At 39.4% G+C, this 57,671-nt stretch carries 55 protein-coding genes and 2 tRNA genes (1 of these 57 running past the window's edge); 25 read left to right on the top strand and 32 right to left on the bottom strand.

The window, feature by feature from the left end; translation table 11 throughout:
- From CRJ00_RS04580 to CRJ00_RS04540, 9 genes are all read right to left on the bottom strand, one after another.
- Positions 1-230, bottom strand: partial view of a DUF1697 domain-containing protein gene (locus tag CRJ00_RS04580; protein WP_099365700.1) — the 5' portion only. Its footprint begins 304 nt before the window's first position; only the first 230 of its 534 coding nucleotides appear in the window; it begins with the start codon at positions 228-230; the stop codon falls past the left edge of the window.
- Between the two features lie 82 nt (positions 231-312).
- Positions 313-1,197 carry a VOC family protein gene (locus CRJ00_RS04575; protein ID WP_099365699.1) on the bottom strand — a complete coding sequence of 295 codons (885 nt, stop codon included), beginning with the start codon at positions 1,195-1,197 and terminating at the stop codon, positions 313-315.
- A gap of 3 nt (positions 1,198-1,200) precedes the next feature.
- Positions 1,201-1,563 (bottom strand): hypothetical protein, encoded by a 363-nt coding sequence (locus tag CRJ00_RS04570; RefSeq protein ID WP_099365698.1) that lies wholly within the window; start codon positions 1,561-1,563, stop codon positions 1,201-1,203.
- Between the two features lie 23 nt (positions 1,564-1,586).
- Entirely contained in the window at positions 1,587-2,033 is a 447-nt protein-coding gene (locus CRJ00_RS04565; protein ID WP_099365697.1) for a VOC family protein, read from the bottom strand.
- 76 nt (positions 2,034-2,109) lie between these two features.
- Entirely contained in the window at positions 2,110-2,604 is a 495-nt protein-coding gene (locus tag CRJ00_RS04560) for an SRPBCC family protein (RefSeq protein WP_099365696.1), read from the bottom strand.
- A gap of 75 nt (positions 2,605-2,679) precedes the next feature.
- Positions 2,680-3,093 (bottom strand): DUF6157 family protein, encoded by a 414-nt coding sequence (locus CRJ00_RS04555; protein WP_099365695.1) that lies wholly within the window; start codon positions 3,091-3,093, stop codon positions 2,680-2,682.
- Positions 3,094-3,103: 10 nt separating this feature from the next.
- Complete coding sequence (locus CRJ00_RS04550; RefSeq protein ID WP_099365694.1) at positions 3,104-3,526, bottom strand: DUF1801 domain-containing protein; 423 nt, start codon at positions 3,524-3,526, stop codon at positions 3,104-3,106.
- Positions 3,527-3,540: 14 nt separating this feature from the next.
- Entirely contained in the window at positions 3,541-3,936 is a 396-nt protein-coding gene (locus tag CRJ00_RS04545) for a VOC family protein (protein WP_099365693.1), read from the bottom strand.
- Between the two features lie 5 nt (positions 3,937-3,941).
- Positions 3,942-4,358: an SRPBCC family protein gene (locus tag CRJ00_RS04540; RefSeq protein WP_099365692.1), complete on the bottom strand. Its 417-nt coding sequence runs from the start codon at positions 4,356-4,358 to the stop codon at positions 3,942-3,944.
- A gap of 109 nt (positions 4,359-4,467) precedes the next feature.
- On the opposite strand from CRJ00_RS04540, the gene CRJ00_RS04535 reads away from it, so the two are divergent.
- The 5 genes from CRJ00_RS04535 to CRJ00_RS04510 all read left to right on the top strand — a co-directional run bounded on the left by CRJ00_RS04535 (position 4,468) and on the right by CRJ00_RS04510 (position 10,344).
- Positions 4,468-4,929, top strand: a complete 462-nt coding sequence (locus tag CRJ00_RS04535; RefSeq protein WP_099365691.1) for an SRPBCC domain-containing protein — start codon at positions 4,468-4,470, stop codon at positions 4,927-4,929.
- 1 nt (position 4,930) lies between these two features.
- Positions 4,931-5,872, top strand: coding sequence for a DUF1801 domain-containing protein (locus CRJ00_RS18955; RefSeq protein WP_218962181.1), 942 nt, complete (start codon positions 4,931-4,933; stop codon positions 5,870-5,872).
- Positions 5,872-6,735: an NAD(P)-dependent oxidoreductase gene (locus CRJ00_RS04520; protein WP_099365690.1), complete on the top strand. Its 864-nt coding sequence runs from the start codon at positions 5,872-5,874 to the stop codon at positions 6,733-6,735. The genes CRJ00_RS18955 and CRJ00_RS04520 overlap by 1 nt, the downstream gene beginning before the upstream one ends.
- Positions 6,736-6,747: 12 nt before the next feature.
- Complete coding sequence (locus CRJ00_RS04515) at positions 6,748-7,488, top strand: dienelactone hydrolase family protein (protein ID WP_099365689.1); 741 nt, start codon at positions 6,748-6,750, stop codon at positions 7,486-7,488.
- A 393-nt stretch (positions 7,489-7,881) separates the two neighbouring features.
- The gene (locus tag CRJ00_RS04510; RefSeq protein WP_099365709.1) at positions 7,882-10,344 is read left to right on the top strand and encodes a phosphocholine-specific phospholipase C; all 2,463 of its coding nucleotides are present in this window, start codon (positions 7,882-7,884) and stop codon (positions 10,342-10,344) included.
- Here CRJ00_RS04510 and CRJ00_RS04505 read toward each other — a convergent pair.
- Positions 10,341-10,880 carry an NADPH-dependent FMN reductase gene (locus CRJ00_RS04505; RefSeq protein ID WP_099365688.1) on the bottom strand — a complete coding sequence of 180 codons (540 nt, stop codon included), beginning with the start codon at positions 10,878-10,880 and terminating at the stop codon, positions 10,341-10,343. The two genes, CRJ00_RS04510 and CRJ00_RS04505, sit on opposite strands and share 4 nt — an antisense overlap.
- Before the next feature lie 35 nt (positions 10,881-10,915).
- Entirely contained in the window at positions 10,916-12,046 is a 1,131-nt protein-coding gene (locus CRJ00_RS04500) for a hypothetical protein (RefSeq protein ID WP_099365687.1), read from the bottom strand.
- 122 nt (positions 12,047-12,168) lie between these two features.
- On the opposite strand from CRJ00_RS04500, the gene CRJ00_RS04495 reads away from it, so the two are divergent.
- Both CRJ00_RS04495 and CRJ00_RS04490 read left to right on the top strand, forming a co-directional pair.
- The gene (locus CRJ00_RS04495; protein ID WP_099365686.1) at positions 12,169-14,844 is read left to right on the top strand and encodes a cation-translocating P-type ATPase; all 2,676 of its coding nucleotides are present in this window, start codon (positions 12,169-12,171) and stop codon (positions 14,842-14,844) included.
- A gap of 182 nt (positions 14,845-15,026) precedes the next feature.
- Positions 15,027-15,518 carry a GNAT family N-acetyltransferase gene (locus tag CRJ00_RS04490; protein WP_099365685.1) on the top strand — a complete coding sequence of 164 codons (492 nt, stop codon included), beginning with the start codon at positions 15,027-15,029 and terminating at the stop codon, positions 15,516-15,518.
- On the opposite strand, the gene CRJ00_RS04485 is transcribed toward CRJ00_RS04490, so the two are convergent.
- Positions 15,515-16,078 (bottom strand): thermonuclease family protein, encoded by a 564-nt coding sequence (locus CRJ00_RS04485; RefSeq protein WP_218962180.1) that lies wholly within the window; start codon positions 16,076-16,078, stop codon positions 15,515-15,517. The two genes, CRJ00_RS04490 and CRJ00_RS04485, sit on opposite strands and share 4 nt — an antisense overlap.
- A gap of 412 nt (positions 16,079-16,490) precedes the next feature.
- A tRNA-Ser gene (locus tag CRJ00_RS04480) sits at positions 16,491-16,575 on the bottom strand.
- A 307-nt stretch (positions 16,576-16,882) separates the two neighbouring features.
- Between CRJ00_RS04480 and CRJ00_RS04475 the strand changes: the two genes are divergently transcribed.
- Positions 16,883-16,956: transfer RNA gene (locus tag CRJ00_RS04475), tRNA-Arg, on the top strand.
- 253 nt (positions 16,957-17,209) lie between these two features.
- On the opposite strand, the gene CRJ00_RS04470 is transcribed toward CRJ00_RS04475, so the two are convergent.
- Positions 17,210-17,650, bottom strand: a complete 441-nt coding sequence (locus CRJ00_RS04470; RefSeq protein WP_099365684.1) for a hypothetical protein — start codon at positions 17,648-17,650, stop codon at positions 17,210-17,212.
- Positions 17,651-18,475: 825 nt separating this feature from the next.
- Between CRJ00_RS04470 and CRJ00_RS19330 the strand changes: the two genes are divergently transcribed.
- Positions 18,476-19,006: a DUF3995 domain-containing protein gene (locus CRJ00_RS19330; RefSeq protein WP_218962179.1), complete on the top strand. Its 531-nt coding sequence runs from the start codon at positions 18,476-18,478 to the stop codon at positions 19,004-19,006.
- Between the two features lie 36 nt (positions 19,007-19,042).
- Here CRJ00_RS19330 and CRJ00_RS04455 read toward each other — a convergent pair whose 3' ends face one another.
- Positions 19,043-19,846 (bottom strand): sulfite exporter TauE/SafE family protein, encoded by an 804-nt coding sequence (locus CRJ00_RS04455; RefSeq protein WP_099365682.1) that lies wholly within the window; start codon positions 19,844-19,846, stop codon positions 19,043-19,045.
- A gap of 94 nt (positions 19,847-19,940) precedes the next feature.
- On the opposite strand from CRJ00_RS04455, the gene CRJ00_RS04450 reads away from it, so the two are divergent.
- Complete coding sequence (locus tag CRJ00_RS04450; RefSeq protein WP_099365681.1) at positions 19,941-20,306, top strand: winged helix-turn-helix transcriptional regulator; 366 nt, start codon at positions 19,941-19,943, stop codon at positions 20,304-20,306.
- Between the two features lie 200 nt (positions 20,307-20,506).
- A complete protein-coding gene (locus CRJ00_RS04445; RefSeq protein ID WP_099365680.1) occupies positions 20,507-20,965 on the top strand; it encodes a nuclear transport factor 2 family protein in 459 nt (152 codons plus the stop codon).
- 87 nt (positions 20,966-21,052) lie between these two features.
- Here CRJ00_RS04445 and CRJ00_RS04440 read toward each other — a convergent pair whose 3' ends face one another.
- The 4 genes from CRJ00_RS04440 to CRJ00_RS04430 form a co-directional block, all read right to left on the bottom strand.
- A complete protein-coding gene (locus tag CRJ00_RS04440) occupies positions 21,053-21,523 on the bottom strand; it encodes a DinB family protein (RefSeq protein WP_099365679.1) in 471 nt (156 codons plus the stop codon).
- A 79-nt stretch (positions 21,524-21,602) separates the two neighbouring features.
- On the bottom strand, positions 21,603-23,342 hold the full coding sequence (locus CRJ00_RS04435) for a M14 family zinc carboxypeptidase (RefSeq protein WP_257213687.1): 1,740 nt from the start codon (positions 23,340-23,342) through the stop codon (positions 21,603-21,605).
- A 104-nt stretch (positions 23,343-23,446) separates the two neighbouring features.
- Complete coding sequence (locus CRJ00_RS18595) at positions 23,447-23,638, bottom strand: hypothetical protein (RefSeq protein ID WP_134777804.1); 192 nt, start codon at positions 23,636-23,638, stop codon at positions 23,447-23,449.
- Positions 23,639-23,669: 31 nt separating this feature from the next.
- Complete coding sequence (locus tag CRJ00_RS04430) at positions 23,670-24,317, bottom strand: DUF6266 family protein (RefSeq protein ID WP_099365677.1); 648 nt, start codon at positions 24,315-24,317, stop codon at positions 23,670-23,672.
- Positions 24,318-24,501: 184 nt separating this feature from the next.
- Between CRJ00_RS04430 and CRJ00_RS04425 the strand changes: the two genes are divergently transcribed.
- From CRJ00_RS04425 to CRJ00_RS04405, 5 genes are all read left to right on the top strand, one after another.
- On the top strand, positions 24,502-24,936 hold the full coding sequence (locus CRJ00_RS04425; RefSeq protein WP_099365676.1) for a hypothetical protein: 435 nt from the start codon (positions 24,502-24,504) through the stop codon (positions 24,934-24,936).
- A gap of 380 nt (positions 24,937-25,316) precedes the next feature.
- On the top strand, positions 25,317-26,315 hold the full coding sequence (locus CRJ00_RS04420; protein ID WP_099365675.1) for an NAD(P)H-dependent glycerol-3-phosphate dehydrogenase: 999 nt from the start codon (positions 25,317-25,319) through the stop codon (positions 26,313-26,315).
- Positions 26,315-27,214, top strand: a complete 900-nt coding sequence (gene hemF, locus CRJ00_RS04415) for an oxygen-dependent coproporphyrinogen oxidase (protein WP_099365674.1) — start codon at positions 26,315-26,317, stop codon at positions 27,212-27,214. The genes CRJ00_RS04420 and hemF overlap by 1 nt, the downstream gene beginning before the upstream one ends.
- 10 nt (positions 27,215-27,224) lie before the next feature.
- Entirely contained in the window at positions 27,225-28,481 is a 1,257-nt protein-coding gene (locus CRJ00_RS04410; protein WP_099365673.1) for a M16 family metallopeptidase, read from the top strand.
- Positions 28,471-29,751 (top strand): M16 family metallopeptidase, encoded by a 1,281-nt coding sequence (locus CRJ00_RS04405; protein ID WP_099365672.1) that lies wholly within the window; start codon positions 28,471-28,473, stop codon positions 29,749-29,751. The genes CRJ00_RS04410 and CRJ00_RS04405 overlap by 11 nt, the downstream gene beginning before the upstream one ends.
- Before the next feature lie 14 nt (positions 29,752-29,765).
- Here CRJ00_RS04405 and CRJ00_RS04400 read toward each other — a convergent pair whose 3' ends face one another.
- Genes CRJ00_RS04400 through CRJ00_RS04390 form a run of 3 tightly spaced genes read right to left on the bottom strand, consistent with a single transcriptional unit; the run spans position 29,766 to position 31,494 of the window.
- A complete protein-coding gene (locus CRJ00_RS04400; RefSeq protein WP_099365671.1) occupies positions 29,766-30,488 on the bottom strand; it encodes a tRNA threonylcarbamoyladenosine dehydratase in 723 nt (240 codons plus the stop codon).
- A 3-nt stretch (positions 30,489-30,491) separates the two neighbouring features.
- Entirely contained in the window at positions 30,492-31,136 is a 645-nt protein-coding gene (locus CRJ00_RS04395; RefSeq protein WP_167554309.1) for a TatD family hydrolase, read from the bottom strand.
- 28 nt (positions 31,137-31,164) lie between these two features.
- A complete protein-coding gene (locus CRJ00_RS04390; protein ID WP_099365669.1) occupies positions 31,165-31,494 on the bottom strand; it encodes a hypothetical protein in 330 nt (109 codons plus the stop codon).
- A 442-nt stretch (positions 31,495-31,936) separates the two neighbouring features.
- Here CRJ00_RS04390 and CRJ00_RS04385 point away from each other — a divergent pair, with 442 nt between their 5' ends.
- The 3 genes from CRJ00_RS04385 to CRJ00_RS04375 are packed head-to-tail and all read left to right on the top strand — an operon-like array spanning position 31,937 to position 34,918.
- The gene (locus CRJ00_RS04385; protein WP_099365668.1) at positions 31,937-32,779 is read left to right on the top strand and encodes a histone deacetylase family protein; all 843 of its coding nucleotides are present in this window, start codon (positions 31,937-31,939) and stop codon (positions 32,777-32,779) included.
- Positions 32,780-32,788: 9 nt separating this feature from the next.
- A complete protein-coding gene (locus CRJ00_RS04380; RefSeq protein ID WP_099365667.1) occupies positions 32,789-33,844 on the top strand; it encodes a nucleoid-associated protein in 1,056 nt (351 codons plus the stop codon).
- A 3-nt stretch (positions 33,845-33,847) separates the two neighbouring features.
- The gene (locus CRJ00_RS04375) at positions 33,848-34,918 is read left to right on the top strand and encodes a DUF3810 domain-containing protein (RefSeq protein ID WP_257213685.1); all 1,071 of its coding nucleotides are present in this window, start codon (positions 33,848-33,850) and stop codon (positions 34,916-34,918) included.
- Positions 34,919-35,139: 221 nt separating this feature from the next.
- Here CRJ00_RS04375 and CRJ00_RS04370 read toward each other — a convergent pair whose 3' ends face one another.
- Complete coding sequence (locus CRJ00_RS04370; RefSeq protein WP_099365666.1) at positions 35,140-35,466, bottom strand: HesB/IscA family protein; 327 nt, start codon at positions 35,464-35,466, stop codon at positions 35,140-35,142.
- Between the two features lie 136 nt (positions 35,467-35,602).
- On the bottom strand, positions 35,603-36,772 hold the full coding sequence (locus CRJ00_RS04365) for a cysteine desulfurase family protein (RefSeq protein ID WP_099365665.1): 1,170 nt from the start codon (positions 36,770-36,772) through the stop codon (positions 35,603-35,605).
- 84 nt (positions 36,773-36,856) lie between these two features.
- On the opposite strand from CRJ00_RS04365, the gene CRJ00_RS04360 reads away from it, so the two are divergent.
- Positions 36,857-37,705 (top strand): mechanosensitive ion channel family protein, encoded by an 849-nt coding sequence (locus CRJ00_RS04360; protein WP_099365664.1) that lies wholly within the window; start codon positions 36,857-36,859, stop codon positions 37,703-37,705.
- A 35-nt stretch (positions 37,706-37,740) separates the two neighbouring features.
- Here the strand turns inward: CRJ00_RS04360 and CRJ00_RS18770 are convergent, their stop codons facing one another.
- From CRJ00_RS18770 to CRJ00_RS04345, 4 genes are read right to left on the bottom strand one after another with little or no spacing between them, the layout of a single operon-like run.
- Positions 37,741-37,887: a hypothetical protein gene (locus CRJ00_RS18770; protein WP_180268419.1), complete on the bottom strand. Its 147-nt coding sequence runs from the start codon at positions 37,885-37,887 to the stop codon at positions 37,741-37,743.
- Between the two features lie 18 nt (positions 37,888-37,905).
- Positions 37,906-38,631: an MIP/aquaporin family protein gene (locus CRJ00_RS04355; protein ID WP_099365663.1), complete on the bottom strand. Its 726-nt coding sequence runs from the start codon at positions 38,629-38,631 to the stop codon at positions 37,906-37,908.
- Between the two features lie 22 nt (positions 38,632-38,653).
- Complete coding sequence (gene glpK, locus CRJ00_RS04350; protein WP_099365662.1) at positions 38,654-40,147, bottom strand: glycerol kinase GlpK; 1,494 nt, start codon at positions 40,145-40,147, stop codon at positions 38,654-38,656.
- A gap of 24 nt (positions 40,148-40,171) precedes the next feature.
- Positions 40,172-41,743, bottom strand: a complete 1,572-nt coding sequence (locus CRJ00_RS04345; protein WP_099365661.1) for a glycerol-3-phosphate dehydrogenase/oxidase — start codon at positions 41,741-41,743, stop codon at positions 40,172-40,174.
- 453 nt (positions 41,744-42,196) lie between these two features.
- On the opposite strand from CRJ00_RS04345, the gene CRJ00_RS04340 reads away from it, so the two are divergent.
- The 3 genes from CRJ00_RS04340 to CRJ00_RS04330 all read left to right on the top strand — a co-directional run bounded on the left by CRJ00_RS04340 (position 42,197) and on the right by CRJ00_RS04330 (position 49,319).
- The gene (locus tag CRJ00_RS04340; protein ID WP_099365705.1) at positions 42,197-43,465 is read left to right on the top strand and encodes a Gfo/Idh/MocA family oxidoreductase; all 1,269 of its coding nucleotides are present in this window, start codon (positions 42,197-42,199) and stop codon (positions 43,463-43,465) included.
- 15 nt (positions 43,466-43,480) lie between these two features.
- Positions 43,481-46,879, top strand: a complete 3,399-nt coding sequence (locus CRJ00_RS04335; RefSeq protein WP_099365660.1) for a DUF1080 domain-containing protein — start codon at positions 43,481-43,483, stop codon at positions 46,877-46,879.
- Between the two features lie 106 nt (positions 46,880-46,985).
- A complete protein-coding gene (locus CRJ00_RS04330; protein WP_099365659.1) occupies positions 46,986-49,319 on the top strand; it encodes a S9 family peptidase in 2,334 nt (777 codons plus the stop codon).
- A 220-nt stretch (positions 49,320-49,539) separates the two neighbouring features.
- On the opposite strand, the gene smc is transcribed toward CRJ00_RS04330, so the two are convergent.
- From smc to CRJ00_RS04310, 4 genes are all read right to left on the bottom strand, one after another.
- Positions 49,540-53,085 carry a chromosome segregation protein SMC gene (gene smc / locus CRJ00_RS04325; protein WP_099365658.1) on the bottom strand — a complete coding sequence of 1,182 codons (3,546 nt, stop codon included), beginning with the start codon at positions 53,083-53,085 and terminating at the stop codon, positions 49,540-49,542.
- 45 nt (positions 53,086-53,130) lie between these two features.
- Positions 53,131-53,619 (bottom strand): DUF6882 domain-containing protein, encoded by a 489-nt coding sequence (locus tag CRJ00_RS04320; protein WP_144038100.1) that lies wholly within the window; start codon positions 53,617-53,619, stop codon positions 53,131-53,133.
- Between the two features lie 66 nt (positions 53,620-53,685).
- On the bottom strand, positions 53,686-54,396 hold the full coding sequence (locus CRJ00_RS04315) for a DUF4397 domain-containing protein (protein WP_099365656.1): 711 nt from the start codon (positions 54,394-54,396) through the stop codon (positions 53,686-53,688).
- 88 nt (positions 54,397-54,484) lie between these two features.
- Positions 54,485-55,054: a suppressor of fused domain protein gene (locus CRJ00_RS04310; RefSeq protein WP_099365655.1), complete on the bottom strand. Its 570-nt coding sequence runs from the start codon at positions 55,052-55,054 to the stop codon at positions 54,485-54,487.
- A 148-nt stretch (positions 55,055-55,202) separates the two neighbouring features.
- Between CRJ00_RS04310 and htpG the strand changes: the two genes are divergently transcribed.
- Both htpG and CRJ00_RS04300 read left to right on the top strand, forming a co-directional pair.
- Positions 55,203-57,092, top strand: coding sequence for a molecular chaperone HtpG (gene htpG / locus CRJ00_RS04305; RefSeq protein ID WP_099365654.1), 1,890 nt, complete (start codon positions 55,203-55,205; stop codon positions 57,090-57,092).
- A gap of 351 nt (positions 57,093-57,443) precedes the next feature.
- Positions 57,444-57,671, top strand: a 228-nt coding sequence (locus tag CRJ00_RS04300; RefSeq protein WP_441347596.1) for an ISAon1 family transposase N-terminal region protein, incomplete at its 3' end; no start/stop codon positions are given.

Here is a 57,671-nt window from a genome sequence, read left to right as displayed (position 1 = left end):
AATACAAAACAAGATATTTCGAGTTGAAAATGCTTCTTTAAAAGTTGGTTGAAATTAGTTTTTAACTCTTTCGCCGAAAGATTACTCTTCAGAAAAACATTACCACTTTGGATATAGGTCTTTACATCCTGATATCCTTCCTTTACGAGCAAAGCCTTTAAATCTGCCATTTTGATCAGGTTTTTTCCGGAAACATTTACTGCTCTTAGAAATATGATAAATGAATTCATGGGCTAATAATAGGCAATTTTTAGGGACAGATTTATCAAACTTTAAATTAAAGATAAGAATTTATACCTAATGCCGTATATATTAAGCATTTATAAGCTTATCGATTTCAATTTTTTTCATACCCATCAATGCCCGATTAGCCTGCGGATAATTACTTAAGATCTCGGAAATCTGTTTTGGAACGACCTGCCAGCTCAACCCAAATTGGTCTTTACACCACCCACACTGACTTTCCTGTCCCTTTTCTGTGATCTTGTTCCAATAATAATCTATCTCTTCTTGGTCTTTGCAGGAGATGGTTAATGAAACCCCCTCGGTAAAACTAAAATCTTGAGGATATCCAGAGTCCATTGCAGCCAACGTATACCCATTTGCTTTAAACTGTGCGTGCATCACCTGACCTTTGAATTCACCTTCAGGATATTCCAAAACACCCTGCGATTCAAAATCAGGGAACAATTCTCCATAAAATGCCAATGCTTCCTTGCATCTTCCCTGTTGTTTTTCACAGAACATAAGGGTAGGTATGATTTTCTGTTGGTTTACATCGGCTAGTTTACCCAGATAAAGCTGCCAGCTTACGCCATATTGGTCTTCTACCCAGGCATATAGTTCGCTGAAGGGATAGCTGTCCAAAGGCATCATTATTTTTCCTTTTTGGCTCAGTTTTTCCCATACTGCTGTTAATTCCTCTTTAGTCTCAAAAACATGCATAAAGGAAATAGCGGAATTTGGTTTGAACAAAGGACCACCGTTAATTCCTATGAACTTTAATCCACGGATAGATCCTTCCACGACGATGTCATCCGCTTTCTCGATTTCCGTCTCTGGGAAAGTTTGGCTGTAAAATTCGAATGCCTCTTTGGCGTTATGATCAAACCAAATGGCAGGGATAATGTTGTTTTTCATGATGATTTCCTTTCTTTTTTGTTGGAGTTGGGCCAAGAGAATAATTTCGTAGAGCATCGCTTAGGGATTTTTGAGGTCATTTTCCATGACCATTAGTCGAAGGCCTCCATAATCTGTTACATGCAATATTTCAGATGCCGCAACATTTTTTTCCAGATGACTTTCGGTTTTATTGGCTTGGTTTAGGTCATTGGTTTCAAGCAATAATTTGATGGTTGATTCTTTTATATCAGGGGAGGCACATATTTCCAATTGAAGGTTGCCGTTCAGAAATATGGTCTTTTTACAATTAATGTCCGTGAAATCTCCATCAATTTCATCAAACAATAGGAGGTCCCTATAAAAATGCAATACATTTTCATATTGTTCCATAGGAACCTCCATTAAGATTTTACCAATAGTTTTAAATGTTAGATTCTTCATATAAGAAATGAAGGGGAAAAATCTTATCCCATTTTCTTGTTTCCTTCGAAATGAACCATCCAGGAGATGCCAAATTTATCTTGGAAAGAAGAATATAATTCCGCAAAAAATGTTTCCGCCAGATCCATTTCTATGTTTTGTGCATCTTTGGCTAATGCGGTATGTAGCGCTTTAGCCTCTTCAGCACTTTCAGCATCCAGCATAATGTAAGTGGAAGTACCCAAGGTTGCTTTTGGACCAAAAGCTTCATAGGTATCCGATCCCATGATCATGGTGCTATCATTGATCTTAATGGCAGTATGCATGATGAGATCCTTGGCATCATCTGGTAATGCGGGCATATTTGGGTCTGCAGGCATATCGCCATAACGGTAGGTTCCTACTGATTCTGTTATGAATACTTGCTGATAGAAATCGAAAGCCTCTTTACAATTTCCATTAAAATTTAAATAAGCATGAATCTTTGCCATAATGTTTTTTTTATGTGGTTTCTAAATGTTTAATCAAAGATAGGAGGGGTTTTGACAACCCATTGTCAACAGGATTTTAAAAGCCTTCTTTTAGTAAGGCATCGAGATTAGACTGCCCCATTTCATAGCCTTCTTTAAAACCCATTTCTAAAAGCTGATTCATTGCATCCTCATTTTCAAATGTGCATATATTGGTTACCAAAGTTCCATTATCTTTTTCTTCAAAAGAGGTATTCCAAGTCGATTGCGGAAAGGAGGTGTTGATATGTCCTTGGTCATCCGTAAAAGCATCCGTTCCGGAGAAGGATTCTTGGAAATTAATGGTATTGTATTTAAAAATAGACCAATGGGTTTCATTTTCTGGACCTTTCATGGCATATAGCCAGGTTCCTCCAGGAACAAAGTCCTGGTACTTTGTTTCGCATTTCCATGGTTTCGGCGCCCACCATAAATCTAGTATTTCAGCATCTGTATATGCTCGCCAGACTTGTGCTAAGCTTCCGTTGTAACTGCGCTTAATGGTCAATTGATTTCCTTGAATATCAAATTGATAGAAATGTTGATCTTCCATGGTATATGATTTTTTATTAGTACTAAGTTACGGGGCTTAAAACAAAAAGAACTTGCCATACGACAAGTTCTTTTTTTATTTGCTGGATTTCATTGCTGGTACTTTCTTGATGCCATCGTCCTCCATCAACCTTTTGTATTCATCCGTATTTGGATCTAATAATTTAATTTTTCCTTCAGCATCGTGAAATATGGCCCAACCATAGGTTTTTGCCAGTGGAGAGGTTCGAAGACAGGCTTGTCCTTTTGAATAAAAATTTGCTCTTTCGGTTTCCAATTCCTGCTCGATAAAATCTTTTCGGATGGCATGGACGTTAAATATAAGGTCATCGGAGGTCATATCCCCCGAGTTTTCCATCAGCATATCATATTGCAGATTGGCTACCGTTAATTTTCCTTCTTTTACCGGAGGAGCAATTGCTTCTTTTGCTTTGCAATCTTCCGCTACGGTGATCAGGGTATTGTAATAGTTCGTGCTGTGCTGTTTCATTTTTTTGAACTTAGGAATCTGGATATGTTTGTTTGGTAAATTTAACAGATTCCTCCATCAAATGTTTTAATGCATCTATATGTAGATCACTTAATTTTTTTACATAGATACAGGCTTTTCCCATTTTATATTTTCCCAATCCATCCAATAAATGCGCATGTTCCTCACTGCCCGAATAGACATAAAGGGAAATAGCCGCTTTTCGTGGAGAGAAGCCCAATAATGGGGCATCGCCTTCATGGCCTGATGCATATTTATAATGGTAATTTCCAAAACCAATGATGGATGGGCCGAACATTCTTGCTTTTTCTCCTGTGGTTTCTTCCATCAATCGAATCAGTTCATAGCTGTCTTCTCTTTTCTGTTGGTTATCGACCTGCTCAATGAAAGCGATGACATCCTCATCGGTATAATGCGTTTTTAGTTTTGCCATTTGACTTCGCCTAATTACTGCATATTACCAATTCCGAATACCGCGCCTGCCGGGTCTTCAATAATGACATAATTGTAGGTACCATCTGGTTTTTTGCTTTCATGGATCAATTTTGCACCCAAATCCAAAGCGGTTTTCAACCGTTCCTCCACATCCTCTGCATAGATGTACATGATCCATTGGGGAGGGAGGTTATTGTTTTTTCCGCGCTTATGACAGATGCCGCCGGCAGCATTTTCTGAATCAACCAGCATGGCATAGTCGTTATATTCGCCGTCATCATCACGCATGGCCACCGGAAATTCCTGCCATCCGGCTACCTCCTTATAAAATTCCTTTAAGGAATCTGCTTTGGTTGTTGTAAGGTCTGCCCATACAATCTGTCCTAATTTAAATTTGGGTGCTTCCATATTCTCTATTTATTTTCTACATAATCCTTGAAGCTGTTCAGAATAGCCTGCCAGCCTTCACGCTGCATGTCCACCGGATTAGTTCCCTCTGCATCGAATAAAACATCCACTAGGGTTTGGCCGTTTGATTCCGAAAACCTAACATCAGCCGTCCGCTCATCCCCCAAAACATAGGAAAGGTAATTATAAGGTGTTACCTCTGTATAGGTGCCTTCAAAATCAAATTCAAAACTTCCGTCTTTTGCGGCCATTTTGTTCTTGAACTTTCCGCCAACCCGTAGATCGTTTTCCGAAGAAGGACAATGCCAATCTGGAGATGCTTGATTCCAATTTACGATATCTTCAGGATTATTATACGCTTCCCAAACTTTTTTTAATGGTGCATTGATTGCGGATTGTACTTTTACTTTTTGAGTTTCCATGTTGTTTCTAAATTGATTAACCGAAATTATTCATTATTATTTCAAGTTCACTTGCCTTAAGGCAAGAATTTTTATTGGTATATTCGTTTTTAGAATCAACACAAAACTTATGAAAGACAAACTAACAGCCCGAGCAGCCTTGCAAATTCAAAGACCGGTAGAAGATGTTTTCGATGCCATCATCAAGGCCGATAAGATGAGCAAATATTTCATAAAGAGTTCTACTGGAAATCTGGATTCCGATGTGACGGTAGAATGGAAGTTCCCGGAGTTTGACGATGTTTTTCCAGTAACAGGGAAATTGATCAAATCCAATGAATACATTTCTTTCGATTGGAGCGGCGGAGCAGAAGGGATGCTTGTAGAAATATTTTTGGAAGAGCTGAGCGATGATTCCACTGTAGTCCGTGTAAAAGAAAGTTTTATGGAGAAGGATGATGATGGAATAAAACAGGCCATAGGACAAACAGAAGGTTGGGCAAATTTCTTAGCTTGCATGAAGGCAAGTTTAGAATATGGGATCAACCTACGCAATGGTGCCTTTGATTTTATGAAAACTAAAGAACAGTAGAATGGCAGGAGTAACCTTTTCTACCATTGACGAATACATCGCCAACTTTGCCGGTGAACAGCAATCCATCTTGGAACATGTTAGGCAGATTATTAAGAACGCCGCGCCAAAAGAAGCCAAGGAGACCATCAACTATGGCATGCCGACCTTCAGGTACAATGGAAATCTGATCCATTTTGCGATGTTCAAACAACACTTGGGATTATATCCAGGTACAGCTGCCATTTCCCATTTTGCGGATGATTTGAAAGGCTTAAAAACTTCAAAGGGAGCCATTCAGATTCCTTTGGGAAAAGAGCTACCAAAGTCGCTAATTGAAAAGATGGTACAATACAATGTAGACCAATTGAAAGATAAGGAAGGACCTAAATGGGATACCCATCGAACGCGCTGGACGGAATGTGAAGAATTAATGACGCGATTGATCGAACAAACTAAGACTCCATTGGTTAAAACATTTAAATGGGGAACGGATGTGTATACTTTTCAGGGGAAAAATGTAATTGCCTGGGGTGGCTTTAAAGATTTTTTCTCTTTATGGTTCTATAATGGTGTTTTCTTGACCGATAGGAAGAAGGTTTTGGTAACTGCCTCTGAAGGGAAGACCAAATCTTTGCGGCAATGGCGATTTACGGATGTCAAGGATATGGATGAAAAAATGATCCTGGATTATATCGAGGAATCTGTGCAGACCATTAGGGATGGTAAAGAGATTAAGCCAGAGAAAAGTCCTGTTCGGGAATTAACAGGTCTACTAAAAGAAGAAATGGAAAAAGATAGTGCATTTAAAGATGCCTTCGAAAAGTTAACGCCTGGGAAGAAGAAAGAATATATGGAACATATTGATGAGGCGAAGCAGGAGAAGACAAAAATAAGTCGACTAGAAAAAATCAAACCTTTGGTTCTCGCAGGCAAAGGTTTACATGATAAATACAAAAGCTAATGGATAATGCAGTTAAGGTTGGATTTATAGGTTTGGGCAATATGGGTCATCCTATGGCCAAAAACCTAGAGAAAGCAGGAGTGGACCTCTATGTTTACAACCGAACCTTAGAAAAGGCAAAAGATTTTGAGGAACATAGTACAGTTTGTGAAGATATTTCTGACCTGGTCAAACAAACTGATATCATCTTTACGATGTTAACGAATGATGATGCGGTACATGCTGTTTATGAAAATATATTACGTGGTACCGTAGAAGGAAAATTATTTGTAGACATGAGTACGATATCCGAAGAAGCTTCTACGGCTATTGCATCTACACTTTTGGCGAAAGGAGGATCTTTTATCGATGCTCCAGTAGCAGGAAGTACACTGCCCGCCAAGGAAGGAACGTTGATATTCATGATAGGTGGAACGCAAGAGGACAAAGAAAGGATTAATCCTTACCTGAGTCTTATGGGAAAGGAAGTTAAGGATTTGGGTTTTAATGGGGCAGGAATTGCGGCTAAGCTTTGTATCAACTATTACCTGTCTATTTTATACCAAGGCATGGCAGAGACCGTTCTATTGGCAGAGAAGTTGGGGATTTCCCGTACGGATATGATGGATATCATCAACCAGAGTGCTAGTGGGAGCGGGGCAACTAAAGTGAAGACAAAATCGATCATTGAAGATTCATTTCCAGCGGCATTTTCCCTGGATCTGATGTTAAAGGATGTCAAATTAGCCATAGCGGCAGGTGCTGATCTTCCATTTACAAAGGTTTTGAAAGATACCTATCAATCAGCACATGATGAGGGCTATGGGGAGCAGGATGTGATGTCTGTTTTAACTTATCTAAAAAAGAAAGTAAATGTTAATTAAAAAGATATACTTATGAAAGTTTTGGGTTCTATTATTCTATTCAGTTTGATCTTTGGATCGATGGCGAAAGGCCAAGGCCTTAAAGAGGTTATTTATCAGGAAAAAGATCAAAAATTATCGGGTCTGATTTCGAGCAATGCCGGAAAATCCTTACCTGCGGTCTTAATATTACCGGCGTGGAAAGGAATTGATCAGGAAGCGAAGGATGCAGCATTTGACCTGGAAAAGGAAGGCTACTTGGTATTGATCGCTGATATCTATGGGGTAGGCAATACGCCGAAGGACAATGCGGAGGCTGGTAAACAATCCACAATCTTTAAAAGGGATTTTGCGACCTATCAGAAGCGTATTCAGGCAGGCATGGATGAACTGAAAAAGCAAGGCGCGACTAAAATAGCGGTAATAGGCTATTGTTTTGGCGGTTCAGGTGCTCTGGAAGCTGCTCGAGGAGGATTGAACGTGGAAGGTGCGGTGAGTATTCATGGAGGGCTAGCAAAAGATCCAAGTCGGGTGATGCAGCCAGTGAAGACCAAGGTTTTGGTTTTGCATCCAGCGGATGATGCATCCGTTTCGAAAGCCGATTATGATGGTTTTGTGAAAGAAATGGATGATGCTAAGGCAGATTGGCAAATCATAACCTATGCGAATTCCAAACATACCTTTACTAATCCAGAATCGCCAGATTACAATGAGATCATGGCAAAAAGAGCCTGGAAACATACAAAGATGTTCTTGGAAGAAGTTTTAAAATAAAATTTTGACGTTAAAGATTTTCTCAAAGGCTATTTAATAATAGCCTTTTTTTCTTTTATTATTTTTTCCTGGGATTATACAGATATATAGAATAGCCATCTGTATAAAAATTAAGAATAGAATCCAATCGATGGTTAGTGGAAGGATATTCTTATGGATATAATTGGTGATTAAGCATGAGACTGGAAAAAAACAGCTCCAAATAAATAGTGCTCTCATGATGTTTTTGTTAATAATTTATAGTTTCTATTATATCATCTAATATAAATAAAAAATATTTCATATTACTATATTAAATAAATTTAATAAGTTATTTACTTCATATGAATACTTGTTTTCATGAAAAAAATATTACCCTCATTTTTTTTGGTAAAAAAGGACTATCTTTCTTTCATGAGTTCTAGAAGAGATTTTCTGAAAAAAGCATCCCTATTTGCGGGCGCTACAGCGTTAACCCATGTTATTCCTGAATCTATTCAAAAGGCATTGGCCATTGAGGCAGCACCAGGATCTACCTATCTTGATGCGGAGCACATCGTGTTTTTGATGCAGGAAAACCGATCGTTCGATCATTGTTTTGGTATGCTTAAAGGTGTTCGTGGATTCAATGACCCGAGGACTTATCGAGGGCCTGATCGTGTACCCGTATGGCATCAAACGATGGATGGCGAAAAAAGTTATGGTCCATTCCATCTGGATATTGAAAATACCCAAGTGACCTGGATGGGCGATCTTCCTCATGGTTGGCGGGATATGGTCATGGCTCGCAATAATGGTAAAATGGATAAATGGCTTCTCGCCAAAAGACCAGGAAATCAAAAATATAGGCATATCCCTTTAACCATGGGTTATTATGAGCGAAAGGATATTCCTTTTTATTATGCTTTTGCAGATGCCTTTACAGTATGCGACCAACATTTCTGTTCTTCATTGACAGGAACGAGTGCCAATAGATCTTATTTCTGGACTGGTACGGTGCGTGAAACCCCCCGGGATCCCAATTCGGTAGCTCATGTGGATAATGGACAGATCAATTACCGAGACCTTACTTGGAAAACCTATCCGGAACGACTTCAAGAAGCCGGTATTTCTTGGAAGGTCTATCAGAATGAACTCAGCCTTCCGGTGGGATTAACTGGGGAAGAAGAAGACTGGTTGGCTAATTTTACCGATAATAACCTCGAATTTCATAAACAGTACCAAGTAAAATTCCATCCCGCTTATCAAGCCTATGCCAAACGTCGGATCAGGGAGATCGAGCATGAACTGACCGTTGCGAGATATGCTTCCCAAGAAGCTTATCAGAAAGTTGTTGACCGCTTGAATAATTTTAAAAAGGATGTGGAACAGTTTTCCGCTTTGAATTTTGCAAAGCTTTCCAAGATCGAGCAGGAAATACATGAACGGGCATTTACGACGAACACGAATGATCCGGATTATCATAAATTAGAAAAAATAAGCTATACAGCCGATGGAAAGACCGTTGATGTTCAAGTGCCCAAAGGGGATATCTTCCATCAGTTCAGAAAAGATGTTCAAGAGAATAAATTGCCGGCTGTTTCCTGGCTAACGGCGCCATGCCGTTTCTCCGACCATCCGAGTTCGCCATGGTACGGAGCCTGGTATGTATCAGAAACCTTGGATATTCTGACCTCCAATCCGGAGGTATGGAAGAAAACCATTTTTGTATTGACCTACGATGAGAATGATGGGTATTTTGATCATGCCATGCCATTCGTTCCACCATTGAGTAATAAACCGGACACAGGAAGGGTGGCTAAGGGCGTGGATACGCAGGATGAGTATGTTACGGTGGAGCAGGAACGGATCCGGACAAACAATCCGGAGGCAAGTTTGGAAAGTCCGATCGGACTGGGCTATAGGGTACCTATGGTTATTGCATCGCCTTGGTCTAAAGGGGGATGGGTGAATTCGGAGGTTTTTGATCATAGTTCCAGCCTGCAGTTCATGGAACATTTCTTTGCCAAGAAAATAGGTAAAAAGGTATTGGAAACCAATATCAGTGCCTGGCGTAGGTTAGTATGTGGGGATCTGACCTCTGCATTCAGACCTATTCCGGAATTGAAAAAACCTGAAATAGACTTTGTGGATCGGAATGCCTACGTAGGGCGGATACATGCAGCCAAGGATAGGCAGTTGCCAGGGAATTTTGTAGCCCAAGATTACAAATCGATATTGGACGAATTTCAGCTTGATGGGGTTAAGCATTACGGGTTGGGCATACAGGAGAAAGGTACTAAATTGGCTAATGCCATTCCCTATGACCTGGATGTGAATCTCCAAGTAGACCTTAATAAGCAACGCTTAACGATGATTTTCGAACTTGCCGGGAAATTAAAGGCCAACAAAAAGATTGGTGCTCCATTGATTGTAACCAATCATACGGTATATAAGGAGCAGGGAAATTCTTTTCAAGCCTGGAATTTTGCGGTAAAAGCTGGAGAGCAGATGAGTTATAGCTGGGATATGCAGGATTTTCTGGATGGAAGGGTAAGTTTCACGCTGTATGGACCAAACGGATATTTCCGAGAGTTTAAATTGGAGTTGGATAAGCTTATACCTAGGATTATAGGTTATCAAGGAAAGGGACAAGTCTGGCATTTGAAGGTTGATGGTGTAAAAGAGGATTTCTTGATCAAGGACTTGGGTTATGGCTTGAAAGATACCTTGCATAAGGCAGGGAGAACTAAGGTTTTTTCCTTTGATCTGCAGGATAGCCATGGCTGGTATGATTTCTTAGTCCGCCCGGTTTCCAATGAACAAATTACTTATAGGTTTGCGGGGCATGTAGATCATGGAAAAAGCAGCCGTACCGATCCTTTAATGGGGGGTTAATCGGTTGAATTGTATTTTACTAGTTCGTTGAATGATTCAGAAAATTCTTTTAATTTAATTATAGTTTTCTCATCATTAATTTCCCCACTGGTATTTACTTTACCTTTTACGCCTGAAATTAGTAATGTAGTTTCCGGATTAAAATTTGTCATTAATGTTTTCATTATCAATTGCAATTCTTCGTGTCCTTTTTCTCCATTTGCTGAGGCCGTGATAATTCCAATTGGCTTGTCCGAAAATACGGTAGTGGAAACACACCACTCTAATACATTTTTTAATCCACTGGGAATGCTAAAAATATATTCGGGCGTACAAAATAAAATTCCATCCGCATTTTCAATACATTTTCTAAATTCTACAATTTCTTTTGGTGTATTTATAATTGACCGTTCAGGATCAAAATGAGGTAAATATTTTAGACCATTATAAATTATATATTTAAAGGATTCCTTATTTAATTGAATTATATTATTAATAATTTTTTGATTTGATGAGTTTTCACTTGCACTTCCATTTATAACAAAAATATTTCTCATTGTTTTCTTGTAAATAGGTTGATATTTGAATTCAATTAGACCTTATACAGACTAAAACATCCGTAATCAGTCCGAACACCTAGATATTCATTGACGAACTTTAACTGGCAGTTTTTGACAATATGGTCCAAGCGAAAGCTATGCAAAAATTTCTTGGCTTTAAAATCAAAAACATGCACATTACTTCGTTGTGATAATACCAATTTGGATTGATCAGGATTGAGACAGAACCTGCTCACTTCCTTGCTGTATTCAGGGATTTCTAGGCCAGGGATTGTAATTTGTTGATTATTTATTAGGTCGAAATAAAGCATTCCCCAACTACCATATTGTTCTTGAGCGAGAAGAAGGTCTCCGGATTCAGTAAATTCCATTTTTTCGATCATTTGAAAATCTCCTTTCAAGTGTGCTATTAAATCGCCGTTATCTGCATGAAGGATCGATATTTCTCCAGGTTTATTATGGAATGCAATCTTTTTTCCATCGGGAGATACTACACCAGCAAATGGTGTGTTGCCCTTAATGGTTACTGTCGAATAAGCTTGATCAAAAAATGGTTTATTATCATTGTCCAATGATTTCAATTGTCCGAAACTTGCGAATACTGTTCGATTTGTTCCAACAGAAATAAAGCTGCTTGGGTCTGATTTATTAGCTCCTAAATTCTCAAACTCCTGAGATTCGAGATCGTATGCATATATGAAATGATCGAGGTCGAGGTACAAGGTTTGGTTGCCCTCTTGATAGGCTATTTCCCAAGCTAATTGCTTCGGTAATGGAATGCTTTGAAGTAGGTTTCCTTGCCCATCAATCAATAATAACTGACCTTTCCATATATTCGCTTCCACGACATTCTGATACACAAATATCCCTTTATCTGTTCCCTGTAAGGATAAACTTCCCGTATACCCACCACCTACATAATAGTGTAAACGGGGTAAGCCAATGTTTGGGTTATCATTCCTTAATACATATCCCTTTTTCAAAGCCTCCCATTCTTTCTTTAGAAAGTTTTTCTGTACCTCCTGCTCGTTCGGGAATTCCTTCTCGGTTCGTTTTAATTTATCAGGTTTTCCGGATTCTGAAATCAAGGTGTTTCCGTTGATGGAAAGAAGGATTATCTTTCCATCTTCGTGGTTTATCAGCTCGTGTACTAGGTTCTCCATAGGTATCAGGTATTTGTGGTATAACGTAAATAAATTAAGAATAATTGTAATGATTTGATTATATCATCTTTTTTCTAACAAAAGCCGATTAAATTTGGTTATTACGTTATAAACGCGCATCTATGGCTGAACATAAAACAGAAATCAAGGACTATTTCACGCAACCCATTGATGATTTATTGAAAAAATTCAATGTTGATCAACAGGTTGGCTTAAAATCGGAACAGGTAGAACAGCTACGTTCAGAATATGGTTCAAATGCTTTAAAGGAAAAGGAGAGAAGATCCATATTCGCCATGTTCATTTCCCAATTGAATGATGCGTTGATCTATGTGTTGTTTGCTGCGGTTATCATCACCTTTGTGATGGGTGAATATACCGATGCGATCATTATCTTGATCGTCATCATCATTAATGCTTCCCTTGGTGTTTTTCAGGAATTAAAGGCGAATAATGCGATTGCGGCCTTGCAGAAATTGAGCAACCCAAAAGCCATTGTGAAAAGGAACGGGGAGCAATTGGAATTACCTGCGGATGAATTGGTTCCGGGTGATATTGTCATTTTAGAGGCTGGCCGCTATGTGCCGGCGGATCTCCGATTGTTGGAGAATGCGAATTTAAAAGTCGATGAATCATCCTTGACCGGAGAATCTGTTCCGGTGGAAAAGGATCTCGATGCCGAGATAAAGACGGATTATACCGCCATTGGGGATCGTTTGAACATGTCGTTTATGTCGAGCTTGGTTACTTTCGGGCGTGGGACAGGGATAGTTGTTGCAACTGGAAACCAAACCGAAGTTGGAAAGATAGCGAATTACCTAGCGGAGGAGAACAATAGCAAAACCCCATTGGAAATCCGTTTGAACCATCTTGGAAAGACATTGGGAAAATTGGCTGTTGGTATCTGTGTACTGATTTTTGTGATTTCCTATTTTCAAGGTCGAGATCTTACGGAAATGTTCCTGACGTCTGTTTCTTTAGCGGTTGCTTCCATTCCTGAAGGGCTGACGGCTATTGTGGCTATTGTTCTTTCGATCGGCGTCACTAAAATGGCGAAACAAAAGGCCATTATCAAAAAACTTCCTGCTGTTGAAACCCTAGGGTCAGTTAATATTGTCTGTTCAGATAAGACGGGGACCTTGACCCAGAATAAGATGACCGTAAAGGAGCTTTTTACCTTTGGGGATCAGTTGATTGATGTTGATAGCGAGGATCCGATACTTCCTGAGGAGCAATTGTTGGTAGAAGGGATGTTCTTGGCCTCCGATGCGACGTTGGATGGGGAGAAGAAAACAGGAGATCCAACAGAGGTGGCCTTATTGGCCTTGGCTGATTCCTGGTCGATCGATCGGAAAGAGATCCATAAGCAGCAAGAACGGGTGGATGAATTGGCTTTCGATTCGGATCGTAAAATGATGTCGACCTTGCATAAGAAAGAAGGTGAATGGGTGTTATATGCGAAAGGGGCGGTTGATAATTTGATCTTGAAATGTGATCGGGTGATGGAACATGGCGAGATCATCCCTTTTACCGATGCGCATAAGGAATTGGTCGATAAAGCGGTCGATGATATGTCGCATAAAGCATTACGGACCTTGGGTTTTGCTTTTAAACCTGTAAAATCTAAAATTTCTCCGGAAGAATTTGAGGAGGACCTGGTATTTGTTGGCGTGGTTGGAATGATCGATCCTCCACGGGAAGAGGTCAAGGATTCCATTCAATCGGCCAAAGAAGCAGGTATAGAAACGATCATGATCACTGGAGACCATAAGCAGACCGCATTTGCCATCGCAAAGGAACTGGGCATTGCGGAGGAGGAAAAACAGGTGGTTACAGGAAAGGAAATCAATTCGTTGTCGGTGGAGGACCTGTCCTCGAAGATATCCGATTATAAAGTCTTTGCAAGGGTATCGCCAGAGCATAAGGTCAATATTGTGAAAGCCTTTCAGGCGAATGGAAATATTGTTTCCATGACTGGGGATGGAGTAAATGATGCGCCATCTTTGAATATGGCGGATATAGGTGTGGCGATGGGGACCACGGGGACTGATGTGGCTAAGAATTCTGCGGATATGATATTGGCGGATGATAATTTTTCGACGATTATTTCGGCGATCGAGCAGGGGAGGAATATCTATAATAATATCAAGAAGTCGGTTATATTTTTATTGTCGAGCAATGTGGGAGAGGTTTTGGCGATGTTGGTGGCGATTATTTCCGGAATGCCGATTCCTTTGTTGGCCACGCAGTTATTGTGGATCAATTTGATTACAGATACGCTGCCGGCTGTTGCCTTGGGCATGGATCCTGGGGATAAATCAGTGATGGAGGAGAAACCGAGATCCATTAAAGAGAATTTTTTCTCGCATGGTGCAGGATGGCGGGTGATCTTGGGAGGTGTTCTGATTGGGATTTTAACGATTGTTGCTTTTGTGATCGGCTATTGGGAGCATGATTATTCGGTTTTTGATAAGCAGATTCCGGAGGATATCCATGATTATGCCCGAACCATGGCTTTCTTGACGATCATTGCGTGTCAGTTGTTCTATTCGTTGAGTTTTAGGCATGAGTATAAGTCTATTTTCCAAGTGGGCTTGTTCAGTAATAAATACTTGATCTTGGCGATCTTGATGGGCTTTGGCTTGCAATTGATTTTACTGTTTATTCCGGTGTTGCGGGATTCTTTTAGGTTGCAATTGGTTAGTCCACGGGATTGGGGAGTGGTTATTTTGCTGGGATTGGTTCCTTTGATTTTAAATGAGGGTATCAAGGTTTTTCAAAGGATGGGAAGGAAATAGAGGTTGATGAAGTTATGGCCTTTGTCATCCTGAGCATCGGCCTTTGTCATCCTGAGCTTCAACCTATGTCATCCTGAGCATCGTCGAAGGATCTCCAGAGCATCAGCCTTTGTCATCCTGAGCATTGTCGAAGGATCTATACATTATGAAAAAATCCATAAAGAATTCTATACCTTTACTTTATGGACATTAAACTTGAAAAGTTCAATCCTTTAGATTTTGATCTTTATTATTTGTTGGTCAGTGATATCCAGATCATGGCTATGGTTACAGAGCGCGGTTTAACGATCGAAGAAGCAAAATCTGATTTCGATGAAACCATAATCAATAATGAACTAAGAGAAGAATACGGAATGTTTAAAATTTTTGAGCAAGATTCTGGGACTTTCTTGGGTTTAGCCAAATTGGAAATAAAGAAATTGGATGATAAAGAAGCGGAATTAGGCTATTTGCTCTTGCCTGCGTATTGGGGTATGGGGATTGCTAGTAAGGTAAGTAAAATGTTGATTGAGAAAGCATTAAACGATCCTCAAATGGAAGTGTTAACAGCCATAATTGATCCGAAGAATCTTGCCTCCAGAAAGGTTTTGATCAAAAACCAGTTTGAATCCAGAGAGTTTAAGGATTTTGAAGGATTGCCTGGAGAAATATTGGAGCGCAAGTTGAGATATTAATTCTCTGCCCACAATCCCAGTTTATTTTCCCGCGCATATTTCTGTGCTTTCACAAAAAGCTCTTCATATTTTACGTTTGGAGCTACGGTCATTAGGATGCCCTTTCCTGACTTAACGATCAGTTCATTGACCATTTCTCCGTTTTCCAAATAAACGTAGGCTAAGGTTCTGTTAAATGGATCAAGTGAATCAACATCAAACTCCAATCTTACTTTTTGATCTTTCAATAAGGCTGTTAAGAATTCTTTGGATTCCTTGCCATAAAATTGCTTTTTCTTTTTGAAGGCATTACGGCTTTCAGGAGCATCGATTCCGATAAAGCGGATTTTCAATCCCCCAGGTTGTAAATTATCAATCCAGAAGGTATCTCCATCCACCACTTTTGTCACTTGATAATAAGTGTGTTTTTGACTTGCTTCTTGCTCATTTGATACAAATGCGAAGTTTTCAGATTGTACTTCTCGATGTTTAGAATACTCTGCACTCATCGAAGTACAGGAAATCATTATCTTTAATCCTAAACAGGCAATACAGGTGTGGGTAATAAGTCGTTTGATCATAGATAGTGCAAAATACAAAGATAAATCTTGGTATTAAGATTATAATATGGGAAACCTTAAAACCAGGGAATTAATAAATATTAATAATGGGAATTCTTTAGAAGTAAACATTGATTTAATACTTAAGATTAATCTTAACGTAAATTGTCTATTTTTTTGGGGTTGTTTCTATGCTAATACTTCAATATTTGTTTGAATTAGGGGTGTAATCGTGGTTTAAGTAGGCTTAAAGCAGGGTTAAAGTATGTAGGAAGTATATAAAACATACATTTTACATACTTTTAGTATACTTTCAGTATGCTTTTACATCGAAGTGAACTTTAAAGAAATAAGCCCTGTTGAAAGACTTTTCAATATTGGATTGAGATATTGATAAACGAAAAAGAGCAACTTTTTACGGTTGCTCTTTTTGCGGAGAGTGAGGGATTCGAACCCCCGAACCTGTGACAGTTAACGGTTTTCAAGACCGCCGCATTCGACCACTCTGCCAACTCTCCGCGACAAAAGTACAAATTCTGACTTATTCTCCAAACAAAAAATGAAATTATTAATCCTAAAATGTTCGATTTTAGCTTAATAGAGCTGATTTTTAGCTTATTAAAAAATGAAATATCTTTTTAATTTTTCCACAATTAAAGAAACCATAGCTAAAAATCCAACCAAGGCAACGCAATTATTGAAAATATGGTTATAAAACAAAAAAATATGTAATTGTGATGCAATCAGTTAAACATCTACTACCAAAAAAAAGACAATTTATTTTGCATTTAAACCGTAAAGAGCTACTTTTGCATTACAAAATAAGCGCCAATAGCTCAGCTGGATAGAGCAACGGTTTTCTAAACCGTAGGTCTTAGGTTCGAACCCTAATTGGCGTACAAAGTTAAAAAGGCTGTAAATCATTAATTTACGGCCTTTTTTGTTTTAAATCGAATTCTCTCCTGTAAATTTTAAACTCATAAATAAGTTTAAAATTCTCTATATTGTTTTATAAATGTTTTACAAGATATGGCTACATTAAACTTTATTATATGTCTTAGGTTTTAGAAGAGGTATATAATTTACGTTTGAAAATAGATCAAATCGGTGCTAATAATAGCTGATCCTTGGCTAATAGCTTATTCATTCTCTTTACTCAATAACAGGTTTATACCTAGCTAATAGAGTAAACCCAACAATAATAATTATCAGTATCAATGAAATAATATATATAAATTGATCAATCTTAGTTTTTTTAAATTTTCTTTCAGTTTTCCTTTCATGTATAATATCATTATACTTATGAATGATATAATTTAATATTTTGAAAATATAAAAGAATAAAATAATGAAAACAGAAATCACAACAATATAGGATAGCAAATAGTTTATTCCCATTGCAAATTCGTAAGGTATTCCAAGGATTTCAAATTGAGGGACCTCAATTTCTAAGGGGGTACCGATTCTATTAACACCTTTACCCCAAAACCCAAACCTTAAAATATTTCTAATTTGAAGGGTATATATAAACCAAGTTGGAACAACCATAAAAGATATATATCCTCCAATCATTGAAATTATTTTTTTAAACATAATTTAAAATTTTACCATGCCATCTGGATTAATCCTATAATAAAATACGGGAAAGATTTTAAGATTAGGAATCGTTTAACACATCTAATATTCTTTACAGTATTTTGTAGAAGTGGCTTTTTTCAACCTCCGCAACTCATTCCTATCATAAAGCTCCTTCCTTAAACGGTTGGGGCTTTTTATTTAAAAATTGGCTTATCACAAGGACAGGTAATTCTAAAAATATATATGACCTAGAATGAATAGAATTATTAGAATTAATGAAAGGATATATACTAATTGATCAAGTTTGGTTTTTTTAAATTTTCTTTCAGTTTTTGTTTCATTCAATAAGTTGTTATAAGTGTGAAATAAAAAGTAAAATATCTTAAAGATTGTATATAAAAAAATGATAATAATTGAAAATATAAAAGTATATGATATTACATAGTTAATTATTATTGAAAGTTCGTGGGAAAGCCCTTGACTTTCAAATTCTGGAACATAAATTTTTTCAGTATTGTTGATTCGCGGGTCAACTTCCCCCCATATACCGAATTTTAAAACTTTTATTATTGGTAAAGAATAATAAAAAAAAAGTGGAAAAAAAATACTAAGGAAATACAACTTCCTATAATAGAAATGATTTTCTTGAACATAGTTTAAAATTTCACCATTCAATCTGGATTAATTCTATAACAAAATACGATAAAGATTTTAAGATTAGTAACTGTTTAACACGTTAAATAATCTTTGCAGAATATGCAAAAGGATAGTTCATAATAATTAAAAACCCTAATTGGCGTACTGCTTTTAAAGCCGGCATCTTTGATCCCGGCTTTTTTTATGCCAAATTTTGGTATCTTTCTAAAAGATCTCACAAAACACATTAAACCTATGATGTATTTCCTGTTTAATTTTTCTTCCATTCTCCTGATCCTCATTTTTTTATTTATTTCAGGACTACATATTTATTGTGCATTTGGAGGGAGATGGGGGAGTTCAGCCGTATTCCCAACAAAGGACGATACCATAGAACCTAAAATGCCTGGCCCCGTACCAACCCTTATAGTTGCACTAGGTCTTTTTGGTTTTGCACTGATCATACTATTGAATATAATGGATCATAACCTTCCTATATGGGTTGATAATATTTGTAAATATGGTATTCTGGCAATCATCGGTATTTTCCTATTTCGGGCGATTGGGGATTTCCGATATGTAGGTCTATTTAAAAAATATAGAAATACAAAATTCGGAGTAAATGATAGCAAATATTACACCCCCCTTTGCTTGTTCATTGCGTTTTTGGGGATCATATTATTTTACTCGAGCACGGTCGTTAAACTATATGAATTTATTAAAGAAGCTTTTTAATAATAATCACTTAATCTCCTTATTTCAAAACACAATTTATAAAAACAATTCCTTAATAAGGATATAACATCCCATTGCCAACACAAACCATCCAAAAGCAGATTTAAGCTTATTTCCCTCAATTTTCTTAGATAGATAGATTCCAATAAAAATTCCAAGAATGGATAAACCGGAAAAAGTTAACAGCATCCACCAATCAATAACTTCATTTCCCTGCAAAACTCCGATAAATCCCAACAATGAATTTGCTGCTATGATAAACAAGGAAGTTCCTACAGCTGTTTTCATTGGCATTTTAGCAAATAATAGCAATGCCGGAATAATCAAAAATCCACCTCCAGCACCTACTAATCCGGTTAACATACCTACTAAAGTACCTTGCAATAAGATCATGGGATAATTATAAACTATTTTTTCAGCGTCCAAGTCTTTACAATGTGGGCAGGGACGAATCATCGATATGGAAGCAAATACCATTACGATCGCAAAGAGCACCATCAATGCAATGGGTTTGCTGAATTGAAAATTTCCAATGGTAAATAACACTTGTGGAATTAAAGGCAAAAGATAGGCCCGTGTCAAATAAACCACGGCAATGGATGGGATTCCAAAAACCAACACGGTTTTGAAGTCCACTTTTTTCTGAAGAGCTCGCTGTATCCCACCTACCAAGGAAGTGGATCCGACCACAAATAAGGAATAAGCAGTAGCCAAAACAGGATTGACACCCATAATATAAACCATAATTGGAACGGTCAGGATGGAGCCCCCGCTGCCGATCAACCCTAATGAAATACCCACAAAAATTGCCAATACATATCCAATTATAATAGTCACCATTCGTTTATCAATTATATAAAAGACAAAATTATGCGACCGCCAACTGGAAAGAGGTAACAAATGTTACCTATATTTGCAATTAGAGAATATTGAAATGAAAACATTAAAAAATGATCCTCCTGAATGTACCGGTAATCTTTTGGCCATGCGCGATACCTTGGAAATTCTTGGTGGAAAATGGAAACTTTTGATACTACATTATTTAATGACCCGCGATAAGCAGGTGAATACCTTTAAAAAAATGCAGCGGGAGATCATCGGCATATCTGCTAAAATGTTGACCAAGGAATTAAAGGACCTGGAAGCAAATCACCTGGTATTACGGGAACAATTGGATACGCGGCCGGTTACCGTTCAATACTCTATTACCGAATATGGCCGAAGTACAAAGGAACTTATCGAGAATCTGGTGAACTGGGGAACTTCCCACCGGATCAAATTATTGCATGGAACGCCATAAGTTTTAAATTTCTCGCCCCTTAGACTATCGTTTTTCCAATCGGTAAAAATTTCTTTAGAATTTTTACCGAAAACTTACCTGTTTTTACCGAGAACTCCTCTCGATTAGCCTATTCTGCCTGTCTGCGCTTTATTTCTTGACCTACCTTTGAGATATCAAATAAGAAATAAAATATTTAAAAACATTAAAAACATAAAGCCATGACAACTCTAGTAAAAACTTTCGCATTAGCAGGACTATTATTAACTTCTTCAGTAAGCCTATTCGCTTCAGAAGGAAAAGCGCCTAAATCTTCCGAAAAGGAATTGAACAAATCAAACGTTGAAAATGTAGTTGATGGATATATCAACGGAACAGTAAAAGGGGAGACCACTTACTTGAACCAACTATTCGACAACAGCTTTACCCAACGCACACAATCAAATCCTACACAAGAGCCAATTGGAAAATCGGCCTACATCAAACACCTGAAAAATCTTGACGGTATTACTTACCAATGTGAGGTAGATTATCAGATGTTGGAAAAATCAGATAACTACAGTTTAGCAAAAGTAACCTTGGATTTCGAAAAATTTACCCGGACAGATTATGTTACCATGATCCAAGGTAAAAACGGATGGTCAGTGAAAGAAGTAAATTCCGTATTCAAAAACAAATAGTTTTTCTTCAATATATCAAATCAAAAAGGCTTCCCATTTTAACGGGAAGCCTTTCTTTTTATATTACAGGTTGTATTTTATGCTTGATTACCTTTCCCAGAAGTAAGGAGGTTCAATATCCAATGCTCTCAAATAAACATAGCCCTGCGCCCGGTGGTGGATTTCATTCTCTAAGAAATACAAAAGGTTGTTATTGTTTTGATCTCTATACTGACCAAATAGATTGAAGGTTTCATAGAATTCTTCATCCTTTATCTTTCCGTAAAGTTCATTGATCTTTTCCGTTTGCTCATCCCATAACTTCAACACCTCGTCTTTTGTGGAAACCGAGATGTCATGGTTGAATGGTTTGTCATCACGGTCAACCATGCCTTCCAATCCCGGAACGGAAACAGTTAACATTTCTTTTAGCATTTCACCGTAGGTACGCATCCCACCCAAAAAAAAACGGAATAACTCTTCAGCCGGAAATTTTTCGATCGTTCTGCGAGTCAGGTTACGATGGCCTTGCCAATGTTTCAAAAACTCGTCTCTGTTTAAAAAAGTTGCTGTGCTCATAATGTTTGTATCTTTAATTCTTAACCAAAATTACGGGCGATAATGACAACCCTTTGTCAACAGAAAAAACAAAAACCAATTATTTTAAAATTCTTCCAACAGGGTAGAGGTTATGGCTATCCTCATAATAAGGACTCCGTTTATAGATCCATTCCAACTGCATGCGCGCACTCTCTGCTAATTTTTGATCCGCTTTCTTGGCCTCCTCAAATGCTTTTTTCAATTGAGGGTCGTTTTTCAATAGTTCAACAGCTTCTTCTTCAAAAATATAGGCCGAGAAATATTCCTTTTGGGATAGGATGGCATCAAAGAAATTCCAATTAAAATAGGAGTCAATGGCTTGGGGTTCTAAGGTTTCGATGATGTACCGGTTTTTTTCCTGGTTGGTTTCAATATACCAATCACCTGCGTAAAAAGTACGCTGCATTTTTTTAGCACTAACCTCCACACTATGGTGAGGGTAATGCCCTTCGTATGGGGAATTCTGGGTTTTGTAGGAATCGATATAGTACATTTCCACATCCATTACGGTATCTTTTTCTAATGGATGCATCTGTACCCCATTAATCTGTAATAGATTGACCAAATGATCATAACCCTGAGGTAAAATATAGGCCTTAGGCTTTTTGATCGTTATTGTTGGCTCGTAAGTGGTAAAATAGGGAATGTTTTTCTTGAACGGTTTCTTGCGGTCATAATATAAACGCTCTAATCCACTTACCTGACTTGCCTTTTTACCGGATTCAAAACCTAAAAAGGTAATCGAATCAACTACAGCTGTATTGAGTTTCCAATTGATTGGGAATTCCTCTTGCTGTTTGACGGCCTCTTTGACCGATGACCTGATCGCGTGCAATTCCTGTCCATGTTTTCGGGTCTGCTCATAAAGAATATCCATCAAGTCGTAGGTTGACTTCACCCGATCGGTGTAGGGCTTCCACATATGTGTTTCCGGCATGTAGCCAATGGTATGGTGCAAAGCCGCATAACCTGTAGAATATCTCGGGCTTTCCAAAAATGATACAATCCCCGTTTCTGGGATTTCCCCTTGCGAATTGACATAAGGAATCATCGGGAAGCCTCTTTCCTTCATTTTCGCATACATCACTTCCGTGAATTTTTCACGCATAAATGGTGCTAATTGGGGATGTAATTTGTCTTTTTGGGTTTCGATCAGGGTCATGGTATATTGATAATCTGCACCATTGCTGGTATGGGTATCAAAAAACACATCTGGATCCCAAGTATTGAAAATTTCCTGAAACACCCTCGAGTTTCGGGTATCTCCCTTTAGGAAATCTCTATTCAAATCATAATGCTGGGCAGATCCCCTGAATCCATAAGCTTCTGGACCATTTTGGTTTACCCTAGAAACCCCTCTGTTCAACATCCCTGCAATATTATAGACCGGAATGACACAAAGGACCAGGTCTTTATCCAACCTCTTCAGTTTAAGGATGTCCCTGATGAACATCATGGAAGCATCAATTCCTTCCGGCTCTCCAGGATGGATGCCATTGTTGATCAACATCACTGTCTTTCCTTTTGCACGGATGCTTTTCGGGTCAAAATCGCCATCCGCAGAAAGTACGATCAATTGAATGGGTTTTCCTACATCGGATTTTCCATAATCAAGAATCTTCATGTCTTTCCTGCCAGAAGCTAATTGTTGGTAGTAAGGTATCAATTCCTCATAGGTACTGGTTATATTTTTACCTCCATGTTTCTCGAAAGGAGTCTGTTGGGCATTTAATTGTTGGTTGTTCATCGCCATTATTAATCCTAAACTCAATAAATAATATTTTATAGGTATGCTCATGCGGTTCTGGTATTAGGAAAACAAAGCTACTTAATATTAATGAAACGAAATAGGGGCTACCGATTGCTCGATAACCCCATTTTTAAGGTAAAAACCAGTAGGTATTAAAAGAATAATCTTTTATTCTTCATGGTATTATGCTTTCCACCTTTTTCTTGCTGATCTAATAGTTGTTTCAGCAGGCTCAATCCAAAAGAAACATATTTAGTAATCTTCAGCACTTTCTCCGGAAGTTTTACGGGCGCAGTCAAAATAGCCTGAACCATATCAGTAAATAGATTTATTAGTTTTTTCATTTTTGATTAATTAAACTGTTTTCCAATACGGTTACTTGACTTTTTTCAAATGAATGAATTGACTGTTGGACACCTCTCTTCTGTCTTCATCGCTGACGAATACCCATAAATTGATGTCTATTAGTCCCAAATCGTCCTCCAACAAAAACCTTACGCTTTTATCCATGCGTTTAAATGGTGGAGGTGTAACGAATTTGTTGGTAGCTGGATCATAGAATACCAGATGGACGAGATCATCACCTCTTTTCCTCGGTTCGCCTGCAGGGGTTTCCCAGGTTAGTTGAAGGTTTTTATTGTTCGTTGCATCCCTTTCTACTTTCAATTTATGAAGGACATTTAATGAGCCCTTGCTCAATTTGATTTTAGAAAGATCGAAATGTTTGATCAGTCCATCTCCAATCATATCAACCTGCATCAAGTTGGATATCGCTTCATTAAACGCTGTACGATCTGTTAATAAATGATCTTGATAACCCATATTGATGATTTCGGTGATGGGTTTCAAAAAGGAGATCGCTTTGGAAAACTTGAAACGGATAGCCGCTTGTTTCTCGGATGGAACACGATTCATTTTTTTTGGTAAACTTTTGATGACGTCAATGCCTCTCCAAGTGCTACCAACGATGTTTCCGACCTTGCCGGAAAATCCGCCTAAAATACCTTTAAAAATTCTTGCCATGATTTTAATTTTTTAATTTAATTTTACCATTGCGAGCATGCTTCGCTGTTAATTTTGATATCGATGGCTAAAATATCGTTGGGGGATTGCTGTTGGAAATTTTGAAAGTAATTGATAGTGAATTACTTATATTGACAGCAAATGAACGCTTCGTAAAAAGAATACAAACCAAATCATCTATACTATGAATCCTATTCTCAGAAACATCCTCGCTATTATTGTAGGTTTTGTTATCGGAAGTGCTGTAAACATGTTTTTTATAAGTATTTCTGCTTCGGTTATTCCAGTGCCCGAAGGTGTCGATAATACCACAACGGAAGGTCTAAAAGCAGGGTTACATCTTTTTCAACCCAAGCATTTTCTATTTCCTTTCTTGGCGCATGGTTTAGGAACGTTGGTAGGTGCTTTTTTTGCCGCCCTGATTGCAGCAAGCAGAAAACTGCTCTTTGCCATGGTCATCGGGTTTCTTTTTTTCCTAGGTGGCTTGGTAACTATTTTGATGCTGCCTTCCCCGATCTGGTTCACGATCGTGGATTTGCTATTCGCTTATTTTCCAATGGCTTGGATTGGTTACCTTTTATCTCAAAAGAAGAATCAAAAGGTTATCAATAAATTTTAATCTGTTAAATAAATGTTAAAACACATATTTATTGTAACGTATGCAACTATTCTACCGTTATACCTTTGAATTAAAGAAATCTATACGATTTTCATAATTTAGGTTAATAATTGGTTAGTAAAGCCCTGAAGCTCCCCTCTTCAGGGCTTTCGTAATTTATTAAGGTCCTTAAGCTGTTAAAAATTGTTAATCCCTCATCCCAGGTATAACATTGGCTATATACTTGCGTTTATAATAGTGAAAAGCAAAAGAGTAATAGAGTAAAGTAATTTCATAATTTAGGTTAATAATTGGTTTGGTAGAAATCCTGAGGTCCCCACCTCAGGATTTTTTTGTGTATTATTGGTATCTTTGTTGTTTCATCAAACGATTTTACATAGATGTCGATAAAAATTGGAGTTATAGGTAGCGGAAGTTGGGCAACAGCCATGATCAAGATGCTGACCGATAACCAACAAGAAAAACAGATAAATTGGTGGGTTCGCCGGCAAGAGGATTTGGAGTATATTGAAACCTACCATCATAATCCATCCTATTTAAGCGCTGTTGAAATTAAATTGGACAAGATCGATCTTTTCCAAGAAGTTAAGGACGTGTTTGAAAACTCTGATATCATCATTTTGAACACCCCAGCTGCGTATTTAGAAGATGCGCTTAAGGATTTATCCCCAAACGATTTTCAAAATAAGTTGGTGGTATCTGCCATTAAAGGAATTGTGCCTTCCATTAAAATGATCGTAGGCGAATTCTTGAACAATAAATTTCAGGTTGCACTAGAGGATATCGTAGTCGTAGGAGGGCCTTGCCATGCCGAAGAGGTGTCTCTGGAAAAATTATCTTATTTGACCTTTGCTTCGAAAAACACGGCAAACTCTGCTGTTGTTGCACAATATTTCCAAACACACTATATTAAAACGGTTGTTTCCAACGATTTATTAGGTGTTGAATATGGGGCAGTACTTAAAAATATATATGCTTTAGCCTGGGGAATATGCCATGGCTTAGGATTTGGAGATAACTTCCAGGCAGTTTTGATTTCGAATGCCATTCGTGAAATGGAGCATTTTGTGAATGTTATTGATCCGCAAAAAAGAGAAATCAATCAATCTGCTTATTTAGGAGATCTTTTAGTGACTTCTTATTCTCAATTTAGCAGAAATAGAACCTTCGGAAATATGATCGGAAAAGGCTATTCTGTGAAGTCTGCGCAATTGGAGATGAATATGGTGGCGGAAGGTTATTTTGCATCCGGCTGTATACAGGATATCATCCATGAACACCATTTGGAAATGCCGATCTGCAATACTGTTTACAATATTTTGTATAAGAACCAACCGGCGTTATTAGAGGTGAAAAAATTAACCGAACAACTTACGTAATGATCACAAAAGAACAGATTGCTGAAAAATATAAAGAAATCCAAGAGGAGATTACCCAGGCCTTAGAAAAATTGGACGGAAAAGCTGTTTTTCAAGAAGAGCTTTGGGAAAGAGATGGTGGAGGAGGTGGTAGGACCCGAATTATTCAACATGGAGATATCCTAGAAAAAGGAGGGGTTAATTTCTCTGCGGTACATGGGGAATTGCCTGCGCCGATAAAGAAAGCTTTTGGCGTAGAGGAGGACCAGTTTTTTGCTACTGGAGTATCCATCGTTATCCATCCGAATAATCCTTGGATACCTATTATCCATATGAATATCCGCTATTTCGAACTCAATGAAAACATCCGATGGTTCGGTGGAGGAATTGATTTAACGCCACATTATGTGATCGAAGAAGATGCTAAGGATTTTCATCAAGCATTGAAAGCGGTTTGTGATCAATATTCCGCTCAATTTTATGAGGAGTTCAAAACCTGGGCAGATAATTATTTCTATATTAAACACAGAAACGAAACCAGAGGGATTGGCGGAATATTCTATGATAAGTTAACTCCCGAAAAAGCTGGGGTTTCCATGGAGGAAATTTTTGATTTTTCTTGTGCCTTAGGTCGATTGTTCCCAAAAATCTATACCGAAATCGTTAATAGAAATCGCGATAAATCCTTTACCAAAGAAGAGAAAGACTGGCAACTGTTACGTCGGGGAAGATACGTTGAATTCAATCTCGTATATGATTCCGGGACAAAATTTGGTTTGGAAACCAATGGAAGGATTGAATCTATCCTCATGAGCCTACCGGAACAGGCAAACTGGTTCTATAATTTTCAGGCCCAACCAGGTTCTAAAGAAGAGAAAACCCTTGGTCTATTGAAGAAGGGAATTAACTGGGTTGGATAAAAAAACATAAATGATAAAATACGAAAAGTTCGTTCTACCGAATGGATTGCGGGTCTTGATACACGAAGATCCCCATAGTTCCATGGCATGCATGAATATCCTATATGATGTGGGTGCTCGGGATGAACAAGAAGACAAAACAGGGTTTGCCCATCTGTTCGAACACCTGATGTTCAGTGGATCGGTTCATATCCCAAGTTATGATCAGCCATTACAACGGGTAGGAGGTGAGAATAATGCCTTTACCTCAAACGATATCACCAATTATTACATTACGCTACCTGCAAATAACCTCGAAACTGCCTTTTGGTTAGAGTCTGATCGGATGATGGGACTTGCTTTCAATGAGCAGGGTTTGGAGGTGCAGCGAAATGTGGTGATTGAAGAGTTTAAGCAACGCTATCTGAACCAACCTTATGGAGATGTTTGGTTGAGACTTCGGGAATTGGCCTATCAGGTTCACCCTTACAAATGGGCAACCATAGGTAAGGAAATCAAGCATATTGAAGAGGCAAAAATGGAAGATGTGAAAGCATTTTTCAAGAAATTTTATGCGCCAAACAATGCTATCATGGCCATTACCGGAAATGTAAAGTTAGAGGAGGTTAAACAATTAACCGAAAAATGGTTCGGCGATATTCCAGCTTCAGAACCCAATCTGCGAAATATTCCTCAGGAGCCACGCCAATTAGCACCCCGAAAACTGGAAGTGAATGCTGCTGTTCCGGTGGATGCTGTTTATTTGGCTTTCCATACGGTCGATCGTTTACATGATGATTATTACATCGCTGATTTGTTGACCGATGTGTTATCGCGTGGAACTTCCGCAAGGCTATACCGTCGTTTGGTGAAGGAACGCCATCTGTTTTCCGAAGTGAATGCCTATGTGCTGGGAAGTATAGATAATAACCTGATCGTAGTAGAAGGTAAGCCCCATGAGGCTGTGAGTATCGAGGAAGCGGAAAAAGCGCTTTGGCATGAATTGGAAGCTTTATCCAATGAATCCATCTCGGAAGAGGAATTGACCAAAGTGAAGAACAAAGTAGAATCGACCATGCGTTTTGCAGAATTGTCCATTCTGGATAAGGCCATGAATCTTTCTTTTTATGAGCTTTTGGGAAATGCAGACCTATATAATCAGGAAATAGAAAAATATATGCAGGTGAGCTGTACTGATATCCAGCGTTTTGCAAAGGAAACTTTTCGAAAAGAGAACTCATCCACGTTAATTTACCTTGCCCAAAAGAAAGGAGCATATGCTGAATAGATTTGACCCGCCAGCATTAAAATCGATCGATGAGATCCAAATAGAGAAACCGGAATCATTGGTTTTTAAGAACGGACTGCAGGTGTTTGTTTTTCATGCGCCCGAACAGGAGTTGTTGAAAGCAGAATTCGTTTTCAAGAACCTGTTTGAAAAACCGGAGAATCCGACCAGGAATTCGGCCTTGAGTTCCATGTTGAAGGAAGGGACTATCAAATTGAGTTCAGCTGAGATTGCTTCGCAGATTGATTTTTATGGTGCTTATTTAGTGCCTGAATTTAGTTATGATCATAATGCATTAACGCTTTATACCCTCAACAAGCATGTACATTCGGTTTTACCGGTGGTGCATCAGGTGCTGACAGCCGCACAGATTCCTCAAAAGGAGTTGGATACCTACATCCGTAACAATAAGCAAAGTCTACAGATCTCCTTGGAGAAATCTGATTTTGTCGCGCGTAGGGCTTTTTATAATCAGCTTTTTGGGAATACCAGGTATGGTCGATCGGTAACCGAGGGAATATTGGATGGATTGACCCGTTCGGATCTTACCCAATTGTACAAAAAACAGATTCAACCTCAGAATGGTGTATTGTTCTTATCCGGTAATATATCGGAGGAAACATTGGATCTTTTCCGCAATTATTTTGAAAACCAATGGGATGGAACGGAATCGTTGGAATATACGCCATTTCAGGGCGAAGGAAGTCAATTGTTAGATCTGCAGGTTATCCAAAAACCGGATGCCATGCAGTCCAGTATCCAATTGGGAAAAGTTTCCATCCAACGTACGCATCCGGATTATCCCGCTCTTCAGTTTGTGAACACGATGTTTGGCGGATATTTTGGTTCTCGGTTGATGGGGAATATCCGTGAGGATAAGGGCTATACCTATAGTATAGGATCTATGCTCGCTAATTTGAACCATGCCGGATTTTTGAGTATTTCTACGGATGTAGGAACGGAATATACGAAGGCTACATTAGCGGAGATACAAAAAGAGATCGAAAAGCTCCAACAGGAAAAGGCTTCAGAGAAAGAAATGGAATTGGTGCGGAATTACATGTTGGGGAGTATGTTGGGAAGCTTGGAATCTATTTTCTCGCACGTGGATAAGTTCAAGTCGGTATTCTTTTCGGGCCTGGACCTGAATTATTACCATAATTATACGGAGATAATTAAAGAAATAACTCCTGATCAGGTACAAGTTCTTGCCCAACAATATCTGGGTTTTGATGATATGTTAAAGGTCGTAGTAGGAGAGGTAAAGTAGGTATTATTTGCCATTTAGGATTTCATCAAATCCTGAATGGCAACTGATGCCAAGGCTCCACCAAATGCGGCTGGCAAATAAGACATCGTTCCATACGCCGATTTCTTAAAATTACTTCCATCCGTATACAACAACGATTCCTTATCCGGAAGTTCAGTTGAAAAAACTACTTTCACGCCCTTCTTAATCCCATGTTTTTTCAGCTTCTTTCTAATATGCTGGGCCAACTTACAATTATACGTCTTTCCAATATCCGATATCTTCAATTTTGTAGGATCCAATTTCCCGCCAGCACCCATGGAACTGACAAATGGAATCTTAGCATCCAACGCCAAGCGGATAAAAAATAACTTCGGCGTGATACTATCAATCGCCTCCACACAATAATCAGGTTTCAGTTCTAATAGTCCGGGGATACTTTGCGGAAGGATGAATTCTTGGATAACGTTCAATTCCAACTCGGGGTTAATGGCCAATAACCGCTCTTTCATGATCTGTGCTTTGGGCTCGCCATGATTGGTCGCCAATGCCGGCAATTGCCTGTTCCTATTGCTGGGATCTACCGTATCGGCGTCGATAATGGTCATTTTTCCAACACCAGAACGACATAAAAATTCGGCTGCAAACGAACCAACACCGCCTAAACCCAATACCATAACATGGGAATTTGCCAATTTCTCTAATGCTTCCCGACCAACCAATGCTTCGGTCCGGGAAAGCCAAGATAAATCCATCATGAATTATAAACTATAGTTAAAAACCTCCGTAAAATTTTTTGTAATCTGCTCTTCCAATTCTTTCTTGTCCACTTTTCGAGCGTGGCAAAAATAAGCATAAATATCGGAGATTTTAACCTGTTTATCGTCTGTTTCTAAGAATAAACGGTCTAAAGGGATGTTTTGTACAAGTTCTTCATGCTGCCCTTTTAAGATCAGAGGGCCTAGGGAAAGGTAATAACCATGGTGTAACAGGCTTTTAGCGAGTTCCCAATTCTTTGCGAAGCCATGGAATACAACGGGAACATCGGTTTTTAGGCGCATCAAGGAGGTCAGTACCTCGGAATAGGACCGGACGCAATGAATTACCAAGGGCTTTTGAACTTCTATTGCCAATTCAATTTGCCTTTCAAAAGCCATTGTTTGTCGTTCAAGTGATGGCCCGTTCATTTTATCCAAGCCACATTCGCCTACAGCAATAACGCCCTCTTTGGCCACATAGATTTTGAGTGCTTCAAATTGTTTCTCGAAGTTTTCGTCGATATACCAAGGATGAATGCCTGCACAACATGGGGTCTGCGTCAGGTAATCCTTCGAAACGATCACATTTGGAATTTCCAGATGCTTACTGTCCGCATAGGGATGATGGGTATGGATGTTGATATACACGAGATGTAAAATTAGGAATTAATCCTGATTAAGCTTCAATTTCCTCACAACGCTCAAATTCAAGGACCACGATGCCTGAGGTGGTATCAATCTTGAACCGTTTCCGACTAAGATCCACATCAAAAGTCTTATCGATTTCCGGTACTACCTCCGATACTTCTAAGATTACCGGGTAGCCCTCATAAGGGATTTCTGAACGGGAATAATGGGTAACATGGTCAAATCGGAACTTTTTCTCCTGCGCATGGTCACCTAATTCACTATCTACCAATAGGGTCACCACTAGACTTTGTGTCATGGAATCCTCTTCTGTACGAACGATTTCAGCGTCCAATAATGCATTAATGTCAATTGCCATAGCTGTTACCTATAAAGTTAAAACTAACGTTGCTGTATATGCAAATAACAGTTGAAGCCCAGTTTCTGTTTTATATATTAATTAAAACTGAAAACAAAATTCCGGTTCTTAAGATCCTGAATTACTTTTTTAAGCAATTCTTGTTTGGGATCCAAGGTAGATTTAACCTGAAACCTTTTTATAAATGGATGCTTTCCAGGAGTATTGTCCTGTGAATTTGATGTAGGCTGGTTTTTACGATTGAACATAAGCCATCTCCTTTTTTGATTGTTTATACTGGTTATTGTCAGTCTATTTAGCATAGGAAGCTATCACTGACCTATTAAAGATAATGAAATTTTAAAAAAGGAATGCATATCTTCGTTACAAAATTCGAGCTTTGTTAAAAATCGCCCATCATACTGCATATCTCCATCCATTGCCTGAGGGACATCGATTTCCAATGCTAAAATATGAATTGATCCCTGCCCAATTACTCCATGAAGGGGTGGTTCAGAAAGAAAGTTTTTTTGAACCCGGACTCGTCGATCGGGAAACCGTCTATCTTGCACATGATAAAACTTATGTGGATGATCTCCTGGATCTTCAATTGGATCCCAAGATGGTGAGGAGGATAGGATTCCCCATGTCCAAAAGTTTGGTGGATCGGGAGCTTTATCTGATTGATGGTACGATCAAGGCTTGCAAAGAAGCGTTTAAGTATGGGGTAGCTTTCAACACCGCAGGTGGCACCCATCACGCCGGAAGGGATTTTGGCGAAGGCTTCTGTTTGCTGAACGATCAGGCAGTTGCAGCGGCCTATCTATATGAACATAAATTGGCGAAGAAAATCCTGATCATTGATTTGGATGTACACCAGGGAAATGGAACAGCCCATATTTTCGAGGACCATCCGGATATCATCACTTTTTCCATCCATGGGGAGAAAAACTTCCCTTTTAAAAAAGAAAAATCCCATTTTGACCTTGCTTTAACCGATGGAATCGATGATATGGCCTATTTAGATATCTTGGTAAAAGCATTGGAGAAGGTAATGGATTTTGCAGAACCTGAATTTGTATTCTATCAAGCTGGAGTAGATGTGCTGGCCACTGATAAACTAGGTAAATTTAATTTAAGTCCTTTTGGATGCAAACAGCGCGATATAATGGTTTTCCAATGCTGTAAGGAAAGGGGTATTCCAGTAGAAGTAAGTATGGGGGGAGGTTATTCGCCCCAAATTAAGGATATTGTCAATGCACATGTGAACACCTACCGTAGTGCAATTGATGTTTTTGATTTATAAATTAATATTATGTTTTTTCACCAAGACGCAAATTTTGAACATTTAATCATACATCATGTGGGTAATAAAGCCCAGGATGAATTTTATACCCTATCTGATAACGAGATTGACTTGCAGTCTGATGAGGTCTTGACCGATCTTTTGATGCAATATTTCATGCGTCCATTTGCCAAGGCAAATGAAGTCTATCGCTTTTACCATCCCAATGATGAATTGGAATTGAACGAACTGTATTATTTTTCGAAACAATGGTTCGATAAAAAGATTTCCTTTTTGGATTTTTCGCATGCCATCGCCAAGTTCTTATTTGAAGTAACCGAGCATCCAAAGATCAAGTCGGGAGAATTATATGTCGTGGCCTTAGATAATGTGCAGATGGAAGGCGAGGAGCACCAGGCAATAGGTATCTTTAAGTCAGAAAATAAGGAGGCATATTTGAAAGTGTTTCCGCAGCAGGATGGCCTGAGCCTAAGTTATGAGCAACAGGCTATCAATATCAATAAATTGGATAAAGGGGTAGTAATCATTAATACAGAACAGGAAGTAGGTTATAAGGTCTTATGTCTTGACCAAACCAATGGTTCTGAAGCGGTATATTGGAAGGATGATTTTCTGAAGATCAAAACCCGTAATGATAATTTCCAACAGACTGGCAATTTGATGAAGGTTTATAAAAACTTTGTCAATGAGAAAATTGATGAGGTTTTTGATATGGATAAAGCGGATAAGATTGATTTGTTGAATCGATCCATGAATTACTTCAAATCCAAGGAAACCTTTGATGAACAGGAATTTAATGAGGAGGTAATCTCCAATCCAGAGGCCATCAGTTTATTCAAGGATTATAAGCAATCTTTTGAGGATGAATTTGAAACGCCTTTTCAATCCAATTTTGATATTGCAGGAAATGCGGTAAAGAAAATGGCAAGTAGTTATAAGTCTGTATTAAAATTGGATAAGAACTTTCATATTTATGTGCATGGCAAAAGGGAACTATTGGAAAAGGGATATGATGAGGATAAAGGCATGAATTATTATAAGTTATACTTCGAAAACGAAGATTAAAACATGTGGAATAGGGCCATTAAGAATAGATTGATTTGGTTAACTGTATTGGTGTTGTTGACCATTGGGTTGAATGTGCTAATGACTTTTCCTGAATGGATTGAGGTAAATTATAGCCGGACGTTCTATCCGATTTTCAGTTACCTGCCAAAGTTTCTATTCTCTTGGATTCCATTTAGTGTAGGCGATCTGTTTTATGCTGGGATTGTCGTTTTTCTCTTAGTGTTATTGGGGAAAGGTGTTTTTAGGTTATTCAAAAAGAAATTCTCGGAAAGTTTAAAGTCTTTTTTGACGCTGCTTGTTGGTTTGTTGGGAATATATGCATTTTTTAATATTTCTTGGGGCTTGAATTATTACCGTATTCCAGTCAGTAAACAGATGGGAATTGCAGTGGATACGGTACGTTTGGAAGATCATCTGACTGTACTGGAGGCTCATATTGAAAGAGCTAATTTATTAAGGAATGGCTTGGATTGGAGGAATCAGGATAGATCGAAAATAAATAAGGACATAGAGGGGTTGATGCAGGAGGATGTGGTTTTTCCGATGCTTTCGCATAGTCAAATAAAGATCAAGAACCCTTTGTTCAATAGTTTTGCTTCTTATATGGGCGTGTCGGGATATTTTAATCCTTTTACGCATGAGGCACATATTAATGGGGCGATGCCAATGGCTGGTTATCCATTTACGGTGAGCCATGAATTGGCACATCAGATGGGGATTGGATTTGAGGATGAATGTAATTTTATTGCTTTTGTGAAATTAAAGGATCATCAGAATTCTTTTTACAGCTATGCAGCGTATTTTGAAAGTGTGAGGTATTTGTTGAATTCGCTTTATTTGGTGGATAAGGGTTTGTTTGAACAGTATAAGGATAGACTGTCGGAGAAGGTGTTGGCAGATTTAAAAGAGGAGCAGGAGTATTGGAAAAGATATACTGGATGGATTTCCGATGTTTCTGGATTGTTTTATGATCAGTATTTAAAGCATAATAACCAAGCGGAGGGAATGGCGAGGTATGGGATGGTAAGTAGGTTGATTATTAATTATTCGGTGGGGGATTTAAATAGATAATAATCAATGCGAGGAGGTTTTTCCGCGTCATTGCGAGGAGATACTACCGCGTCATTGGGAGGAGGTAATCCGTAATTGCGAGGAGATACTACCGCGTCATTGCGAGGGACGAAGCAATCTTTCGATTAGTGTAAAGATTGCTTCGTCGTACCTCCTCGCAATGACGTAGGGCCGCAATGACGCATGGCCGCAATAACGCGAAGTTTTAAACATCATCCTTCTTATACCGAGAAACTTTCCCCGCAAGCGCAGGTTCTGGATGCATTTGGATTATGAAATTCAAAACCCTTTCCATTCAAACCATCCGAATAATCCAATTCCGTTCCGGCTAAATACAAATACGATTTAATATCCAAACAAATCTTCACCCCATTATCCTCAAAAAACTGATCGCCTTTTTTCTCCTCATTATCAAAATGAAGCTTATAGGATAACCCAGAGCATCCTCCACTTTCCACTGCCACTCTCACAAAATAACTCGAATCATAATTCTCATCACTCATGATCTTTGCTACACGTTCTTTTGCTTTATCTGTTATGGTAACCATCTTTTAATCCTTTTTATAAAATACAAAGTTAATCAATTTATTAGTTCCTCCGATTTGGCATTCATCTTAAAATTGTCATATTGACCGAATAACAATAACCGATGAACAGTATCCAACAAACAGTAAAGGACGAAACCTACAATAATCCTTCCTTATACATCTGCCAGATAGGAGAGGAATTCCGAATACCATCCACCGCTTTTTTCAATTGTAAAATCGCTTCATCAATATCTTCCAATTCATTATACCTACTGAAGCTAAACCTTAAACTGCAATAAGCCTCTTCATCCGATAATCCCATCGCTTTCAACACATGCGAAGGATCTCGATCGCCCGATACACAGGCTGAACCAGAAGAAATACAGATTTCTGGAACTTTCGTCATCAATTCTGAACCTCTAACATAGGTAAAATGCACATTGGATGTATTCGGCAAACGATCCACTTCCTTACCATGAATATTAACCTCCGGAATTTCCTGCATGATCTTTTCTTCAAAATAATCCCGGAGATTCCCCAAAGAATGAGCCCCCTGTGCCAAAAAGAGAGCTTCCCCCAAACCTACGATCTGCGGAACGGCATATGTCCCCCCACGGAAACCATGTTCTTGATTTCCACCAACAATCAACGCTGGAATCTGTATCGGTTTGCTTTTTCTTCTGACAAATAATGCCCCCGAACCTTTTGGTCCATGAAATTTATGGGCACTCAAGCATAGGATATCGATCGGAACCTCCGCCAAATTCAACGGCAATTTTCCGATCCATTGCGTAGCATCGCAAAAAAACAACACATCTTTCTTAGCACAGATCTCCGCAATTTCTATAATCGGATGAAGTACACCAGTTTCATTATTTCCAGCCATCAGACAGACCAGGATCGTATCTTCCCGGATACTATTTTCCAATTCTTTTAAATCAATTAACCCATTCCCATCAGATCCCAAAAACTGAATTTCGGCACCTGACTTTTCAACAGCTGAACACGCGCTTAATACCGCTTTGTGTTCCGTTTTACAAGTAATGATATGCTTACCTTTCTTTAGGTAGGCCTGAAAAACCCCTTTGATTACGGTAATAATAGCTTCTGTAGATCCACTGCAAAAGAATATCTCCTTGGCTTGACAGGAAAGAACTTCAGCCACCTGGTTTCTTGCGCGTTCTACCGCATGATTGGCCTGCCGTCCTAATTTATGCTGTATACTGGATGCATTTCCATAGGATTCGCGCAGATAGGGCAACATCGAATCTAAAACCCGATCATCCAACTTTGTGGTCGCATTATTGTCAAAATATAATAATCCCATCTGATAAAGTTATTTAAAATATCCCCATACATCGCAAAAACGCTTATAATTTTTAATTTTGCGATTCAGATTAAATCACACTATATGAAAGTTGTAAATATTGAAGCAAGTTTAGAACGTTTAATTGATAATACCATCCAAGCAATACCATCGGTTTTGATCGGATTAGGTATCTTATTTCTTGGAAAATACATCATTCGCTTTATCTTAAAATTAATCGATAGAAGGTTTGAAAGAAGGAATGTGGACATGTCCATCCGTACCTTCATCAAAAGCATCGTTAAAATCTGTTTATATGTCTTTCTTTACCTTACAGCAGCAGGTGTGATGGGTATTCAAACCACTTCATTTGTGGCTGCGCTGGGTGCTTTTGGTTTGGCAGTTGGTATGGCTCTGCAAGGAAGTCTTTCTAATTTCGCGGGTGGCGTATTAATTCTTTTATTTAGACCATTTGATGTAGGTGATTATATTTCAAGTGCTAATGGATCCTCTGGAACAGTGGAACGTATCGATTTATTGTATACTACATTAATTGACGATGATGGTATCCGGGTATTCAGTCCAAATGGTACGTTGGCCAACTCCGTTATCAAGAACTTTACAAAAATTGCAGCAAGGAGAATGCAGTTTTCCTTGATGATATCCTATGATACCAATATCAAACAGGCACGTGAAATGATCCTGCAGACGATTGCCAAAGAAACTCGCGTATTGGACAAACCGAAAGCTGAAGTATTGGTAGGGGACTTGAAAGAATCTGGAATTACCTTGAATATCCGTTTATGGACAAAACGTGAAGATTATTGGGCAACCAAGAACGAATTAGGCGAAGAAATCAAGAATGTATTAGAAAATCAAGCTGTGACATTCCCGATCAATACGGTGAAGATGTTAAAGGATGAATCGGGTGATAATCCTGTAGTAGAGGCTTAATCTTTTGAAAGAGGCTTTAACCCTTTGAAAGAATTCTAATCCATCGAATTCACCAACACAAAATATCTGTAAGCTACAACGGTCTGTTGTAGCTTACTTAATTTTGAGGGATCCTTCTTGCTGTAACTCGGCAAGATTTTTTGATTAATACTGTTCAATATTTTAAAGAATCCTTTCTTCATATTGTATTTTTTTTGCGGTTAGTGGACCAAATAATTAAGTCCTACAGCTAATAAAGCCCCAATTATCGGACCAATTACCGGAACCCAAGCATATCCTCCATCAAATCCCGCCTTGTTTCTGATCGGTAAGATCGCATGCATGATCCTTGGGCCTAAATCCCTCGCCGGATTGATCGCATATCCTGTAGTTCCCCCTAAGGAAAGACCGATTGCCCAAACCAAGAAAGCTACTGGAATTGCACCAATGGAACCTAATCCAATCACTTGATCATCCGAAAACTTGGCATCCTGAAAATGTAGGATCGTAAAGATCAATACAAAAGTGCCTACAATCTCTGAAATCAGGTTGATAGGTTGGTTGCGAATGGCCGGGGCGGTACAGAATACCGCTTGTTTTGCTCCCGCATCTTCTGTTTCATCAAAATGGTTCTTGTACATCAACCAGACCACCAAAGCCCCCAACATCGCACCGATGAATTGTGCGGCGATATAAGATAGGGAAGTAGGAAGGTCCAATTTGCCCATTGCTAGGTTGGCGATCGTTACGGCACTATTCAGATGGGCACCACTATAAGGACCCGCAATATTGACACCTACAAATACAGCCAACGCCCAAGCGGTCGAGATCACGATCCAACCACTGTTATTCCCCTTGGTCTTATTCAGTACCACATTCGCCACGACACCTCCTCCAAGGAGGATCATGACACCTGTTCCTATTAATTCTGCTAAAAATGGACTCATATTAGGTTTATTTGTTTTTCATTTAAGGATTATCTGACCAATATTTCACGGCATTTACCGCTCTATTCCAGGAAGCGATATGTTCTTTTAATTTGCTAGATTTCCTAGGGCTGATCCGTTTATCTTCTTTCCATAATTCTTCGAGTTCTTTCACATCTTTCCAAAAACCCACTGCTAGACCAGCCAAAAATGCTGCTCCCATCGCCGTAGTTTCTGTAATTTCCGGCTTCACCACGGTGCTGTTCAGGATATCTGCTTGGAATTGGATCAGGAAATTGTTCTGGGTGGCTCCGCCATCTACCCGGAGTTCCTTGATCTTGGTTTTGGAATCTGCCTCCATGGCCTTCAGAATATCATAGGTTTGATAAGCGATACTTTCCAATGCTGCTCGCGCAATATGGGCGTCGGAAGTACCTCTGGAAATACCAAATAGTGTTCCTCTGGCATTTGCATCCCAGTGAGGTGCGCCCAATCCGGCAAATGCAGGAACCAGATAAACCCCATCCGTATCATCAACACTTGTAGCCAATGCTTCGATATCACTTGATTTTTTGATGATCTTCAATTCATCGCGAAGCCATTGTACCACAGCTCCTCCTATAAAAACACTGCCCTCTAGCGCATAGACCACATCTTTTCCTATTTTCCATCCGATCGTCGTCACCAATTTATTCTCTGATTTCACGGGCTTATTGCCCACATTCATCAATAAGAAACAGCCTGTACCATAGGTATTCTTCGCCATGCCTTTTTTCAGGCACATCTGTCCGAATAGGGCTGCTTGCTGATCACCTGCAATACCCGCAATCGGAATGGATTTACTTCCCAATTCGGTGGATGTTTCTCCATAGATCTCGGATGAGCTTTTTACTTCAGGTAGGATAGAAGCTGGGATATCAAAAAGGGCCAATAAGTCCTTATCCCATTCCAAAGTATTGATATTATAAAGCATGGTGCGGGATGCATTGGAAACATCAGTTACATGCACTTTTCCGTCGGTTAGATTCCAGATCAACCAACTGTCTACCGTTCCGAAAGCCAGTTCATTACGTTCCGCTAGCTTACGTGCTTCTTTAACATGGTCCAAGATCCATTTAATCTTTGTTGCTGAGAAATAAGAGTCGATCAACAATCCTGTTTTCTCTTGCACCTTTTCTAATTGACCTTTAGCGATCAGCTCTGCACAATAGTCTGCTGTCCTACGATCCTGCCAAACAATGGCATTATAAATGGGAACTCCCGTTCGTTTATTCCATACAATAGTGGTTTCCCGTTGGTTCGTGATACCAATCCCTTTGATGGATTCCAGTTTGGTTTTCGATTTGGCCAATACCTCCGTTAATACAGCCAATTGACTCGACCATATTTCCTGGGGATCATGTTCTACCCAGCCTGATTTTGGATAAATCTGCTGAAATTCCTTCTGGGAAATATCAACGATCTCTCCCTTTTTGTTAAAGAGAATGGCACGAGAACTCGTTGTTCCTTGGTCTAAGGAAATGATGTATTCTTTCATTATCGTAATTTATAAAAGGTTATATTATAATAAGTAACGGGAAGCTAGTTCCTCGTATTCTTTAACTTCTTTTTCCACCCAGTCTTCTGGTTTATTCAATTCCACAGCCATGATTTCTGCCACCTTTCTTGCCGCTATGATGGAAGCTTTTGCATCCAATAGTAATAGTCGACATCTACGCGCTAAAAAGTCCTCCACTTTATGGATAAATTCATGTCTACAGGACCATACCACTTCCACCAACTGATAATCATAACCTGGTACAATTTCTTCCTTCCATGTTGGATTTTCCTGCGCCAATAATTGAATGGCCGCATAATCCTTTCCATACAAACTCCAATGTCCATGATAACGATCTTTCGTAGCTCCATGTATAGGCATCTGTTTCGTTTTACATGGCACCGGGATCAAACCGGCTACTGCTATAGCCATATCAACGGTCTCTTCAGCCATTTTTCGATAAGTGGTCCATTTACCGCCAGTTATGGTCACCAAATTAGAATCACTTTTTATCAGTTTATGGTCTCTGGATATTTCTTTGGTGCTTTCACCATCCTTTCCAGTAGGCGCTGCCAAAGGTCGTAGGCCGGCATAAATACTTAAGATATCCGCACGGGTTGGGGCAGGGCTTAGGTAATTTTTAGCCGTTTCCAGAATAAATTCAATCTCTTGATCCATTGGCTTAGGCTCAATCTCATGTTCATCGATGGGAATATCTGTCGTGCCCAATAGTACTTTTCCATGCCAAGGCACACCAAATAACACCCGACCATCCGATGTTTCGGGGATCATTAAGGCGTCCTTGCCGTCTAAGAATTTCTGATCGATCACAATATGTGATCCCTGGCTTGGTCTAACTAGGTTTTTATGCGTAGGGGTATCCAATTTCAGGATATCATCCACGAAGATTCCGGTAGCATTGATGATCACCTTTCCTTTTGCTACAAATTCCTCACCCGTTTCCTGGTCCTTACAGATTACAGCGGATAATTTTCCCTGTTCATCTTTTCGGAAATTCTTTGCTTCCACATAGTTTAGAACAGTGGCTCCATGCTCCACAGCTGTTTGGGCCAAGTTCACCGCCAATCGGGCATCATCAAATTGCCCGTCGTAATATAAGATTCCACCATGCAGATCTTTCTGTGCTATATGCGGTAATTTTTCTATCACCTCTTTTTTGGAAAGGGAAATGGAATTCCCAACCCTTAAACTCCCTGCCAACCAATCGTAGAGCTTTAACCCGATCAAATATTTTAATTTGCTGAAGGTAGAATAGACAGGAATAACAAACGATTGTACGGTGGATACATGAGGCGCGTTCTTAAAAATACGCCCTCTTTCCTTTAAGGCACCGATAACCAGTTTAATATCTCCATTCGCTAAATATCGTACCCCACCATGGACCAATTTAGTACTCTTACTGGATGTCCCTTTGGCAAAATCATATTTCTCCAGCAGTAGGACCTTATATCCACGGGTGGCAGCATCTACGGCAGTTCCAAGACCTGTGGCCCCACCTCCGATGATAATAATATCCCATTTTTCTGTTGTCCGAAGTCGGTTTAGTTGATCTTCTCTTGTTAGCACGGATTGCATTGATAAGTGTTTTAGCTAAAAATAGGGAATTTATTAGCTATTTGACAACTTTATTAAACTTATTTATTTTTTTTCTTTTTGTTTCGAAAGATAATTTAACCTTTTATTAGCTTTTTAAAGCTAATTGCTATTCCAGTTCTAAAATTTACCTATATTTAATTTTCTACTTATTAACTGAACAGGAATATGTCATACTTATATGAGTAATATTTTATTTACGCAAACGGTTGTGTTCTCTTTTTGAGCTAATTTACATCAATTATGGCGTAAAATAATATAGATTTGACCTGATTAAATAAGTGATTACTGAAAAGATTTTATAGAATTGTAAACTAAATCTACAATAAACGTTTTTATGAGCTAATATACTTGAAAGGCGGACTAAATTATGGAATCAGATCCTACCTTGCGTCCTTTCAAACCGTATATTTTTTCAATGGAACCATCAATATTATGAACGAAACAAAAAATTCTTCTAGAAGAGATTTCCTTAAGAAATCTCTAATCGGAGCTGCGGCATTCACTATTGTACCGCGCTTTGTATTGGGTAAGGGCCATCTGGCTCCAAGTGATCATTTGACCAAAGGTGTCATTGGGGTAGGTTCTATGGGCCGCGGACATTTTGGCTATGCAGGAACAAAAACTGTTGCCATTTGTGATGTGGATACCAGGCACTTGGCATTAGCGCAAAAAGCGCTTGGTGGTGGTATTAAGGAACACCACGACTTCCGTGATCTGATCAATAATCCAGAAGTTGATATTGTACATATCGCAACTCCTCCACACTGGCACGGATTAATGGCCATGGAAGCTGCGCGTTCAGGAAAAGATATCTGGTGTGAAAAACCAATGACCAGAACCATTGGTGAAGGTAAAAAAGTGAAAGAAGCTGTAAAACAGCATGGAAATATTTTCCGTTTGAATACTTGGTTCCGTTTTGATGCCAATTTCTATGGCATGAATGTACCTGTTAAAAAGATCAAAAAATTAGTGGATACTGGTATGTTGGGTTGGCCTTTGAAAGTGACGATCAGTAAACACACCGGTTTTGACTGGAAATTTTATTGGGTAGGAAAGGAGAACCTTCCGGTTCAACAAGTTCCTAAAGAATTGGATTACGATATGTGGTTAGGTCCAGCGCCATACAAACCATACAGTGCACACCGCGTTCATACCACTTTCCGTGGATATTGGGATTATGATGGTGGTGGCTTAGGCGATATGGGACAGCATTATTTAGATCCTGTTCAATATTTCCTTGGCAAAGACAATGAAAGCCCGATCAAAGTAGAAGTGGATGCTCCACAACAACATTCTGATGCTGTGGGAACATGGCGAAAAATCACCTATACCTATGCTGATGGCTGCCAGATCATCCTAGATGGTGCCGGCACAGAGGAAGGCAAAGCTTATATTGAAGGACCTCAAGGTAAACTATACCGCGGATTCCAATCCGATATCGCTGATATGGAGCGTAAATTAGCCCAATACCCAGATCCTGCTCCGCAGATGACGGATTTTGTGGAGGCCGTACGCACGCGTCAGAAATTCGCACTGAACGAAGAAAACGGTTATTATTCATGTACTTTGGTGAATTTAGGCCTAGCGGCATTGCGCTTGAACAGAACCTTGCACTTTGATTCTGCAAAACAAGAGTTTGTAAACGATGAAGCTGCAAACCGCTTAATTAATCAACCTATGAGAGGACCTTGGTCATTCTAAAACCTAAAAGAAATCATGAAAAAAGTATTTAACACGATAACCGCTTTATTATTTATACAGGTTGCGGCTTATGCCCAACAACCTGCAAACCGTACCTCGGCAACCAAAATTGCAGATGTATTGGCGCAACAGCCCGCCGAAGAAATCGGTAAGTTTACCCAAGCCATGAAGGAGTTGGAAGGATTTACAGCTGATGATGTAACCAACTTATTGATGGGCTTGAAACCACAAGGTGGAAACAATGCACCTGTGGAATATGCAACCAATTCTTACGCTTTTTATGTGATGCAACCAGGCTTTGATAGCCAACGCGCAACTTATGTGCAAGGTTTGCTTGCTGCATTGGATAAATTGAAAGATGCCAATAACAAAGGTTATGTATTAGAATTATTGAAAAACTGTGCGAAGAATGAGGCTATCGAAAAAGTAGTGCCCTATCTTTCAGATGAATACCTAGCAGAAAAAGCTGCTCGAGTAATGAATGGCATCCGTACCGCTGAATCTGCAGCAGCATTGAACAATGCTTTGGCCAATGCACCTTCCGAAAAGATTGCTACTGCTATTGTAACGGCTTTAGGCGACTTGGAATCCAAAGAAGCAGAAGCTAAGATCATTGAATTATTAGGGAAATATCCTTCTGATAATTTCCAATTCGCTGGATTGACTGCGTTGAGCCATATTGCTGGAACAAATTCAGCGGCCATTTTCCTTCAAAAAGCAAAAGAGAAGAATTATGCATTTGATCGTTCAAATGCTGCAGCACTAGCAATCCAATATGCAGACAAATTGGTAGCAAAAGATGAAAATGCTGCTGCTACTAAGTTCGCAAATACCCTTTATCAAGAGGCTGCAGCGGCTAAATCGGCGACGATTCAAGCTGGAGCTTTGGGTATTCTGACAGAAATTTCTCCTAATAAACAAAAGAAGAACCTCATCAAATTAGCGGCTTCTGATGATAAGTTGCTGAGAAATGTGGCTTTAGGCCTATTAGCTGATGAAGCATCGGCTGGTGATCTGAAAAAATTAGCAGCTTCTCTTAGAGGATTAGATGCCGATAACCAGGAAGCCGTTCTGAACTTTTTAGCTACAAAAGATGCTGCTTCTACCATCTCGACCATTGAGAAAAATTATAACAGCCTTAAAGATGAGGAAGCTAAAATTGCCGCATTAAATGCATTGGCCGTACTTTCCAAAGGAACCAATACCGCATTTTTGATTTCCAAGTTATCAGCTGCATCGGATGCAGAGTCTAAAGCTATCAAAACATTGATTCTTTCAGCTAAAGATGCAGGCACCATCGATGTGGTAAACCAAGCTTTGCCTACAGCTGATACGAAAACTCAATTAGCGCTTTTGGATGTCCTTGCGCAAAGAAGCAATGCCAATGCGGCGACTGCTGTACTTGGCTTGACAAAATCCAATGATGCTAATGTGCGATTGGCGGCTTATAAAGCACTACCGAATGTGGTGAACCCAGATAATTTTGAAGCATTGATCAATCTATTGGATTCAGAAAATGCAGAGGAAGTAAAGGCTGCTCAACGTGCTGCTATTATCGCTTTAAACGCAAGTGCGGATAAGGATGCAAAAATCCAGAAATTAGCTGCTAATATTTCTCGTTCTGCCGCTCCTTCAGCAGGTAAATATTTCCCAATATTTGCTGGTGTGGGTGGTGCAGAAGCGCTTAAGGCAGTACAGAATTACAACAATAGCAATGGACCATTGAAAGCGGAATCCATTCAGGCCTTGGCCAACTGGTCAAATCCAGAATCTTTGGAAACTTTGATCAAGTTGTCGAGAACTGAAAAAGATGCGAAATTGTTCAATAGCATTTTTACGGGCTTGATCAAACAGATCAATGCCAGTAAGATCACTCCAGAACAGAAAACCTTGTTCCTAAAAGATGCCTTTGAAATAGCACAAACTACTGCCCAGAAAAAATCGGCATTGAGCAACCTGCAATCGACCGGAACTTACCAAGCCATGATGTTTGCTGCTCCTTATATGGACGACAAGGATCTAGGAGAGACGGCATCCAACGTAGCTATGAACGTGGCTATGGATAATAAATCGTTCGTAGGTAAGGAAGTACGCGGTATTTTGGAGAAGGCTGCCGGTAAATTGACCGGAAGTGAAAGCTCCTACCTGAAGGAAGCCGTAGTACGCCATTTGGCGGAAATGCCTCAAGGAGAAGGATTTGTTTCCATGTTCAATGGTAAAGACCTAACAGGTTGGAAAGGACTTGTTGGAAACCCGATCTCCAGAGCTAAATTATCCAAGGCAGAATTAGCAACCAAACAAGCAGAAGCGGATAAGAAGATGCGCGAAAGCTGGTCGGCTATCGATGGAGACCTTGTTTTCTCTGGACATGGCGATAATATTGCTTCAGTTAAGCAATATGGCGATTTTGAAATGTTGGTGGATTGGAAATTGGATCCAAATGGAAAAGAACCAGATGCTGGGGTTTATTTAAGAGGAACGCCGCAGGTTCAGATCTGGGATATTTCGCGTACCAATGTTGGAGCGCAAGTTGGTTCCGGTGGCCTATATAACAACAATAAAGGCGGTAAAAACCCTTTAATTGTGGCTGATAACGCATTGGGTGAATGGAATAATTTCAAAATCCGTATGGTTGGGGAAAATGTTTCCGTTTGGTTGAATGGTCAATTGGTAGTGGACAATGTTCCTTTGGAAAACTACTGGGACAGAAATCAATCGATTTTCCCAACCGAACAGATCGAACTTCAGGCACATGGTTCCCGCGTATGGTATCGTGATATCTACATCAAAGAATTAGCGCGTAAAGAAGTCTATACCTTGAACGATCAAGAAAAGAACGAAGGTTTCGAAATGTTGTTCGATGGAACTAATCTAGATAAATGGACCGCTACTCCGGCTTACGAAATTACACCGGAAGGTTATATCCGTTCAAACCCTACTGCAAAATTCGGTAAGAATCTATATACCAAAGAGCAATATGGTGACTTCGTTTATCGTTTCGAATTCAAATTGACGCCTGGAGCCAATAATGGTGTGGGTATTCGTACGCCTTTGGATGGTGATGCTGCCTATGCAGGAATGGAAATCCAGATCTTGGACGATGGGGCAGAGGTGTATAAAAACCTTCAGCCTTACCAATACCATGGATCGGTTTATGGTATCATCGCTGCAAAACGAGGGTCCCTAAATCCAGTTGGTGAATGGAATACTGAAGAAATCCGTGTTCAAGGAAATAAGATCAAAGTGACGGTGAATGGAAAAGTTATTGTGGATGGTGATTTGTCTGCTGCCAGCAAAAATGGTACGGCTGATAAGAAGAATCATCCTGGATTGTCCAATAAAGCCGGTCATATCGGTTTCTTGGGCCATGGTACCGAAGTGTTCCTTCGTAATATCCGTGTGAAAAAATTGTAGTTACCCATTTGTAACTTTAATATAAAGGGTTGTTCAAATTGATTGAACAACCCTTTGTTTTTCTGAATTATCTCGTATAATTGCCTTACAACCCAAGATTCATCGTATGCGTAAGATTAACCTTTATTTATTCCTGTTTTTTATTGTTCCTATTTCCCAAGTTTATGCGCAATTGGCGCCTCTAACGGTCGAGAAGATCATGCGTGATCCGAAATGGATGGGTACAGCACCCAGTAATTATCGTTGGTCTGCTGATAGTAGATACCTCTATTTCGATTGGAACCCCAATAATAAAAACGAATCGGAAGTATTCCGTTGGGATGTGAAAAAACAGCAATATGAACCCAGTACAGACAGTATTGCAGATCGCGATATCGCTCCAAATTATGTTTTCAACCAAGATGCCAGCTTAAAGGCCTATGAAAGGAATGGCGACTTATATCTTGTAAAACCCAAATCGAAAAGCGAGATTCAATTGACAGAAACCTTGGAAAGGGAATCTTTATTGGGGTTTCTTGCCAATAATGATCTCGTATTTGTAAGAAATGAGAACCTCTATGCGTTAAACCTGTCCACTATGCAGCTCAAGCAACTGAGCAATTTCGTAAAAGGCCAAGTGCCAGGAAAGGGAAGCGGATTAAGCGAGCAGGATAACTGGTTAAAGAAGGATCAAGAGGAATTATTTGATGTATTCAAGGATAAGCCTAAAGAAAATAATAGAAAGCCTACAAAGACCTTAAAACCTCAATATATTGGCGATGGAATTTTAGCTGGTTGGAGTATTAATCCGAATGGGAAACAGATCAACTATCGATTGGTCTATCCGGCAAAAGGAAATCGAAATACCATTGTTCCTGATTTCATCACCCGCTCGGGTTATGTAGAGGATCTGAATATGAGGACTAAAGTGGGAAATGCCTTGACCCAATATCGATCTTTCCTCTACCAATTGGATCGGGATACCGTGTTGGAGATTAAATCAGCAGGCATTTCCGGCATCCAGGATCTTCCAGCTTATCTTTCGGATTACCCAGAACGCTTGGCAAAACTACAGGAATCAAACAAAGATAGGGCTGTGAATTGGGGGGTCACTTCTTGGTCGCCTGATGAAAAATATGGAGTTATAACCGCCAAATCGCAGGATAATAAGGATTTCTGGATCTTACAGGTGGATCCATCAAATGGGAAGTTAACGGTATTGGATAGGCAACATGATGATGCGTGGATTTCTGGTCCAGGAATAGGGCGGGATGTACGCTGGATAAATGGTCATACTTTTTATTTCCAGAGTGAAGCGAGTGGGTATTCCCATTTGTATACTTATGATCTATTGAACAATGAAAAGAAACAGTTGACTTCTGGGAATTGGGAAGTTCAATCGGTGCAATTATCAAAGGATAAGAAGTCTTTTTATCTTTCTGGTAATAAGGAACATCCTGGGATAACACATTTTTATAGGTTGAATGTGGTTGGAGGGGAATTGACGCAGATCACCCAAATGAAAGGAGGGAATGAAGTAACATTATCTCCAGATGAGAAATGGTTAGCGATCAATTATTCCAGCATGAACAAGCCTTGGGAATTGTATATGCAGCCCAACAACCCGAAGGTTGCCGCCAAGCAAGTGACCAAGTCGACAAGTGCTGAATTTGATAGTTATGCCTGGAGGGAGCCGGATATGGTTAAATTCAAAAATAGACATGGAGATGATGTGTATGCGAGGGTATACCCAACTAAAAACCCACATCCGAATAAGCCAGCTGTTGTTTTTGTGCATGGTGCGGGATATCTTCAGAATGTCCATTATTGGTGGAGCCAATATTTCCGCGAATATATGTTCAATAATATGTTAGCGGATCATGGTTATACGGTAATAGATATTGATTATACCGCAAGTTCTGGCTATGGCAGAAATCATCGTACGGGAATTTATCGACATATGGGAGGTAAGGATTTAACGGATCAAGTGGATGGAGTGAATTATTTGGTGGAAAACTATGGGGTAAATCCGGCTAATGTGGGTATTTATGGCGGTTCTTATGGTGGATTTATTACGCTGATGGCTTTGTTTACGGAGGCTGATAAATTCAAATCTGGCGCAGCTCTTCGTTCTGTGACCGATTGGGCGCATTATAACCATGGGTATACGGCAAATATTTTGAATACGCCGGTGGAGGATCCTATTGCATTCAAACGGAGCTCTCCGATTTATTTTGCGGAGGGGTTAAAGGGAAATTTATTGATGTTGCACGGGATGGTGGATGTGAATGTGCAGTTCCAGGATATTGTGAGATTGAACCAGAGGTTGATTGAGTTGGGCAAGGATAATTGGGATTTGGCGGTTTATCCCGTGGAAGACCATGGTTTTGTGACGGCAAGTAGCTGGACGGATGAGTATAAGAGGATCTTTAAGTTGTTCGAAAGAACATTGAAGGATTGATGTTTTTTTTAGTGGGGAGGTTAGTTTTTTGTCATGGTGAGCGAAGTCTTTGTCATCCTGAGCGAAGTCTTTGTCATCCTGAGCGAAGTCGAAGGATCTGTACGGTTGTATCCGAACAGATGGTTCGACTACGCTCACCATGACATGCTTGAAGATTGCTTCGTCGTGCCTCCTCGCAATGACGGGGATTCCGCAATGACGGTAGATTCCGCAATGACGTTTAAGCCACGTCCCTTAGATCCACAGCAACAACTCTTGAAACCCCTTGTTCCACCATCGTCACCCCATAAATAATATCCGTACTTGCAATAGTTCGTTTATTATGCGATACCACAATAAATTGCGATTGGTTCGAAAATTCCCTGATAATGTTATTGAACTTATCAATATTCGTATCATCCAATGGTGCATCCACCTCATCAAAAATACAGAAAGGGGCAGGTTTCAATAGGTACAAGGAAAACAACAAGGCTGTCGAAGTCAAGGTTTTTTCCCCACCAGACAATTGGTTGATCGACAATGGTCGTTTACCCTTAGGCCTAGCGATAATATCAATATCCGATTCCAATGGATTATTCGGATCGCTCAATACAATATTACAGGAATCCTCCTCATTAAATAAAGACCGGAACACGTGAATAAAATTCTCACGAACCGTATTAAAAGCATACATGAACTTATCATTTGCCGTCTGATCGATTTCCATGATCGTGCTCATTAAGGAAGCTTTCGCCTCCAAAAGATCAGTTTTTTCCTTCTGAATAAAATCATGCCTTTGGCTCATTTCATCATAAGCCTCTTTGGCCATTGGATTGATTGCACCATAATCATCCAACTGCTTCTTCAATTTCTGACAGCTGTTTTCCAATTCCGGCCAGCTCGGTCTATTTTCAGGGATTTCTCCCTCTAAAAGATCCTGGAGATTAATATTGAATTCTACCGACAACCTTTCTTTCAATGAATTCAGATCAATCTGTAAACTCGTCTTCTTATCTTTCAATTCCGAAATCAGGGTATCACAGATATCCTTTGATTTCCGTAAAGAACTGATTTCCTCTTCTACATCGTTGATCGTCTTCCGTGAGGCATAAAAATCCTCCTCCACTTCCTGCAATCCCTTTTCCAAGGATTCTTTCTGCTCATACATGGTCAAAAGATCGGAATCATCATGGTCTACAAATTTCAGCGCTTCTTTCATTTCCACCTTCACCTGTTCATATTCCAAACTGTTTTTCTCGATCCGCTTTTCAAAATCCTGCTGCTGCGCATCGCGGTATTCCAAATCCTTGTTCAAGGTGGAAACCTTGCTCTGCTGTTGATGGAATTTGATATTGATCTGATTGAATACCGTGGATTTATCGGTCAAGATCTCTGAAATATCCCTATAAGATTCCTGAAGACGCATTAATTCCTCCTGATCATTCTCCGATTGGATTTTAAGGTGCATCAATTCCGGTTCCGCCTTTTCCAGATCGATCGAAAGTTGTTGAATTTTGGTCTCAATATCCAATTTCCGGTTCTGACTGTTGTTAATAAAGGTCAGGTATTGTTCCTGTTTGGTTTTAACCGTGATCAATTCATTGTTCAAGCGATTCAATTGCATGCGCTGTTCATCAATGAATTCCTTTTGCGAACTTCCTTTAAAGGAGATCAGTTTATCGTTTAATTCTTTTTCGGTTTTTTGAAGTCCCTCTATCCGTTGGTTGAGGGTCTTGATTTCCTTGGCAAGATTTTCCAAATTCTTTGCCCGACCAATCCTTTTCCCTTCGAACAATCCTACAGAACCACCACTTAGGCCTAACCTGGTTTTGCTGTATTTTCCTTCTCGTTGTAGGATAATACGTTGATCCTGTGGTAAACTGCTCTCCAGGTTGATCTCCGATTCAGATTTCAGCAAGAAAACATGTTGCAGCAACAAATTGCAAAGTGGCCTATATTTTTCCTCCACCGATATGATTTCCATTGCTGATATCAACCGATCATCGGACGGATAAGCAGGTTGATCATTCGCCAATTCGTTTATAGCATCTAAAATAAAGAAATTGGCTCTTCCACGAGAAGCTTCCGACAATAAACGGATGGCCTGCACCGCATCTTCCTTAGATTCTACCACATAATGGTTCATGATAGGTTCCAAATAATTTTCAATGGCTACGCGATAATCCTCCTTACAGAATAGAATATCTGAAAATAGGGGATGTTTCTGTTTCCAACCCGCATGTTTTCTTAAGAAACGGATGGATTCCGGGAATCCTTCCAGGTTATCAACCAACGATTTGGTCAGGTTATATTCGTTCTGCTTTGCATCCGCAATTCTGATTTCCTTATGTAGGTCATCCGTACAGGACTTGATTTGCTCTTCTGTCTCTTTGATTTTTCCTTGTAGTTCCTGTTCGGTCTGCATGGACACATCAAATTGCTCCTGTTGAAGGCTCACCCTTTCTTCAAGTTCTGCAACCACCATATTGAACTGGTTAAGTTCCTGCTCCTTGGATTGGGTATCGGTACTGGTCCTTAAGGATTCCTGCTCCAACGCATCTCGTTGTATACCAAGAACGGCAATATCCTTTTCCAGTTTATAGATCTGGTTCTGCAATTGGGTACTCGCTAGATTAAAAGCATCCAATTTTCCTTTAGCAGCTTGTTGCTGCCCTCTTAAGGCATCCACTTCCTGTTTGTTCGAGTCCAATTCCAAACTCATGCTCTCCAGTTTTCCCTGCTCCTCAAACATCTCTTCGTTCAAGCGTTTGATGTTATAGAGCACATGGTTCAGTTGTTGCTTATCGTTGTTCAGATCATTGTTCAACCGAGCATCCTTTTCCTGGAGATGCTGCATCTGCGCATTCTTGATCTTTTTTTCCGATTCGTAGGAACGGATTTTATTTACGTATTCATTGGTGATCTTCTGTTGGGTAGCCAGGTTCTTCTCTTTGGAAAGGATATCCTTTTTTAAGACCTGTAAACTACTTTCCTGCTGCGTGATCTTGGTTTGGAGTTTGAGCAGTTCATCCTGTTGATTGCCCTCTTGTTCCGTGATCCGCTCCAAGTCCTGATGAAACCCTTCCAGCTTATAATAGGCCAATCCGATGCTCGCCTCCTTATATTCTTCTTTTAAACTGAAGTACTTGGCTGCTTTTTTGGCCTGGTTCTCTAAGCTTTTTAAGTTCTTATTGATTTCGTACACCAAATCTTCCACGCGGGAAAGATCGGCTTCCGTTTCTTTCAGTTTGGATAAGGTCTGTTTTTTCCGAACCTTATATTTTGAAATTCCTGAGGCCTCTTCGAAAAGATTTCTTCTTGAATTTTCCTTATTGGCAATGATTTCATCGATCATCTTCAACTCGATGATCGAGTAGGTGTCTGCCCCGATACCGGTATCCAAGAACAGATCGGTAATATCTTTTAGCCTACATTTTACGTCATTCAATCGGTATTCACTTTCCCCTGTACGGAAAAGCTTTCGTGTAATGGTTACCGTTGTAAATTCGGTAGGCAATATATTCTTGGTATTATCAAAGGTCAAGGATACTTCAGCAAGATTTGCCGGTTTACGGTTCTTGGTACCATTAAAAATGATATTCTCCATTTTCTCCGAGCGTAGGGTCTTGGTACTCTGCTCGCCCAAAACCCAACGGATGGCATCCACGACATTGGATTTGCCACAACCATTTGGGCCGACAATAGCGGTAACCCCTTCATTGAAATTGATGGATACTTTATCTCCGAAGCTTTTGAATCCCTTGATCTCTAACTTTGTTAACTGCATGCGCGCTTCATTTCTTTAAAACAAATGTTTGCGAAAATAAGGAATTTATTGAATTTTTTGGAGTAGGATAAACTTATCAACGTCTTCAAAAGGTAATTTGAAAATACCATTTGCACCACGGAGATACGCAGATACTGCCCCAACCGCCCAAGCGTGCTTTTCGGTGGCTTGCCAATTTCTTGTGGTCAATGCCTCGAAGCCATAAAATTCACCATAATTAAAGATCACCTCCAAGTCTTCCTGCATTGGTTGGTTAGCTTCCCAAGCCCAAGTCCAGGTATTATCGCTACGGTTCCAAGTCCCAATCAGGAAATATTGGAAGGAAAGGGAAGGACTTCCATCTGCATGGAAAAACTGTATGCTGTTTTGGGATTCATCCAGCACATAATCGCTATAATCTTCCAAACCAAAATTCAATAGCAATTCTTCCTGTTTATCGGTAACAAACTCATGGGCTTTTCCGTGCAGGACCTGAAAGGCATCGTTGAAAGCTATGTTTTTAGCAGCTTGGTTTTCACCTGAAATGTTTTCCATGGTATAAAAATAAGAAAAGCCCATATAAAATGGGCTAATCTAATTATGGATGTATTGTAAAGCTGCCTATTCTTGGTCGCTCAAGCTGATTTCAAGTGGAAATTTCTCGTTTCCTTTGATACCGTTGATGCGGATATTATGGTAAGAACCAGATTTTAGGTTCACATTTTCTTTTTGTGCCAAAAGGTTTCCGGCTTCATCAGTTGCTTTGATCGTAAATGTTCCAGAGTTTACAGCGCGAAATACCTCAGTAGTTTCGATCGTTGCTGCACTTTCCTGAACTTTATTCATGAAAGCTGGAATCTCTTGATCACCAATCGTGATATTGATCTTTTCTGCTCCTGTTGCCAAATGGAATACACGAACACCTGATTTTGTTCCCAAATCCTTTACAGCGATGTTTTTCGCACGTACGAATTTAGGTTTCTCCACCTGTCCATAAACAAAACAACTGTAAGAAAGGGTGTCAATGAAGGTCAAATTGGTATCAATCATTACTTCGTTGGCATTGCTACCTTCTTTTGTAAGTTTGGAACGGTCAATAACTTTGATGTTCTTATTGCCTGGGATGGCTAAAAATCCTTCGTTTGATTTATATTTCCCAGATTGGATTTGAATCTGGTTGTTGTTTACCAAGTAAAGTACACCACTTTCAGTAGGGTATAAGTTGGTTAAGGTGACTACCGATGTAGAAGGTATATCTGAATCGTCTTTCAAACAACTTGTTAGACTGAATACTCCTGCTACAAAAACGAATAAAATGCTAAATTTTTTCATGTTCAATTATCTCTTTTCTTTAAAATTCAGAACGTTCTATCCTAAATACGTTAACGCCTTCAAAATTGCTACACAGGAAAAGAAAAAATTAAAAAGATTTTCGGAGTGGATTGGTTTTATGAGGGTCTATCAAGGCCAAAAATTGCGGTAATCCCAGTTTTGCAATGCTTAAAACTTCCTCTTCATAGATAGGCAAAAGCTGCATAATATGAACACCAGTGGACTTTTTGCCATCAAAGACTGGCTTTGGAAGTCCATCAAGATCTGGCGTGACCAGCACGAATGAATTTAATTTGGATTCTTGGCTAATTTTTTGTCCAAACCGGATAATTTCCCCTGGGTTGAAGGGGCAATCGCCACGCAATTGATTCGCTAGATAACCTACAACATGTGCCCAAGCCATATCTTCGCTATCCATCTGCAGCATCAACTCCACCTTTTCTTTCTGATCGGGAGTAACCGCAAAAGAAGCACCATAAGAAAATGTGCACAGGGGCTCCGAAGTATCTTGGTTGAATACCAGGGTATAAACAAAAGGTAAGCCTTTTTTGACTGATTTTTCCCGAAACACGGCCGATTTCTTGCCCATAACGCTTTCCATACTATCGCGATAATGTTCCAATGGAGATTTTAAAAAACCAGGTTTGCTGAAGGCCATAAGATGTTTTTGCAATGATTATTCCGCTAAAGTAGCCTTTTTATGTAAAAATTGCAGTTGATGCTGTCAAATTGACTTAAAATTAACAATGGAATACTCCTTGATAATATACTGGACAAACTATAGAAAAATATTATAAATTAAGGATATGCAAGAAGAGAAAGGTACAATTTCCATTCATACCGAGAATATCTTCCCGGTTATTAAAAAGTTCTTATACTCAGACAATGAGATTTTCCTACGCGAATTGGTTTCCAATGCCGTAGATGCCTCTCAAAAAATCAAAAGATTAGCTTCTTTAGGCCAATATGCTGGCGAAGTAGGTGATTTAACCGTCGATGTTAAATTGGACGAAAACGCAAAAACCATTACCATCTCTGATCACGGTATCGGAATGACGGCCGAAGAAATCAAAAAATACATCAATCAGATCGCTTTTTCCGGTGCTACGGAATTCATGGAGAAATTCAAAGAAGCCAATGATGCCAATGAAATTATCGGTCGTTTTGGATTGGGATTCTATTCGGCGTTCATGGTGGCGGATCTGGTTGAAATTGATACCTTATCCTATCAGGAAGGTGCAGAACCTGCACATTGGACCTGTGATGGTTCTACCTCTTATGAGATCTCCAAAGGCACGCGTACCACACGCGGAACCGATGTGATCCTTCATATCAATGAAGAATCTGCAGAATTCCTGAATAAAGCTAGAATCCAGGAGATCTTAAACAAATACGCGAAATTCCTTCCAGTTCCGATTCGCTTTGGTACCAAAACGAGCATCGAAGAAGATGGAGTAGATGCCGATGGTAAACCAGTCTATAAAAGCGTAGAAGTTGATAATATCATTAACAACACAAACCCTGCCTGGACAAAATCGCCATCCGAATTGACCGATAAGGATTATTTGGATTTTTATCATGAACTGTATCCACATTCGATGGACGAACCGTTGTTCTGGATCCATTTGAATGTAGACTATCCGTTCAACCTGACAGGTATCCTGTATTTCCCGAAAGTAAAGAACGAGATGGAGATCCAACGCAACAAAATCAAGTTGTATTCCCGTCAGGTATTTATTACGGATGAAGTGAAGGATATCGTTCCTGAATTCTTAATGTTATTGCAAGGGGTTATTGATTCACCGGATATTCCATTGAACGTTTCCCGTTCCTTCCTTCAGGCGGATAGCAATGTGAAGAAGATCAACAATTACATCACGAAGAAGGTAGCCGATAAGCTTCAGGAAATCTTCAAAGCAGACCGTAAAGGGTTTGAAGAGAAATGGGGAGATATTGGTCTGTTCATCAAATACGGTATGTTGACCGATGAGAAATTTGCTGAAAAAGCGAATGATTTCTGTCTGTTGAAAGACGTGGATAATCAATACTTTACCATTAAGGAATATTACGAGAAGGTCAAAGATATCCAGGTGGATAAAGATGGCAATATTGTATACCTCTATGCGACTGATAAATCACAACAGGACAGCTTTATTGCAGGTGCAAAAGCTAAAGGGTATGATGTGTTGGAATTAGATGGTCCTTTGGATACCCATTTCACGGGTTATTTGGAACAAAAAGGAGGTGAGAAGGTACAATTGAAACGCATTGACTCGGATGTGATCGAGAAATTGATTCCAAAAGATGAGCAGATCAGTCTGAACCTTTCCGAAGAGGAGAGCAAGAAGGCTTCTGAGATCTTTGAAAAGGCGATTTCAAGAGCAGACATGAAGGTGGAAATCGATGCTTTACCTGAAGGGGATTTCCCAGTTTCGGTAACCATGGATGAATTCATGCGCAGAATGAAGGATATGGCGAAAACAGGTGGTGGCATGGGCTTTTATGGAAGTATTCCGGATAATTATAAGGTTACGGTTAATGGAAACCATCCATTGGTGAAACGGATCTTAGAATCTTCGGAAGAAGAAGGTTCCCAATTGGCGAAACAAGCTTTTGATTTGGCATTATTATCCAGAGGATTGCTGACTGGACCAGAATTGACAGCATTTGTTAAACGTAGTGTGGATTTGATTTAATTCAACTATAAAATATGACAAACAGAAAACCCCAATCTCCATTGGGGTTTTCTGTTTTTAGGTAAACCAATGAAATTAGGATTATTCAATCAGTTTTAACACCTTTAAATTAAGCTTCTTATCTTAACTTTAATTATCCATTTTCTTGGGGTGGTTTCCGTGTTGTGCCTTCAAAATATGTTTGTTTTTGGGTCATAATCGGGCTTTAAGCAGGTTTAAAGTAAGGTTAAAGTAGGGGGTTAGTATATAAAACATACATTTTACATACTTTAGGGTTACTTTGGATCAAGCTGAATCCTTGGGGGGAATACTAAAAATTTCTTAGTTTAGCATCTTTAAAACAGTTATCCCTTGCAAGAAGCCGAACGTAAATTACTATCCTTGTTGATGCCCGAAGGGCTTTTGGAATACTTTCAGATCATAGAAGTCGATCAGGTCGACAATCAGCTCCATATTTATTTAGATGAACTTAATATTGCTCCGACAGGCTATGAGAACAACAGGTTGGAGTCAAAGGGCTTCATGCCTTCCACCGAGATCTCGGACTTTCCCATTCGAGGCCAGAAAGTTACGCTACAT

Source organism: Sphingobacterium sp. 1.A.4, assembly GCF_002734245.1.
Classification (GTDB): Bacteria; Bacteroidota; Bacteroidia; order Sphingobacteriales; family Sphingobacteriaceae; genus Sphingobacterium; species Sphingobacterium tenebrionis.
The sequence above is the reverse complement of the archived record's forward strand: the minus strand, read 5'-3'. Positions and strand labels throughout refer to the sequence as shown.

What these genes read in the sequence shown, in the direction of transcription:
- CRJ00_RS04375 (WP_257213685.1), top strand. Translation starts at nt 33,848, where the DNA reads ATGTGGAATAGGGCCATTAAGAATAGATTGATTTGGTTAACTGTATTG.
- CRJ00_RS04315 (WP_099365656.1), bottom strand. Translation starts at nt 54,396, where the DNA reads ATGAAAAAATTTAGCATTTTATTCGTTTTTGTAGCAGGAGTATTCAGT.
- CRJ00_RS04550 (WP_099365694.1), bottom strand. Translation starts at nt 3,526, where the DNA reads ATGGCAAAACTAAAAACGCATTATACCGATGAGGATGTCATCGCTTTC.
- CRJ00_RS04535 (WP_099365691.1), top strand. Translation starts at nt 4,468, where the DNA reads ATGAAAGACAAACTAACAGCCCGAGCAGCCTTGCAAATTCAAAGACCG.
- CRJ00_RS04370 (WP_099365666.1), bottom strand. Translation starts at nt 35,466, where the DNA reads ATGGTTACCATAACAGATAAAGCAAAAGAACGTGTAGCAAAGATCATG.
- CRJ00_RS04385 (WP_099365668.1), top strand. Translation starts at nt 31,937, where the DNA reads ATGCTAAAATATGAATTGATCCCTGCCCAATTACTCCATGAAGGGGTG.
- glpK (WP_099365662.1), bottom strand. Translation starts at nt 40,147, where the DNA reads ATGAAAGAATACATCATTTCCTTAGACCAAGGAACAACGAGTTCTCGT.
- CRJ00_RS04470 (WP_099365684.1), bottom strand. Translation starts at nt 17,650, where the DNA reads ATGTTTAAAAAAATAATTTCAATGATTGGAGGATATATATCTTTTATG.
- CRJ00_RS04560 (WP_099365696.1), bottom strand. Translation starts at nt 2,604, where the DNA reads ATGGAAGATCAACATTTCTATCAATTTGATATTCAAGGAAATCAATTG.
- CRJ00_RS04540 (WP_099365692.1), bottom strand. Translation starts at nt 4,358, where the DNA reads ATGGAAACTCAAAAAGTAAAAGTACAATCCGCAATCAATGCACCATTA.
- CRJ00_RS04485 (WP_218962180.1), bottom strand. Translation starts at nt 16,078, where the DNA reads ATGATCAAACGACTTATTACCCACACCTGTATTGCCTGTTTAGGATTA.
- CRJ00_RS04515 (WP_099365689.1), top strand. Translation starts at nt 6,748, where the DNA reads ATGAAAGTTTTGGGTTCTATTATTCTATTCAGTTTGATCTTTGGATCG.
- CRJ00_RS04575 (WP_099365699.1), bottom strand. Translation starts at nt 1,197, where the DNA reads ATGCTCTACGAAATTATTCTCTTGGCCCAACTCCAACAAAAAAGAAAG.
- CRJ00_RS04565 (WP_099365697.1), bottom strand. Translation starts at nt 2,033, where the DNA reads ATGGCAAAGATTCATGCTTATTTAAATTTTAATGGAAATTGTAAAGAG.
- CRJ00_RS18595 (WP_134777804.1), bottom strand. Translation starts at nt 23,638, where the DNA reads ATGAAAAAACTAATAAATCTATTTACTGATATGGTTCAGGCTATTTTG.
- CRJ00_RS04555 (WP_099365695.1), bottom strand. Translation starts at nt 3,093, where the DNA reads ATGAAACAGCACAGCACGAACTATTACAATACCCTGATCACCGTAGCG.
- CRJ00_RS04320 (WP_144038100.1), bottom strand. Translation starts at nt 53,619, where the DNA reads ATGGAAAACATTTCAGGTGAAAACCAAGCTGCTAAAAACATAGCTTTC.
- CRJ00_RS19330 (WP_218962179.1), top strand. Translation starts at nt 18,476, where the DNA reads ATGCCAAATTTTGGTATCTTTCTAAAAGATCTCACAAAACACATTAAA.
- CRJ00_RS04410 (WP_099365673.1), top strand. Translation starts at nt 27,225, where the DNA reads ATGATAAAATACGAAAAGTTCGTTCTACCGAATGGATTGCGGGTCTTG.
- smc (WP_099365658.1), bottom strand. Translation starts at nt 53,085, where the DNA reads ATGCAGTTAACAAAGTTAGAGATCAAGGGATTCAAAAGCTTCGGAGAT.
- CRJ00_RS04390 (WP_099365669.1), bottom strand. Translation starts at nt 31,494, where the DNA reads ATGGCAATTGACATTAATGCATTATTGGACGCTGAAATCGTTCGTACA.
- CRJ00_RS04355 (WP_099365663.1), bottom strand. Translation starts at nt 38,631, where the DNA reads ATGAGTCCATTTTTAGCAGAATTAATAGGAACAGGTGTCATGATCCTC.
- CRJ00_RS18955 (WP_218962181.1), top strand. Translation starts at nt 4,931, where the DNA reads ATGGCAGGAGTAACCTTTTCTACCATTGACGAATACATCGCCAACTTT.
- CRJ00_RS04495 (WP_099365686.1), top strand. Translation starts at nt 12,169, where the DNA reads ATGGCTGAACATAAAACAGAAATCAAGGACTATTTCACGCAACCCATT.
- CRJ00_RS04510 (WP_099365709.1), top strand. Translation starts at nt 7,882, where the DNA reads ATGAGTTCTAGAAGAGATTTTCTGAAAAAAGCATCCCTATTTGCGGGC.
- CRJ00_RS04405 (WP_099365672.1), top strand. Translation starts at nt 28,471, where the DNA reads ATGCTGAATAGATTTGACCCGCCAGCATTAAAATCGATCGATGAGATC.
- CRJ00_RS18770 (WP_180268419.1), bottom strand. Translation starts at nt 37,887, where the DNA reads ATGAAGAAAGGATTCTTTAAAATATTGAACAGTATTAATCAAAAAATC.
- CRJ00_RS04420 (WP_099365675.1), top strand. Translation starts at nt 25,317, where the DNA reads ATGTCGATAAAAATTGGAGTTATAGGTAGCGGAAGTTGGGCAACAGCC.
- CRJ00_RS04400 (WP_099365671.1), bottom strand. Translation starts at nt 30,488, where the DNA reads ATGATGGATTTATCTTGGCTTTCCCGGACCGAAGCATTGGTTGGTCGG.
- CRJ00_RS04360 (WP_099365664.1), top strand. Translation starts at nt 36,857, where the DNA reads ATGAAAGTTGTAAATATTGAAGCAAGTTTAGAACGTTTAATTGATAAT.
- CRJ00_RS04380 (WP_099365667.1), top strand. Translation starts at nt 32,789, where the DNA reads ATGTTTTTTCACCAAGACGCAAATTTTGAACATTTAATCATACATCAT.
- CRJ00_RS04340 (WP_099365705.1), top strand. Translation starts at nt 42,197, where the DNA reads ATGAACGAAACAAAAAATTCTTCTAGAAGAGATTTCCTTAAGAAATCT.
- CRJ00_RS04365 (WP_099365665.1), bottom strand. Translation starts at nt 36,772, where the DNA reads ATGGGATTATTATATTTTGACAATAATGCGACCACAAAGTTGGATGAT.
- htpG (WP_099365654.1), top strand. Translation starts at nt 55,203, where the DNA reads ATGCAAGAAGAGAAAGGTACAATTTCCATTCATACCGAGAATATCTTC.
- CRJ00_RS04310 (WP_099365655.1), bottom strand. Translation starts at nt 55,054, where the DNA reads ATGGCCTTCAGCAAACCTGGTTTTTTAAAATCTCCATTGGAACATTAT.
- CRJ00_RS04450 (WP_099365681.1), top strand. Translation starts at nt 19,941, where the DNA reads ATGAAAACATTAAAAAATGATCCTCCTGAATGTACCGGTAATCTTTTG.
- CRJ00_RS04335 (WP_099365660.1), top strand. Translation starts at nt 43,481, where the DNA reads ATGAAAAAAGTATTTAACACGATAACCGCTTTATTATTTATACAGGTT.
- CRJ00_RS04435 (WP_257213687.1), bottom strand. Translation starts at nt 23,342, where the DNA reads ATGAGCATACCTATAAAATATTATTTATTGAGTTTAGGATTAATAATG.
- CRJ00_RS04545 (WP_099365693.1), bottom strand. Translation starts at nt 3,936, where the DNA reads ATGGAAGCACCCAAATTTAAATTAGGACAGATTGTATGGGCAGACCTT.
- CRJ00_RS04520 (WP_099365690.1), top strand. Translation starts at nt 5,872, where the DNA reads ATGGATAATGCAGTTAAGGTTGGATTTATAGGTTTGGGCAATATGGGT.
- CRJ00_RS04500 (WP_099365687.1), bottom strand. Translation starts at nt 12,046, where the DNA reads ATGGAGAACCTAGTACACGAGCTGATAAACCACGAAGATGGAAAGATA.
- CRJ00_RS04345 (WP_099365661.1), bottom strand. Translation starts at nt 41,743, where the DNA reads ATGCAATCCGTGCTAACAAGAGAAGATCAACTAAACCGACTTCGGACA.
- CRJ00_RS04505 (WP_099365688.1), bottom strand. Translation starts at nt 10,880, where the DNA reads ATGAGAAATATTTTTGTTATAAATGGAAGTGCAAGTGAAAACTCATCA.
- CRJ00_RS04425 (WP_099365676.1), top strand. Translation starts at nt 24,502, where the DNA reads ATGAATCCTATTCTCAGAAACATCCTCGCTATTATTGTAGGTTTTGTT.
- CRJ00_RS04490 (WP_099365685.1), top strand. Translation starts at nt 15,027, where the DNA reads ATGGACATTAAACTTGAAAAGTTCAATCCTTTAGATTTTGATCTTTAT.
- CRJ00_RS04445 (WP_099365680.1), top strand. Translation starts at nt 20,507, where the DNA reads ATGACAACTCTAGTAAAAACTTTCGCATTAGCAGGACTATTATTAACT.
- CRJ00_RS04570 (WP_099365698.1), bottom strand. Translation starts at nt 1,563, where the DNA reads ATGAAGAATCTAACATTTAAAACTATTGGTAAAATCTTAATGGAGGTT.
- CRJ00_RS04430 (WP_099365677.1), bottom strand. Translation starts at nt 24,317, where the DNA reads ATGGCAAGAATTTTTAAAGGTATTTTAGGCGGATTTTCCGGCAAGGTC.
- CRJ00_RS04455 (WP_099365682.1), bottom strand. Translation starts at nt 19,846, where the DNA reads ATGGTGACTATTATAATTGGATATGTATTGGCAATTTTTGTGGGTATT.
- CRJ00_RS04330 (WP_099365659.1), top strand. Translation starts at nt 46,986, where the DNA reads ATGCGTAAGATTAACCTTTATTTATTCCTGTTTTTTATTGTTCCTATT.
- CRJ00_RS04440 (WP_099365679.1), bottom strand. Translation starts at nt 21,523, where the DNA reads ATGAGCACAGCAACTTTTTTAAACAGAGACGAGTTTTTGAAACATTGG.
- hemF (WP_099365674.1), top strand. Translation starts at nt 26,315, where the DNA reads ATGATCACAAAAGAACAGATTGCTGAAAAATATAAAGAAATCCAAGAG.